Annotated in this window: 47 protein-coding genes and 1 riboswitch (1 of these 48 running past the window's edge); of the genes, 14 read left to right on the plus strand and 33 right to left on the minus strand. The window is 59.0% G+C overall.

The features are described from left to right. Positions 1-129: 129 nt before the first annotated feature. A complete protein-coding gene (locus HMPREF2920_RS05755) occupies positions 130-906 on the minus strand; it encodes a WKL family lipoprotein (protein ID WP_070600860.1) in 777 nt (258 codons plus the stop codon). Between the two features lie 100 nt (positions 907-1,006). On the opposite strand from HMPREF2920_RS05755, the gene HMPREF2920_RS05760 reads away from it, so the two are divergent. Continuing rightward, a complete protein-coding gene (locus HMPREF2920_RS05760; RefSeq protein ID WP_049170275.1) occupies positions 1,007-1,984 on the plus strand; it encodes an asparaginase in 978 nt (325 codons plus the stop codon). 1 nt (position 1,985) lies between these two features. Here the strand turns inward: HMPREF2920_RS05760 and HMPREF2920_RS05765 are convergent, their stop codons facing one another. From HMPREF2920_RS05765 to HMPREF2920_RS05870, 22 genes are all read right to left on the minus strand, one after another. Continuing rightward, positions 1,986-2,648 carry a sugar O-acetyltransferase gene (locus HMPREF2920_RS05765; RefSeq protein WP_016422989.1) on the minus strand — a complete coding sequence of 221 codons (663 nt, stop codon included), beginning with the start codon at positions 2,646-2,648 and terminating at the stop codon, positions 1,986-1,988. 66 nt (positions 2,649-2,714) lie between these two features. Continuing rightward, entirely contained in the window at positions 2,715-4,181 is a 1,467-nt protein-coding gene (locus tag HMPREF2920_RS05770; RefSeq protein WP_070566022.1) for a DNA polymerase IV, read from the minus strand. Between the two features lie 15 nt (positions 4,182-4,196). Next, complete coding sequence (gene ileS, locus HMPREF2920_RS05775; RefSeq protein ID WP_083307867.1) at positions 4,197-7,457, minus strand: isoleucine--tRNA ligase; 3,261 nt, start codon at positions 7,455-7,457, stop codon at positions 4,197-4,199. Between the two features lie 420 nt (positions 7,458-7,877). Then, positions 7,878-8,891: a DivIVA domain-containing protein gene (locus HMPREF2920_RS05780; protein WP_016422992.1), complete on the minus strand. Its 1,014-nt coding sequence runs from the start codon at positions 8,889-8,891 to the stop codon at positions 7,878-7,880. Positions 8,892-9,289: 398 nt separating this feature from the next. Next, entirely contained in the window at positions 9,290-9,589 is a 300-nt protein-coding gene (locus HMPREF2920_RS05785) for a YggT family protein (RefSeq protein WP_016422993.1), read from the minus strand. Between the two features lie 63 nt (positions 9,590-9,652). Then, positions 9,653-10,174: a cell division protein SepF gene (gene sepF / locus HMPREF2920_RS05790; RefSeq protein WP_048731168.1), complete on the minus strand. Its 522-nt coding sequence runs from the start codon at positions 10,172-10,174 to the stop codon at positions 9,653-9,655. A 122-nt stretch (positions 10,175-10,296) separates the two neighbouring features. Then, positions 10,297-11,019 carry a peptidoglycan editing factor PgeF gene (gene pgeF, locus HMPREF2920_RS05795; protein ID WP_070566020.1) on the minus strand — a complete coding sequence of 241 codons (723 nt, stop codon included), beginning with the start codon at positions 11,017-11,019 and terminating at the stop codon, positions 10,297-10,299. 6 nt (positions 11,020-11,025) lie between these two features. Then, positions 11,026-12,345 (minus strand): cell division protein FtsZ, encoded by a 1,320-nt coding sequence (gene ftsZ / locus HMPREF2920_RS05800; protein WP_070854086.1) that lies wholly within the window; start codon positions 12,343-12,345, stop codon positions 11,026-11,028. 268 nt (positions 12,346-12,613) lie between these two features. After that, a complete protein-coding gene (locus tag HMPREF2920_RS05805) occupies positions 12,614-13,390 on the minus strand; it encodes a cell division protein FtsQ/DivIB (protein ID WP_016422997.1) in 777 nt (258 codons plus the stop codon). A 4-nt stretch (positions 13,391-13,394) separates the two neighbouring features. After that, positions 13,395-14,888 (minus strand): UDP-N-acetylmuramate--L-alanine ligase, encoded by a 1,494-nt coding sequence (gene murC / locus HMPREF2920_RS05810; RefSeq protein ID WP_016422998.1) that lies wholly within the window; start codon positions 14,886-14,888, stop codon positions 13,395-13,397. 13 nt (positions 14,889-14,901) lie between these two features. Then, on the minus strand, positions 14,902-16,074 hold the full coding sequence (murG, locus tag HMPREF2920_RS05815; protein ID WP_016422999.1) for an undecaprenyldiphospho-muramoylpentapeptide beta-N-acetylglucosaminyltransferase: 1,173 nt from the start codon (positions 16,072-16,074) through the stop codon (positions 14,902-14,904). Positions 16,075-16,078: 4 nt separating this feature from the next. Further along, complete coding sequence (ftsW, locus tag HMPREF2920_RS05820; protein WP_049190464.1) at positions 16,079-17,887, minus strand: putative lipid II flippase FtsW; 1,809 nt, start codon at positions 17,885-17,887, stop codon at positions 16,079-16,081. Beyond that, positions 17,880-19,358 (minus strand): UDP-N-acetylmuramoyl-L-alanine--D-glutamate ligase, encoded by a 1,479-nt coding sequence (murD, locus tag HMPREF2920_RS05825; protein WP_049190466.1) that lies wholly within the window; start codon positions 19,356-19,358, stop codon positions 17,880-17,882. The genes ftsW and murD overlap by 8 nt, the downstream gene beginning before the upstream one ends. Next, positions 19,355-20,461: a phospho-N-acetylmuramoyl-pentapeptide-transferase gene (mraY, locus tag HMPREF2920_RS05830; protein WP_016423002.1), complete on the minus strand. Its 1,107-nt coding sequence runs from the start codon at positions 20,459-20,461 to the stop codon at positions 19,355-19,357. The genes murD and mraY overlap by 4 nt, the downstream gene beginning before the upstream one ends. Continuing rightward, a complete protein-coding gene (gene murF / locus HMPREF2920_RS05835; protein WP_070854087.1) occupies positions 20,462-21,988 on the minus strand; it encodes a UDP-N-acetylmuramoyl-tripeptide--D-alanyl-D-alanine ligase in 1,527 nt (508 codons plus the stop codon). A gap of 132 nt (positions 21,989-22,120) precedes the next feature. Beyond that, entirely contained in the window at positions 22,121-23,695 is a 1,575-nt protein-coding gene (locus HMPREF2920_RS05840) for a UDP-N-acetylmuramoyl-L-alanyl-D-glutamate--2,6-diaminopimelate ligase (RefSeq protein WP_070642428.1), read from the minus strand. Between the two features lie 138 nt (positions 23,696-23,833). Beyond that, on the minus strand, positions 23,834-25,744 hold the full coding sequence (locus HMPREF2920_RS05845) for a peptidoglycan D,D-transpeptidase FtsI family protein (RefSeq protein ID WP_049190475.1): 1,911 nt from the start codon (positions 25,742-25,744) through the stop codon (positions 23,834-23,836). Positions 25,745-26,085: 341 nt separating this feature from the next. Next, the gene (locus HMPREF2920_RS05850) at positions 26,086-26,901 is read right to left on the minus strand and encodes a cell division protein FtsL (protein WP_049190478.1); all 816 of its coding nucleotides are present in this window, start codon (positions 26,899-26,901) and stop codon (positions 26,086-26,088) included. A gap of 64 nt (positions 26,902-26,965) precedes the next feature. After that, positions 26,966-28,006 carry a 16S rRNA (cytosine(1402)-N(4))-methyltransferase RsmH gene (rsmH, locus tag HMPREF2920_RS05855; RefSeq protein WP_070545614.1) on the minus strand — a complete coding sequence of 347 codons (1,041 nt, stop codon included), beginning with the start codon at positions 28,004-28,006 and terminating at the stop codon, positions 26,966-26,968. 260 nt (positions 28,007-28,266) lie between these two features. Continuing rightward, the gene (gene mraZ, locus HMPREF2920_RS05860; protein WP_005510286.1) at positions 28,267-28,698 is read right to left on the minus strand and encodes a division/cell wall cluster transcriptional repressor MraZ; all 432 of its coding nucleotides are present in this window, start codon (positions 28,696-28,698) and stop codon (positions 28,267-28,269) included. 708 nt (positions 28,699-29,406) lie between these two features. Further along, positions 29,407-29,850, minus strand: a complete 444-nt coding sequence (locus tag HMPREF2920_RS05865; protein WP_016423008.1) for a DUF3040 domain-containing protein — start codon at positions 29,848-29,850, stop codon at positions 29,407-29,409. A gap of 230 nt (positions 29,851-30,080) precedes the next feature. Further along, positions 30,081-30,569 carry an SAV_6107 family HEPN domain-containing protein gene (locus HMPREF2920_RS05870; RefSeq protein ID WP_049170259.1) on the minus strand — a complete coding sequence of 163 codons (489 nt, stop codon included), beginning with the start codon at positions 30,567-30,569 and terminating at the stop codon, positions 30,081-30,083. Positions 30,570-30,775: 206 nt separating this feature from the next. On the opposite strand from HMPREF2920_RS05870, the gene HMPREF2920_RS05875 reads away from it, so the two are divergent. Together HMPREF2920_RS05875 and HMPREF2920_RS05880 are read left to right on the plus strand one after the other, a co-directional pair. Next, positions 30,776-31,366, plus strand: a complete 591-nt coding sequence (locus HMPREF2920_RS05875; protein WP_049170258.1) for a GNAT family N-acetyltransferase — start codon at positions 30,776-30,778, stop codon at positions 31,364-31,366. Then, on the plus strand, positions 31,347-32,021 hold the full coding sequence (locus tag HMPREF2920_RS05880) for an LppM family (lipo)protein (RefSeq protein ID WP_049170257.1): 675 nt from the start codon (positions 31,347-31,349) through the stop codon (positions 32,019-32,021). The genes HMPREF2920_RS05875 and HMPREF2920_RS05880 overlap by 20 nt, the downstream gene beginning before the upstream one ends. A gap of 3 nt (positions 32,022-32,024) precedes the next feature. On the opposite strand, the gene metF is transcribed toward HMPREF2920_RS05880, so the two are convergent. Continuing rightward, positions 32,025-33,011, minus strand: a complete 987-nt coding sequence (metF, locus tag HMPREF2920_RS05885) for a methylenetetrahydrofolate reductase [NAD(P)H] (protein ID WP_016423012.1) — start codon at positions 33,009-33,011, stop codon at positions 32,025-32,027. 66 nt (positions 33,012-33,077) lie between these two features. Here metF and HMPREF2920_RS05890 point away from each other — a divergent pair, with 66 nt between their 5' ends. From HMPREF2920_RS05890 to HMPREF2920_RS05905, 4 genes are all read left to right on the plus strand, one after another. Beyond that, on the plus strand, positions 33,078-34,190 hold the full coding sequence (locus HMPREF2920_RS05890) for a polyprenyl synthetase family protein (protein ID WP_049170256.1): 1,113 nt from the start codon (positions 33,078-33,080) through the stop codon (positions 34,188-34,190). A gap of 18 nt (positions 34,191-34,208) precedes the next feature. Beyond that, complete coding sequence (gene crtI, locus HMPREF2920_RS05895) at positions 34,209-35,909, plus strand: phytoene desaturase family protein (protein ID WP_083327113.1); 1,701 nt, start codon at positions 34,209-34,211, stop codon at positions 35,907-35,909. Positions 35,910-35,995: 86 nt separating this feature from the next. Beyond that, positions 35,996-37,612, plus strand: a complete 1,617-nt coding sequence (locus HMPREF2920_RS05900; RefSeq protein ID WP_070600868.1) for an alpha-(1->6)-mannopyranosyltransferase A — start codon at positions 35,996-35,998, stop codon at positions 37,610-37,612. A gap of 6 nt (positions 37,613-37,618) precedes the next feature. Beyond that, the gene (locus tag HMPREF2920_RS05905) at positions 37,619-38,599 is read left to right on the plus strand and encodes a phytoene/squalene synthase family protein (protein WP_049170403.1); all 981 of its coding nucleotides are present in this window, start codon (positions 37,619-37,621) and stop codon (positions 38,597-38,599) included. Positions 38,600-38,629: 30 nt separating this feature from the next. Here HMPREF2920_RS05905 and HMPREF2920_RS05910 read toward each other — a convergent pair whose 3' ends face one another. After that, positions 38,630-39,004 carry an Rv2175c family DNA-binding protein gene (locus tag HMPREF2920_RS05910; RefSeq protein ID WP_005510311.1) on the minus strand — a complete coding sequence of 125 codons (375 nt, stop codon included), beginning with the start codon at positions 39,002-39,004 and terminating at the stop codon, positions 38,630-38,632. Between the two features lie 79 nt (positions 39,005-39,083). On the opposite strand from HMPREF2920_RS05910, the gene HMPREF2920_RS05915 reads away from it, so the two are divergent. Then, positions 39,084-41,456 carry a Stk1 family PASTA domain-containing Ser/Thr kinase gene (locus HMPREF2920_RS05915; RefSeq protein ID WP_070595618.1) on the plus strand — a complete coding sequence of 791 codons (2,373 nt, stop codon included), beginning with the start codon at positions 39,084-39,086 and terminating at the stop codon, positions 41,454-41,456. 71 nt (positions 41,457-41,527) lie between these two features. Here the strand turns inward: HMPREF2920_RS05915 and HMPREF2920_RS05920 are convergent, their stop codons facing one another. The 7 genes from HMPREF2920_RS05920 to HMPREF2920_RS05950 all read right to left on the minus strand — a co-directional run bounded on the left by HMPREF2920_RS05920 (position 41,528) and on the right by HMPREF2920_RS05950 (position 48,746). Beyond that, positions 41,528-42,913: a class II 3-deoxy-7-phosphoheptulonate synthase gene (locus HMPREF2920_RS05920; RefSeq protein WP_049170253.1), complete on the minus strand. Its 1,386-nt coding sequence runs from the start codon at positions 42,911-42,913 to the stop codon at positions 41,528-41,530. Positions 42,914-42,981: 68 nt separating this feature from the next. Further along, positions 42,982-43,473 carry a polyadenylate-specific 3'-exoribonuclease AS gene (locus HMPREF2920_RS05925; RefSeq protein ID WP_016423018.1) on the minus strand — a complete coding sequence of 164 codons (492 nt, stop codon included), beginning with the start codon at positions 43,471-43,473 and terminating at the stop codon, positions 42,982-42,984. A 151-nt stretch (positions 43,474-43,624) separates the two neighbouring features. Then, the gene (locus HMPREF2920_RS05930; RefSeq protein WP_049170252.1) at positions 43,625-44,416 is read right to left on the minus strand and encodes a lysophospholipid acyltransferase family protein; all 792 of its coding nucleotides are present in this window, start codon (positions 44,414-44,416) and stop codon (positions 43,625-43,627) included. A 102-nt stretch (positions 44,417-44,518) separates the two neighbouring features. Next, positions 44,519-45,532 carry an ROK family glucokinase gene (locus HMPREF2920_RS05935; RefSeq protein ID WP_049170251.1) on the minus strand — a complete coding sequence of 338 codons (1,014 nt, stop codon included), beginning with the start codon at positions 45,530-45,532 and terminating at the stop codon, positions 44,519-44,521. A 9-nt stretch (positions 45,533-45,541) separates the two neighbouring features. Further along, the gene (locus HMPREF2920_RS05940; protein ID WP_070600869.1) at positions 45,542-46,696 is read right to left on the minus strand and encodes a glycosyltransferase family 4 protein; all 1,155 of its coding nucleotides are present in this window, start codon (positions 46,694-46,696) and stop codon (positions 45,542-45,544) included. A 53-nt stretch (positions 46,697-46,749) separates the two neighbouring features. After that, positions 46,750-47,820 (minus strand): NlpC/P60 family protein, encoded by a 1,071-nt coding sequence (locus tag HMPREF2920_RS05945; protein WP_370449646.1) that lies wholly within the window; start codon positions 47,818-47,820, stop codon positions 46,750-46,752. A gap of 347 nt (positions 47,821-48,167) precedes the next feature. Continuing rightward, positions 48,168-48,746: a C40 family peptidase gene (locus tag HMPREF2920_RS05950; RefSeq protein ID WP_048731217.1), complete on the minus strand. Its 579-nt coding sequence runs from the start codon at positions 48,744-48,746 to the stop codon at positions 48,168-48,170. A gap of 14 nt (positions 48,747-48,760) precedes the next feature. Continuing rightward, a riboswitch (cyclic di-AMP (ydaO/yuaA leader) is annotated at positions 48,761-48,903 on the minus strand. Between the two features lie 413 nt (positions 48,904-49,316). Here HMPREF2920_RS05950 and HMPREF2920_RS05955 point away from each other — a divergent pair. Then, positions 49,317-50,906: a DEDD exonuclease domain-containing protein gene (locus HMPREF2920_RS05955; protein WP_070854096.1), complete on the plus strand. Its 1,590-nt coding sequence runs from the start codon at positions 49,317-49,319 to the stop codon at positions 50,904-50,906. Here the strand turns inward: HMPREF2920_RS05955 and trpD are convergent. Further along, positions 50,903-51,970, minus strand: a complete 1,068-nt coding sequence (gene trpD, locus HMPREF2920_RS05960; RefSeq protein ID WP_049192934.1) for an anthranilate phosphoribosyltransferase — start codon at positions 51,968-51,970, stop codon at positions 50,903-50,905. The genes HMPREF2920_RS05955 and trpD overlap by 4 nt on opposite strands. A gap of 537 nt (positions 51,971-52,507) precedes the next feature. On the opposite strand from trpD, the gene HMPREF2920_RS05965 reads away from it, so the two are divergent. The 5 genes from HMPREF2920_RS05965 to HMPREF2920_RS05985 form a co-directional block, all read left to right on the plus strand. After that, positions 52,508-53,122 (plus strand): aa3-type cytochrome oxidase subunit III, encoded by a 615-nt coding sequence (locus tag HMPREF2920_RS05965; protein ID WP_088611596.1) that lies wholly within the window; start codon positions 52,508-52,510, stop codon positions 53,120-53,122. 75 nt (positions 53,123-53,197) lie between these two features. Continuing rightward, positions 53,198-54,088, plus strand: a complete 891-nt coding sequence (locus tag HMPREF2920_RS05970) for a cytochrome bc1 complex diheme cytochrome c subunit (protein WP_016423027.1) — start codon at positions 53,198-53,200, stop codon at positions 54,086-54,088. Next, positions 54,085-55,296: a cytochrome bc1 complex Rieske iron-sulfur subunit gene (locus HMPREF2920_RS05975; protein WP_070600872.1), complete on the plus strand. Its 1,212-nt coding sequence runs from the start codon at positions 54,085-54,087 to the stop codon at positions 55,294-55,296. Before HMPREF2920_RS05970 ends, HMPREF2920_RS05975 begins: the two co-directional genes overlap by 4 nt. Beyond that, the gene (locus HMPREF2920_RS05980; protein ID WP_016423029.1) at positions 55,293-56,921 is read left to right on the plus strand and encodes a cytochrome bc1 complex cytochrome b subunit; all 1,629 of its coding nucleotides are present in this window, start codon (positions 55,293-55,295) and stop codon (positions 56,919-56,921) included. The genes HMPREF2920_RS05975 and HMPREF2920_RS05980 overlap by 4 nt, the downstream gene beginning before the upstream one ends. A gap of 166 nt (positions 56,922-57,087) precedes the next feature. Further along, positions 57,088-57,671: the beginning of an ABC-F family ATP-binding cassette domain-containing protein gene (locus HMPREF2920_RS05985; protein WP_070438569.1), read on the plus strand. It continues 1,144 nt past the right edge of the window; 584 of the gene's 1,728 nt are visible here — the first part of the coding sequence; the start codon lies at positions 57,088-57,090; its stop codon lies off the right edge, out of view.

The following is a 57,671-nucleotide window of genomic DNA, read 5'->3' on the forward strand; positions in this document are numbered from 1 at the left end:
ACGCCGAGCGGACACACTTTTTGCTACTTAACCCAAAAAATGGGCGGAACTGTCATAAACCTAGACACTTTCTTTTGTCTGCCCAGTGCACCCGACCGGGCTAGGCTGTGATGTCTGGGCCAACGGCACCTAAGCCGGTGGAGGCGGAGGAGGCGCGTCCTCCGCCGGAGCCGGAGCCGGGGCCGGCGCAGGAGGCGGGACCTCCTCAGCCGGCGGTTCAGGTGCAGGAGGCGGAACTTCCTCAGCGGGTGGTTCGGGCACCGGAGCCGGGGCTGGCTCCTCGACCGGTGCTGGGGCCTCCTCAACCGGAGCCTCTTCAACTGGGGCTTCTTCCTCCGGCTCAGGTGGCGGCGGAGGGGTTTCGCCCGGCGCGAGGCAGAACCCAGGCTTGTGCTCCGGATCAAGCGTCGATGCCAGGTTGCAGGCCCATTCCTTGCTCAGCATCCAACGGCCATCCCTGTAAATGAAGTCCACCTGATCCACGAGCATCGGATCTTCCTCCGGGCGGAGGATATTGACGCCGGCTACGGCCTGCTTCGTCGTGAAGCCGGGCGTGATCGGATCAATGACATCAAAGCTAATTTCCTGCTCATTGGCACTATTGGTGACAATGTCGAAGAAATCGCCGGCAGTATCTCCGTCCTCGATGGTCAGCGCCTTTTCCTCGATAGGTAAATCGGGGTTAATAAGGCGTGCGAGGACGTCGTTAAGCTCTGCGCGCGTCGGCAGCATGATGACTGGTTCCGCCGAGCTGGATGTCTTCGATTCAGTCGTCGGCGCTGCAGTATTGCCACCACCGCAGGCAGCTAGCCCAAGTGCGCTGACCGAGACCATCGCCGCTACTGTCACACCACGCGCTGTGCGCCAACGCATTCCGCTAACGCGCTGGTTGCAGGGGACTTTCATATGTGCACTACTCCAATAAAATCTGCATGAAGATTCGCTGGCTTCACGCCTTCCATAATCCTACACAAGGCCAAAACATCGCCTGGGTAAGATGGTGGACATGTCGACTCAGGATCATTCCCCGGCTAGCTCGACCTCGTCTAGCACGGCCTCCCCTCGCCGAATCGTTGTCATCACCACCGGCGGCACCATCGCCTGCACCACAGATCGCAGCGGTGCGCTAACCCCGACCATCTCGGGCACGGAGCTTGTCGCAGCGGTCGCGCAGCGTTATCCAGAGGGCATGTTAGAGCTGGAGGTTCGTGAGCTCGGGATGCTGGACTCGTCGAATCTCGCGTTCACCGACGTTGACCGTATTCTCGCCACTATTCACGAAGTGCTTGACGACGACTCCGTGGACGGTGTCGTCGTAACTCATGGCACGGACACGATGGAGGAAACGGCCATGGCTGCCGATATTTTCCATGCTGACTCGCGTCCGGTTGTCTTTACTGGTGCACAACTTCCCTATGATCATCCGGAAACCGACGGACCGGGGAACCTCTTTGAGGCCGTGACCATTGCTTCCGATGCCTCTGCGCAGGGAATTGGCGTTCTTATTGTCTTTGGCCACGCAGTCTTGCCGGTACGAGGTGCGACGAAGTGGCACACAACCGATCCTTTGGCTTTTGCCACTAATGCACCGGAGGAGCCGGTTCGTCCAGATCCGCTGCCTCTGGCGGCTTTGGCGGGCTCGAAGGTAGAGATTATCCCCGCCTACTTGGGTGCAGATGGATCACTGCTAGATTCGGCAGTCGCCGCCGGTGCACGCGGCATTGTCGTAGAGGGCCTGGGGTCGGGCAATGTCTCCGATGAGTTTGCCGCTGCCATTGACCGGGCCATTGCGGCTGATGTGACCGTCGTGATGGCAACGCGCGTTCCGCGCGGTGATGTCCACGCCGCCTACGGCGGTGCCGGTGGCGGTGCGACGCTGGCTCGGCACGGTGTGATTAGCGCTGGTTGCGTGCATGCACCGCAGGCGCGCATCATTCTCGCCGCCGCGCTGGCTGCGAATGTGCATCCGCAGACGCTGTTCTAATTCACGCCTCGATGATGCGGATGATTTTCGCCGGGTTTCCAGCCACAACTACGCCCGCGGGAACGTCCTTAGTCACCACGGCACCCGCGGCGACCACAGAATTGTCGCCGACGTGAACACCGCCCAGGATGATGGCTCCGCCACCGATCCAGGCATTGCGTCCGATGATGATTTCATCTCCAGACTCTAGATAAGCGGCGCGGGCCTCAGCTCCCAGTGGGTGTACTGGTGGAAGCAGCTGTACGTTGGGCCCGAGCTGCGCATAGTCGCAGATTGTCACCTTCACCACGTCAAGTGCGGTGAGCCCAAAGTTGATGAAAACGTTGTCGCCGATGTGGATGTTATCGCCGTAGTCCAGGTAGATCGGCGGGCGAACGGTGCTGCTCTCTCCGAAAGACCCCAGTGCCGGTGCTAGCACTTGCTGTGCTGCCTGCTGGTCTTCGCGGAATGCGACCTCAAATTCAGCGGCCACCTGGCCAATTCGCACGTTCAGAGCCTGTGATTCCGGATGATCGGCGATATACCACTGACCGTTCAGCATGCGCTGGCGGTTATCCAGACCGTCGTCGGGAAGTGTGGTCGACGGATTCGGATCTCGATCGGTGTTGCGCAACGAGGCGCGGCGAGCTGCCTCGAGCTCTGCAATGCGGGATGCGGTAGTCATAGTGCCCCAGTTTACGGACAGCGCATAAACAGAGAGCCGCGAACGGCACTGAGGCAGTCAGCCATATCAAGCATCCGCGTCGGGGCCGAGATCGTCTTCGCTTTCCCGCTCAGGTTGCGGCAAGTCGAGAGCTGCTGCTTCGTCGGATGCCAGCCACTCCGGCCAGTCCAAACTGCACACCGCGGAGCACGGACGCAGCTCCGGGTCGTCTTCCTTCAACGTAATCATGCGCCCGGGGCCACTGGTGCGGCTTTCAAAGCGGACAGTCACAATCCCGTGCCCCGAACCCTGCACCCAACCATGTCCATACTCGCTGTGGTGTACGTCCGAGGTGGGTGCCCACTTGGAGTCGGAAAGCCGAACGGTCGGCAACGCACCGGTTCCAGATAGCTCGACCAGGCCGGCGGGAGCGTCGGAAAGCGCAGGTGCTGGTACTCGATCTTCGACGGTGATAGCGCGGTCGAGCTCAGGAAACAGGACTTCTTGTATGTGCGAATCCAGCCCGGAGAAACCGACGCCCACCAGTCGCACTGGGCCGACCTCCGCGGGCGTGAACGCGATTCGGTGCGCCACCGCCATGAGGGTGTCGAAATCCTGTGTGGCGTAGGCGAGCGTCTCAGATCGGGTATGGATGCTCAGGTCAGACAGACGCACCTTGCAAGTGATGGTGCGAGCACCACGGCCATCTTTTTTGAGCCGTCGAAATGCGGACTCACCTGCGCGATCGACGGCGGCGTGGAGCTGGGCCTGCGACTCCAAATCCTCAGGATAGGTGTACTCCGCCGATACAGACTTGGCGACATCGCGCTCCTTAACCGGCCGATCGTCCGTCCCCTGCGCCAGCTGCCACAGCATTACACCGGTTTTGGATGTCAGCGAAACCTCGACATCACGCTGGGACATGGCGGCAAAATCACCGATCGTCTCCACACCCAGCGTGTGCAATTTTGCAGCGGTGACAGGGCCGATGCCCCAGAGCTTCTCTACCGGCAATGGGTGTAGAAGCTCGTGATTGCGTGCGGGGTCCAGCACGTACACGCCATCGGGTTTCGCCAGGCCTGACGCAATTTTCGCGAACTGCTTGCCCGCGCCCGCGCCTATCGACGAGGCCAAGCCGGTCTCCCGCCGGATATCTGCCCGCAGTTGCTCCGCCCAGGCAATGACCTGCTCCTTCGAGGCTCCCTGAAGCTCTTCGGGTTCCATGAAAGCCTCGTCGACGCTGAGCTGCTCGACCACGGGCACGCGCTCGCGGATTACAGAGAACACGCGGCGCGACACCGGCCCGTAGATGCCCTTGCGCGCGCTGACCGTCACGGCGGTCGGTGGCATGAGACGACGTGCGCGAGCCATCGGCATAGCCGAGTGTGCGCCGTACGCGCGGGCCTCATAGGAGGCACCGGCGACCACACCTCGACCGCCCAGTCCGCCGACGAGAACTGGCCGCCCGCGCAGAGTCGGGCGAGTGAGCTGCTCGACGGACGCGAAGAACGCGTCCATGTCGATGTGCAGAACCCACCGCCCGGAAGTCGGCATAGAGATTACTCTCCCCTACTGCTTGGCAATATCCGCCGAGCAGCCGTCCGCCACGTCGTAGCTCAGCGACTCTCCGCCAGCGACGACCTCGAAAGCGGTTGCGAGAACTTCCCGGGCGATGAGGTCAGCGTGGCGGTTGGCCCACTCCTCACGCTCGGCCGGGACCTGCAGCTTCACCGAAATGCGGTCGGTGACCTCAAGGCCAGCGTTCTTGCGGGCATCCTGCAGACCACGGATGCGGTCAGCGGCCCAACCGCGGGACTCCAGATCTTCGTCGAGCTCAGTGTCGAGCACGACCAGACCATTGACACCGTCGACCTCAGCGGTGGAATCTGGCGAGATCGCGACCAGGTTGCGGGTGTACTCGCCCTCCTGCAGCGGAATACCATCGGCGACAACCGTGCCGTCGACAACCTCATAGTTGCCAGACTTCACAGCCTTAATGACCTTCTGGACGTCCTTACCCAGGCGCGGACCGGCCACGCGAGCGTTGACGGAGACCTCGAATCGTCCCACCGAGTCCACGTCGGAGGTGAACTCCACCTTGTCGACGTTGACCTCGGAGGAAACGATGTCGGTGTACTCACGCAGACGCTCGGCATCCGGGAATGCCAGGGTCAGCTTCTTCAGCGGCAGGCGGTTACGCAGCTGGTTGGCCTTGCGGATGCGCGATGTTGCCGAGCAGACATTGCGGACAATGTCCATGGACTCAACGAGTTCGTCATCGGTCGGCAGCTTGTCGACGTTCGGCCAATCCTCCAGGTGCACCGAGCGGCCGCCAGTGAGCGAGCGCCAGATGACCTCGGTGGCCATCGGCAGCAGCGGAGCAGCCACGCGGGTGAGAACCTCCAGCACCGTGTACAAGGTATTGAAGGCCTCTGGGTGCTTGACATCGCCGGCCCAGAAGCGGTCGCGGGAGCGGCGCACGTACCAGTTGGTCAGTGCGTCACAGAACTGACGGACCTCATCGGTGGCAGAAGCAATGTCAGTGTTGTCCAGGCACTCAGTAACAGCACGGACGGTTGCTGCAAGCTTGGCCAGGATGTACTTGTCCAGGATGTTGTCGGAGTCCACCGACCACTCGGCCGGTTTGGAAGCGTAGAGCTGCAGGAACGAGTATGCGTTCCACATCGGGAGCAGCGCCTGGCGCACGCCCTCGCGAATGCCCTGCTCGGTGACAATCAGGTTGCCGCCGCGCAGAATCGGGCTGGACATGAGGAACCAGCGCATAGCGTCGGAGCCGTCGCGGTCGAAGACCTCGTTGACGTCCGGGTAGTTGCGCTTGGACTTACTCATCTTGTTGCCGTCATCGCCCAACACGATGCCGTGGGCGACGACCTTCTTGAACGCCGGGCGGTCGAACAGTGCAACCGACAGGACGTGAAGCAGGTAGAACCAGCCGCGGGACTGGCCGATGTATTCCACAATGAAGTCGGCCGGTGCGTGGGACTCGAACCACTCCTTGTTCTCGAACGGGTAGTGGAACTGCGCAAACGGCATGGAACCGGAGTCGAACCAGACATCCAGGACATCCGGGACGCGGCGCATCATGGACTTACCGGTCGGGTCGTCCGGGTTCGGGCGAACCAGCTCGTCAATCTCCGGGCGGTGCAGTGTGGTCGGGCGAACGCCGAAGTCCGCCTCCAGCTCATCGAGGGAACCGTAGACGTCGACACGCGGGTACTCGTCGTTGTCGGAAACCCACACCGGAATAGGCGATCCCCAGTAGCGGGTACGGGAGATGTTCCAGTCACGTGCGCCCTCGAGCCACTTGCCGAACTGACCGTCGCGGACGTGCTCCGGCATCCACTCAATCTCGTTGTGGTTGAGCTCCACCATGCGCTCGCGGATCTTGGTAACGGACACAAACCAGCTCGGCAGTGCCATGTAGATCAGCGGCTCGCCCGAACGCCAGGAGTGCGGGTAGGAGTGCTCGATGGTGCGGTGCTGGACGACGCGGCCAGCGGCCTTCAGGTCACGGATGATGTCCTTATTGGCGTCAAAGACCAACTTGCCCTGGTACTCCGGCACCTGCGAAGTGAACTTACCGTCCATGTCCACCGGAATGATGACATCAATGCCGTATTCATTACAGGTGTTCATATCGTCTTCACCGAAGGCCGGCGCCTGGTGGACCACACCAGTACCGTCCTCGGTGGTGACATAGTCCGCCACCATAATCTGGAAAGCGTTCAGGTGATCTGCGAAGTAGTCGAAGATCGGCTGATAGGTCAGGCCTTCCAGGTCAGCACCAGCGAAGGTAGCCACGACCTCGTGTTCCTTGCCCAATTCCTTGGCGTAGGCACCAATCAGTGCTTCTGCCAGCAGGAAGGTCTTACCTGCAAACTCCGGCACGGAGGAATCCTCGCCGACCTTAACTACGGCGTAGGTGACCTTCGGGTTCACGGCCAGACCAAGGTTGGACGGCAGCGTCCACGGCGTGGTGGTCCAAGCGATAGCCGCAGTGTCAGCGAGCACCGGGTTGTCCACCAGCGTCTTCTCCGCTGCCGAGCCCGCCTTGGCGCCGGTGAACGGGAAGGTCACGGTCAGGGTCGGGTCCTGCCGCATCTTGTAGGAATCATCCAGGCGGGTCTCCTGGTTGGACAGCGGGGTGTGCTCTGCCCAGGAGTACGGCAGCACGCGGAATCCCTGGTAGACCAGGCCCTTGTTGTAGAGCTCCTTGAAGGCCCAAATCACGGACTCCATGTAACTCATGTCCATGGTCTTGTATCCGCCGTCGAAATCAACCCAACGCGCTTGACGAGTGACATATTCCTTCCACTCGCCCGCGTACCGCAACACCGACTCAGCGCAGTACTTGTTGAAGTTAGCCAGACCCATTTCCTCGATCTGGCCCTTGTCCTTAATACCGAGCTGCTTCTCTGCCTCCAGCTCAGCCGGAAGACCGTGGCAGTCCCAGCCGAAGACGCGACCAACCTGGTAGCCACGCATGGTCTTGTAACGAGGGACGATGTCCTTGACGTAACCGGTCAGCAGGTGACCGTAGTGCGGTAGACCGTTGGCGAACGGCGGGCCATCATAAAAGACGTATTCGTCAGCACCATCACGCTGATCGATAGAGGCCTGGAAAGTGCTGTCCTTGCCCCAGTACTCCAGAACCTTTTCCTCCAGTTCCGGAAACTTCGGGCTGGAGGTGTACTTACCAAAGTCAGCAGTGCGCGGATACGCGCCACCTGCCGGAGTGGCCTCAGCAGAGGCATTTACATCGTTCGAATTAGACACCGTTTCTACGTCACTTCCGTGGTCGAACATCATTAATACTCACCACGGGGACGCATGCCTAGCCCCTTCAGCGTTGTTACTGGTGACGCTGAAAAGGAGTCTCGCGCGGTACCACCCCGCTTGGCATCACGCTTTACGACGGTTCTTGCGAACAAGAACCATGCGGTTTCACGCGATAGCCCGCTTATTTAATAAGGCTTTGTAACGGTGCCAAACCGTTCGGTTCTACTGGGCCCATTTTCTACTGGACTGTTCTTCCGAAACGCTCCCCGGTGATGGCCGGCTCATTGCGCGTATGGGTGTCAGTATAGCAGTGTCTCAGGCAACTACTACAACCCTGACCGGAACAAAGAATGCGATTGGTTCGCAGGGAAAGATAGCAAAAACCACCGCGCTCTGCCTCCCCTCTCTGGGGAGCCGAGCGTGGTAGTTTTCTACGTGTTGGCTACGTAATTAGTTGTTGTAGCCGTCGGCCGGGGCAGCCGACTCGCGAGAGTTCAGGTCGTCGAGCTGGGACTCCAGGAAGGTCTTCAGGCGGGTGCGGTACTCGCGCTCGAAGATGTGCAGCTCCTCGATGCGCCCCTCCAGAGCGGTCTGCTGCTCCTTGACGGTGGTCATGATCTCGTGGTGCTTGCGCTCTGCATCGTCCTGCAGCGCGGTTGCCTTCTGCTGCGCTGCGGTGATGGTGGCGTTAGAGCGAGCGTCTGCGTCGCTGATCATCTGCTCGCTGCGCTGGCGAGCGTCAGTGAGGGTCGACTCAGACTCGTTGCGGGCATCAGCCAACAGCTGCTCACTGCGCTCCTTGGCATCAGCCAAAGTTGCTTCTGCCTCATTGCGAGCGTTGGTGATAGTGCGCTCGGCCTCTTCATTGGCCTCTGCCACGGTGCGGTCAGCGTTTTCACGAGCCTCGGTGACAAGCTTGTTGGCCTCAGCGTCGGCGTCAGTGGTGACGCGATCAGCGGTGTCCTGAGCAGCCTGCAGGATACGAGCAGCGCGGAGGCTAACTTCCTGCGACTCGGTGCCGGTGCTTGCTGCAACTGCCTGCGGCTGCTCCGCAGCTGCGGAGGAAGCCTGCTGTGCAGAAGCCTCTGCCTCAGAAGCACGCTTCTCAAGAGCATCCAGACGATCCTGGTAGTGAGCCTCAATCTCCTGCTGCTGAGCGCTCAGGCGCTCGTTGTACTCAGCGCGCAGCTCCTGCTCAATTTCCTTGCGCAGCTTGTCCTCATCGACAGCCGGCGCCGCAGCGGCAGCACCGGAAGCAGCGTAGTCTGCGCCGCCACCCTGCTCTAGCTGACCTTCAAGGTCCTCAACGCGCTGGCGCAGCTCAGCGTTTTCATCCTGGAGCTCACCCAGTGCGTCCTCTACGAGGTCGAGGAACTGATCGACCTCGTCCTCGTTGTAACCACGCTTGCCAATCGGAGGCTTGCTGAAAGCCACATTATGCACATCAGCCGGAGTCAACGGCATGGTGAGTTCCCCTAACACTTTGAGCGGACAGTTCTTAAGAAATCTTAAGAGAATTATTTCCAGTAGTACTGTTTACCCGGCCAATCCTACCTGCTCTAGTCACAGTCCTCACCCCATTTATTTTGGGCAGGACTCTATCCCCCACGTTCTAACCAATGGCAAAGTTCTAGTAAAACGTTAAACCTCGCCCTTACCCTGCACCTTTAGCCACAGAACTTTACCCCCGACACAATAAAAACCCATTGGGGATTACATTCCCCAACGGGTTCCTATTATTGCCCCCGATTAACACCCCCGGTAGCAATTCAATGCCCGAGAACATCACATTCGGGACAGTCAAAACAACACAGCTCCACCGAAATCCACATTGTGGACCCCAAGCAAACAGTTAGCGATATTTACACCACCGCGCCGAGAGCTACCTGCAGCACCATTCGCAGAATCATAAGGATGAAGAACAAAACAAGCACAGACATGTCCACCATCACGTTGCCCATCGGCATAGGCGGGATGAGTCGGCGCAACAGCTTCACCGGCGGGTCGGTAATGACAAAAACAACTTCGCCAATCGACGAAAACACCCTGCCTGGTCGCCAAGAGCGAGAAAATGACTGAATCATTTCAATCACAATGCGAGCCAACAGCAGATAGGTGAAAAGCTTCAGCAGGATTAGCAGAACTAGCAGTAGTGAAGACACGAATAAACAGTCTAGCTAATTAATCGAAATACGAAACACTAACAAGCCATGCGAGCCGGCTGACTAGCCGGACATCCGGTCGAACTGGCCCTCGTTGACATCGCAGCCATGCGGGTACAGGGTGAACACGGAGCCGTCAGCCTTGATTCGACCGCGCAAACCGAAAACCAGTCCAGCAACGAAGTCGACGTAGCGCTTAGCCTCAGATGGGTCAAGCTCACTCAGATCGAAGGTGACAATGTCACCGTCGCGGAAGTGCGAACCGATGTCCGGAGCCTTGGAGTACTTGTCCTGGAAACCACTTTCCGGCTTGATGAAGACCTGCTCCGGTTCCTTGGTCTCAGCAACGGAGTGCAGGTTGCCGTAGCGGTAGTCCTCCTCGCGGGAGTTCACACTTGCAGTCTCACGTGGAGCCTCTTCGCGCAGCTCGTAGCGGTGGCGCTCCGCACGACGCGAGTCGGCATAGGAGTCATCAAAACGCTCCTCGTCACGGCGGTCAAACTCGTCGTAGTGCTCGTCGTAAGCCGCGTCATCAGTCGGGGTAAGACCGAAGAAATTTGAAACCCCACGGAAGAAATCAGCCATCTTCTGCTACGTCCTTCTTAGTGTGCGAATTTAAGTCTGTGCTACCCACAACCTACCGGCTGGGTTGGCAATATCGCATAGACACGCGCAAATTTGGCGCGCCAAAATTACAACTTTGAAACTTAGCCCTGCTCAGGCAGGATTACGATGCCCGCCTGACGGCCAGTCTTCCCCTCCCGCCGGTAGGAAAAGTACTGCTCACTTTCAATAGTGCAGCTGGACTCGACATTGACATGCCGTACACCGAGGTCATAGAGCTGACGCATCAGGCCGGCGCGCACGTCGACACCGTCAGTCCCCTGCTTCGTTCGCGTCTTCGCTCCGGGTAAATGCTTATCGACGTCATCGGCCATCGACTCAGGCACCTCGTAATTGTGGCCAGAAGCCGCTGCACCGAGAAGCACATGGATATTCTCGGGCATGGCACCGAGCTCAATCATCTTCTCGACAGATTTACGAACGATTCCGTTGCGAGCGCCGGTTCGCCCCGCGTGTACCGCAGCGGCGACACCCGCATGATCGTCGGAAAGCAAGACGGGAACGCAATCGGCAACGAGTACTACCAGCGCGAGACCCGGCGTGGTCGTGACGATGGCGTCGGTGGCCGGGACAGGCTCAGTTTGTGGTTCGTTGACGACGGTGACCGTGTTGGTGTGAAGCTGCTCCATATAGACGAAGCGGGCACGGTCGATTCCCAGAGAATCGGCCAAGCGCTGGCGGTTGCGTTCGACTGCGGACGGGTCATCGCCGACATGATCTCCAAGATTGAAGGAATCATATGGTGGCAGCGAAAACCCGCCGCGCCGATTCGTCAGAATTTTTCGGCTGCGGCGGGATTCAGTCATGATTTCTTAGAAGCCCCACTCCGGCAGGTCGCTGGAAGCCTGGTAGCCGCCACGACGGTCGTCGCGGTCATCGCGATCCTCGGAACGGTGAGCACCACGGTAGTTGCGGTTTTCCTGCGTACGCGGTGTCGGGTTATCGGTGAACAGACCACCGCTGTTCGGGTTGGTGCGCGGGACAAAGCGGTCGCGATCCTCACGCTCGCGCGGCTGTGCGACCGGGCGCTCTTCCTCCACACGCGGGGCCGGAGCGCCGAGGTTGTCACCGCCCGGCAGTGCGCTGCCCTGTCGCGGTGCCTGCTCAGCGGCCGGACGCGCCTCGGCATCCTGTGCAGCCGGACGTGCAGCGGCACCTGCAGCTGGCTTGTCCAGCGGGTTGCCGTTACCCTGCTCAAAACCGGTAGCAATCACAGTGACGCGAACTTCGTCACCGAGGTTGTCGTCGATAATGGTACCGAAGATGATGTTGGCATCCGGATCAGCCTTTTCCTCCACGATGGACGCGGCGGCGTTGACCTCCATCAGGCCGAGATCGGAGCCACCGGCGACGGAAATAAGCACACCCTGTGCACCATCCATGGTGGACTCCAGCAGCGGGGAGTTAATGGCCTGAGTCGCGGCATTCATCACACGGTCGTCGCCGCGTGCGGAGCCAACGCCCATCAGAGCCGAGCCAGCCTCAGCCATTACCGAGCGGACGTCGGCGAAGTCGACGTTAATCATGCCCGGAATGGTAATCAGGTCAGTAATACCCTGGACACCGTTGTAAAGAATCTCGTCGGCAAAGCGGAACGCGTCCATCATGGACAGATCCTGCTCACCAATCTGCAGCAGACGCTGGTTCGGAATGGTGATAAGGGTGTCACAGACCTCCTTGAGGGTTTCAATGCCCTCAGCGGCCTGGCGCGCACGGCGCTTGCCCTCGAAGTCGAACGGCTTGGTTACCACGCCGACGGTCAGGGCACCGGACTTCTTGGCGATGCTCGCGACAACCGGAGCTGCACCGGTACCGGTTCCACCGCCCTCACCTGCGGTAACGAAGACCATGTCGGCGCCCTTGAGGGTCTCTTCAATCTCGTCCTTGTGGTCTTCCGCGGAAGTGCGGCCAACCTCGGGGTTAGCGCCAGCTCCCAGACCACGAGTTGCCTCACGCCCAATGTCGAGCTTGACATCAGCGTCGGAGAACATCAGGGCCTGCGAGTCGGTGTTGACTGCGATAAATTCGACACCCTTCAGCCCCTCCTCGATCATGCGGTTGACAGCATTGACGCCACCGCCGCCGACACCGACGACTTTGATAACGGCGAGGTAGTTATTCGGGGAGGTCATTGCGCGTTTCTCGCCCTTTCCTATAGGTCCTAAATAATTTCATCTAGCCACGTTGCACATGGGCCGCACGACAGCATTGGCACCGCCGGGCAGTACAGCTCTCCATGACACCGCACGGAAGAAGTGCATCATGGCCGAAAAGCTGTTGACCCCATTGTGGTCGAAAACTGCAAATAATTCAGCGACCTTTTAGCGCGTGTCGCTACCTTAAACCTGCACTTGAGGGATAGTGTTTAGCCACAGAAATCACTCCAGACACCACCATTCTCTACTCTCCCTTAGCAGCGGGTAGTCGGGGGTTGGAGACATTCCAAATCTTCTCGCCACGGTTCAGCACAATCTCCGTCGCGCGTGCCTTTTCTGCCGCATTATCCGAGGACCCGAAGTACACCTCGTATCCATCGGTCAGAAATAGCTTGATCTCTGCCTCGGAAGGAGCGCTAATCCGCTCCACACGGTGTGCAACGGGCTCTGGCAACGCCTTGACGACGTTCAAAACCGCCTTGATAACGCGCGGTTCGGGGTCAACTTTGCCGTCTGTTGGCTCATCCACACGAGGTGCATCAACAACCTCGATGACACCCGCCGGCGGGGCTGCCGTGACGAACTCCTGACCATTTGCGGAAAACAGATGCTCTCCGTCAGTGGCACGGACAAACACCACCGGGGTGAATTCTCGTACCGAAATAGTCACGCCCTGCGGCCACGAACGACTGACAGTCACGCTATCGACCCACGGCTGCCCCGCCACGGAGCGCGCTGAGGCATCCGTGTCCAAGCGAATGAGCTTTTGATTCTCGGAGATACCACTGGCCTCGACAATCGCGTCTTTATCCCCGTGGACGACGCCCTCAACATCGATGTTTTTCACAACCAGCCACGGCGAAAACCACACCACCGCTGCAACGATGGCGATAATCGCGACCAGGCCACCGCCGACGAGCCAGCCGCGTCGCGGGGCGCGCGCTGAACGCCGACGCCGCGACGCTGTTGCGCCCCGGCCTGCACCGTCGGTCTGCTGAGATTGCTTTCGGCTGGTTTTCACAGTGCTACGACTCCACCTGTTCGTCGTTGTCTCCGCTGAGCTCGCGCACGATTTCGTCGGCAAGCATCGTCACAGAGCCAGCGCCGATGGTCAGGATGACGTCGTGCGGTTCGGCGATTTCGCGAACGCGAGCCGGGACGCTGGTGAAATGCGGCTCATACGTCACAGGGATGGTCATTTTGTTGGCAATGAGCGCGCCGTCGACGCCCGGCAGTGGCTCCTCGCGGGCGCCGAAGACATCGAGCAATACGGCCTTGTCCGCCAGAGACAGGGCGGCAGCGAACTCGTCGGCAAAGTTGCGAGTACGCGAGTACAAGTGAGGCTGGAACACAGCGATGACCTTGCCACGACCGGCCTCGGTGACCAACTCCCGAGCTGCGCCGAGAACTGCGGAGACCTCGGTCGGGTGATGCGCGTAGTCGTCGTAGATACGAGCGCCAACAAATGGCCCCTCGCCGATACTGCCGTGGTAGTCAAAGCGGCGACGGACACCGGTGAATTCACCGAGACCGCGCGCCATACGCCCCAAATCTGCCCCGACGCAGTCGCCACCGACCATTGCAGCCAGCGCGTTGAGCGCCATGTGACGGCCGGGCTGATGAAGTTCAAACCTCACCGATGTCGAGCCAACAGTGGCCTCCACGCGGGCACCACCACCGACCGGAGTCCAGCCGTGCAAAACGGCACCGACCGGCAGCGTCGGGTGTTGAGCCAAGGCTTCTTCCCCACCATAAGCCAGCACGTTAATGCCGCGCTCCACCGCGCGCTCGCCCAATGCGGCCGCATGCGGATCCTCAGCACAGATGACCAGATGACCGCCATCCTTAATGCGCTCTGCAAAAGCGTCAAAGACGGCGTAGTAGGTCTCGTCGTCACCGAAAAAGTCAAGGTGATCGGGCTCGATGTTGGTAATTACGGCCACTTCCGGCTGGTAGGTCAACAACGAGGCATCCGACTCATCGGCCTCAGCAACAAAGACATCGCCACTGCCCTGGTGAGCATTGACACCGGCCTTGCTCATCAGACCGCCAACGGCAAAAGACGGATCCAAACCAGCTGCCTGCAAAGCGGCGACGGTCATCGATGTAGTCGAGGTTTTGCCGTGAGTACCGGCGATCAGGAGAGCCTTGGAGTCCTGCATCAACAGCGCTAACACATCGGAGCGTTTGAGCACCGGAATGTCCAGCTCATGTGCACCGGCCAGCTCCGGATTCGTCTTCGGGATAGCAGCGAAGGAAATGACCACTGCGTCCGGCAGCTCTCCCTCGCCAGCAAGCTCGAGATTCGCACGGTCATGCCCAATGGCGATGGTGGCTCCCATCGCACGTAGTCCCACCACCGCGCGGGACTCCTTGACATCGGAACCGGTAACACGAATGCCACGCGCCAACAGGATGCGAGCGATACCGGACATACCGGCACCGCCAATGCCAATCATGTGGACACTTGCGGGCAGCTCTCCCGTTACCGGCTGAAAGTCATCGAAATTAACGTTCATGTTTATGCTCGCTTTACTTCTTAGAGTTCACAGCCGCAGACAGCACCCGACGGGCGATGTTCTCCGCAGCGTTACCATGTCCAATGTTGGCCAGGGCGCGGCGCCCGTCGGCAAGCTTTTCTGGGGACGTGACCAGCGGAATCACGATATCCGAAACTGATGCCGCAGTCAGCGACTCGTCGGCGATGAGAATACCGCCACCAGCATCGATGACATCGGTGGCGTTGAGCGCCTGTTCCCCATTTCCGTGTGGCAGCGGAACGTACACCGCAGGCAAGCCGACAGCTGAGACTTCAGCCACCGTCATCGCACCGGAACGGCACAAAATCAGGTCGGCGGCGGAGTACGCCAGATCCATCCGGTCGATGTACGGCACAGCGACATAGGGGGCGTCCTCGCGGATAGCCTCGACCTCGACGTGATTCTTCTTGCCGTAGGCATGCAGTACAGATACACCGGCGTTGGCGAGCTCTGCGGCTGCACCGGTAACAGCTTCGTTGATGGAACGTGCCCCCTGCGAACCACCGGTGACAAAGAGCACCGGACCCTCCTGCGGTAAACCGAAGAACTCGCGGGCTTCGGCACGCTTGGCGTCGCGGTCCAACGCCGCGAGACTGGCACGCACGGGATTGCCAACAACCTCGGCCTTCAGGCCAGAGCCAGTCACGGCAGCCAAACCGACGCCCCCGAGTGCGACACCGAGCTTATTGGCCAGGCCCGCACGGGCGTTGGCCTCGTGAACCAGGAACGGAATCTTCTTCCCCGCACGGCACGCCATGTAGGCCGGTGCCGATACGTAGCCACCAAAGCCGATGACCGCATCAGCGTCAATGCGCTTGAAAACCTTGCGGGTCTCACGCACCGCACGAGCGACGTTGAGAGGCAGCTTGAACAAATCCGCAGTCGGCTTGCGCGGCACCGGCACTGGCGGAATCAGCTCTAGGTCATAGCCTCGCGCCGGTACGAGGGTTGACTCCAACCCCCGATTCGTACCGAGTGCAATGACGCGGGCATCCGGCTGCAGTTTCAAAATCGCATCCGCTACTGCCAGTGCAGGTTCGATATGGCCAGCCGTACCACCGCCGGCCACCACAATGGTCGGAGCAGAGCCATCTTCCTTGAGAAACTGCTCAGACTCCGAAGCGCCTTTCGCCCCAGCGGCTGCGCCCAGATTCTTGTCTGCCATGGTGTTATCGATTCCTCCTCCGCGGTGCTGAACCGCCGTTCCTATTGTTTCGGCCCGGGCGCTGGCGCGAACGCGACTGTCCACCACGACCTTCGCCCCGAATCCTACTGCCCCGGCCTGAGCTTGACGACGACCAGGAGCCCTGTGACCGTCCAGTCCGCGGCGACCTCGCTGTAAAACCCCGCGTCCGTCCGTCGTCACTACGAGGGGAATAATCCACTTCGCGGCCACGAACACTGCCCGAGTTTCCGGAGCTTCCGGACGCTCGGAAGCCACGCTGCGGGGTGGCACCTCGGCCACTGCGGCTGCCTCCACTACGGCCGGCCCGGTTGGGTCGGTCAGCTCGGCCACTGTAGGTTTCCCGCACCTGCGCCCCCTCGCCACGTGGAGTACGCGCTCCACTGGTCACCACGGGCGGACCAAAGCGTTGCGGATCGCGATGGGCACGCACCTTCGGCGCGTGGCGACGCGATTCGTCATACGGGATTGGTTCCGGAATACCCAGGAACCTGTCCAGCCCCGGACGTCCCGAAGTCTGCATTGCAGAGACTGCCTCCGATTCGTGGCGGGCACATGTGGCCAGCAGACCCATCGAGAACAACGTCACCATCGCCGATGTACCACCAGCGGAAATCAGCGGCAGCTGCAGACCAGTCACTGGCAACGCACCAACGACGTAGCCGATGTTGATGAAAGCCTGCACCACGGTTGCAGCAGTAATCGTGCCCGCGAGCAGACGGAGAAACGGATCGTTCTGACGACCGGCGATACGAAGTCCCACCCAGCCGAGCGCTGCGTAGAGCAAAATAACCATCAGCGCGCCGAGAAAACCAGTCTCCTCACCGATAATGGCGAAAATGAAGTCATTCTTCGCCTCCGGTAGGTATCCCCACTTCGCGCTCGACTGACCGAGACCGACACCGGTGAGAGATCCGTCGGCAAGCGAAAGAAAGCCCTGGTAGGACTGGTAGGCATCTCCCTGCACATCGTTGAAGTTACCGAGCAGCGAGTCCAAGTAGACCCTGATTCGCGCCGAACGGAAACCCGCGGTGACGGTAAAAATCACCAGGGCGAACGCCGCAGCGGCAAGCAGCCCGGTGATGAATACTCGCGGCAGGCCAGCAAACCACGCCAACGCCACCACGACGAACGCCATGGAAGCAACCATGCCGAGGTCACGCTGCAGCATCACCAGTGCCAATACCACGAAGCTGACCGCACCGAACAGCCCGAACAAATCGGTATAGGACACAGCAGTGCGGACCTTTTCAGCCAGCAGCTTCGAACCCCACAGTGCCAGCGCAATTTTCGCGATTTCTGATGGCTGCATGGTGATACCACCAATACTCAGCCACGAACGCGCACCGGTTTCCTCCAGGCCGATGCCGATACCAGGGATAATCACCAAAACCAGCAGCACAAAGGACAAAATCAGCGCTGCTGTCGATAGCGAGCGAATCAATTCCACCCGCATTCGCAGCACGATCCACATGGAGATAAGACCCGCCACCACCATGACCAGCTGACGGATGAACACCGACCACACGCTGCCCGAGTCGTTACCCGCGCTGGCCATGGATGCCGACAGCACCATCACCAGGCCTATCGACGTCAGCAGCGCGACGATAATCATCAGTAGGTGGTAGTCGAACAGCGGACGCGACTTCCAGTCGTTAAAACGCTCCACCCACGCCGGCCGCTCTCGAGCACTAGAGCTAGACGACGAGGGCCGCTGTGAACTGGTAGCCTTCGTCCCCTTTTGTGCCGTCGCGGCACTAGCGCTTAAATTACGAGCCTTGCGGGAGTTATCCATCAGTTGACGTCACCTTCTGCGCCCATTGCGCGAACAAGTCGCCACGTTCAGCCATTCCGGAGTACATGTCCAAGCTGGCGGCAGCTGGTGCCAACAGCACCACATCCCCAGGGTTGGCATATTCACTAGCTGCCATACAGGCCTTTGCCATGGCATCAACCTTGTCGGTGTCATCAATGACAACGACCGGCACAGCAGGTGCGATGCGGGAGAGCGCATCGCTGACTAGTTGCCTATCGACGCCCAGAACCACGGCGGCCTGCAGGCGATGAGCATGCTTCGCCACTAGCGGAGAGATTTCCGCGCCCTTGAGCTGACCACCGACGATCCAAACGACACGCTCATGACCGGACAGTGCAGCGTCGGCAGCGTGGGGGTTGGTGGCCTTGGAGTCATCAATCCACACGACATCATTTGCCTTATGGACAATCTGACCGCGGTGTGCGCGAACTTCGAAAGTCTCCAATGCCGCTGCAATTTGCTCCGGTGAGGTACCGATACTGCGCGCCATCGCAGTGGCGGCCACCGCGTCGAGAACACCTGCCCGGCCGGGAGGAGAAATTCCCGCTACCGGTGCGATGACAATGCCCGGACCAGAGTCGTCAGCTGCGGCATCGCCGCCGCCAAAAGCGCGGTCGACAATCATGCCGTCGCGAACTCCGACCTGGTGTGCCTCCGGGGGACCATCGGTAAAGCCCACGACGGAGTTGCCGAGCTCGTCGTTTTTCAGCATCTTTTCCACGTGCTCGACGACATCTGCGTCATCCGCACCGTAGATTGCGACAGTACCGCGCAGCGCACGGGTCTTGTCCAGACCGTAGTTTTCGTAAGAACCGTGCCAGTCGATGTGGTCTTCCGCCAGGTTCAGCAGTACTCCCGCATCTGGGCGAATGTTTGGAGCCCAGTGCAGCTGGAAGCTGGACAGCTCTGCGGCCAAGACCTCGATACGAGGCTCAGCAGTCAGTGCGTCGTACAGAGCCACACCAATGTTGCCCACAGCTGCGCCCTGCTCCCCGAGCATGGCGGCCAGCATGGAGGTGGTTGTGGTCTTGCCGTTAGTGCCGGTGACTACCAGCCAGGTCCGTTTCGGACCCCACAGCTGGGCACAGTCGCCGGCGAAAGCCAACGCCACATCGCCGAATACCGGGACACCGGCCTCAGCGGCGGCGCCGAACAGCGGACTGGTCGGACGCCACCCCGGGGAGGTCACGATCGCAACCGCGTCGGCAAGCTCGTCGCGAGCGTCTGCGGTTGTGACATGCCGAACCGAAAAGTCAGCGGCAACCAGTGCGCCGAGCGCGGAGTCGTCCACGACGACAACTTCCGGACAGCCGATGTCCTTGAGCATCGCAATGGCACCGCGACCGGAAACTCCGGCTCCTGCCACCAGAACTCGACCAGAGCGCACCGTAGCGACTAAGTCGAGATTTCGGATATCGGTGAGGTTGGTCGGGTCTGGTGAGTTAATCATTGAAATACGCCTACCTGAGAGAGCCAGTCACTGTAGAAGATGGCTGCGCCAATCATGTTGAAAATGCCTGCGAGTAGCCAGAAGCGAACGACAACAGTTGTCTCCGCCCAACCTCCGTTTTCGAAGTGGTGATGGAGAGGAGCCATGCGGAATACGCGCTTGCCAGTCGTCTGGAAAACCGCGATCTGGATTGCCACGGAAGCAACTTCCATCACGAAGATGAAGCCAATGATAACCATCAGCAGCTCAGTCTTGGTGACAAATGACAGACCCGCTACCAAACCGCCAAGAGCCAGCGAACCGGTATCTCCCATGAAGATCTTTGCCGGCGCTGCATTCCACCACAGGAAGCCCAAACAGGCGCCCAGACCCGCGACGGAAATAACGGCGATATCCAGCGGATCGCGGACGTTGTAGCAACCGCTGCCCAGCGAAGCCTCGCAAGAGTTACGGAACTGCCAGAAGGAAATCAGCGTGTAGGTGGCCAGTAGCAGCGCGGTGGCGCCAGCGGCCAGGCCGTCAAGGCCATCAGTGAGATTGACGGCATTCGTCCATGCGGCAATGACGATGAAGACAAATACCAGGAAGACAATCATGCCGAACCACACAGGCCCCGGTGCCAGATTCAGGAACGGAATATCTCGAATCAGCGACAAGCTCGTCGAACCGGGAGTCAAGCCAGACGCATCCGGGAACTGCAGCAGCAGCACGCCGAAAATCAGTGCTGCCGCCAGCTGCCCAACCAGCTTCGCTGTCTTGTTCAGCCCCAGGTTGCGTCCTTTGTAGAGTTTGATGAAGTCATCGGCAAAACCCAATGCGCCCATCGCCAGAACAAGGAACATCACCAACAGACCGGAGGCGGACGGCCCCACGCCAGTCTGGATATACGTAACGAGGTGTGAGAGGAAATAGCCAGCGACGATTGCGGCGATGATGGCGATGCCGCCCATAGTCGGAGTTCCCCGCTTGCGCAGGTGGCTCTTCGGCCCTTCTTCACGAATCTCCTGGCCAAGACCTTCAGCAGAGAATTTGCGAATAAGCACTGGTGTTAAAAAGACACTCACCAGAAATGCAATCGCACCACTGAGAATAAGTTGAATCACTTACTTTTCCTCTCCGCTTTCACCTTCGGGCGTAGTCCCAACCTTGGCAGCCAGCGAGTCCGCGACCCGCCACATACCGTCCGCATAGGAGGCCTTGACTAACACCACATCGTCCGGACGCACCTCGGCCGCCACCAAATCCGCGGCAGTGGATGTATCCGGCACCCTAGAAGTATTTAACCCCAACTCTTCCGCTTTGTCGGCCAGGGCATGCACATTAGAACTCTCTCCGACTGCAATTAGTCGATCGATGCCGCGGCCCACAAGGTACTCGCCAAGCGACGAGTGCTCATCTTCAGCGGAATCGCCAAGCTCACCCATCTGTCCAAGCACCGCCCACGATGAGGCGTCCTGGTGCGTTGGGCCAGCTGCTGTACGTGCCAGAGCGTCAATCCCCGCACGCATCGAATCAGGGTTGGCATTGTAGGAGTCGTTAATAACGACGATATTGCCAGTGAGCTGCTGGACATCCATGCGCCGCTCTGACGCTGCCACATGCGCGGCCATCGCCTTTGCGACCTGCTCAGCATCAATACCGGACTCCACTGCCACCGCAATCGCCGCCAGGGCATTGGCCACTTGGTGCGCACCATAGACCTGCAGTTGGATCGGGAATGTACGCCCATCCGGTACATGCAGGTCAAAAGATGCACGAGCAAAATCATCGAGCTGCACATTCGTGGCGCGGTAATCCGCGGTTGCGTGGCGTTCGGAGTTCTCATCGGCAGAGAAGAACACCACCTTCGCCTGGGTACGCGGAGCCATGCCAGTGACGTAGTCATCGTCGGCATTGAGTACGGCCACACCGCCCTGCTCCGCAGCCGGCAGCGCTTCCACGAGCTCGCCCTTAGCCTGCGCGATTGCCTCGCGCGAGCCAAACTCACCAAGGTGCGCCGTGCCAACATTGAGCACCGCACCGATCGTCGGTGGCGCGATGCGCGCCAGGTGGGCCACATGCCCAATTCCGCGTGCGCTCATCTCCGCAACCAGGTACTTCGTCTCCGGAGTGCACTGCAGCACCGTGTACGGATGCCCAATTTCGTTATTAAACGACCCCTTCGGCGCCACCGTCGGACCGTCGGTACGCAGCAGCGTCGCCATCATGTCCTTCGTCGACGTCTTTCCCGCCGAACCCGTCACACCGACGACATGCAGCTGATCCTTCTTCAGCTCGTCGACGACGTAACGCGCCAACTTACCAAGCGCTTCCAGCACCGCCGCCCCGGAACCATCCGGATCGTGTGCAAATGCGTCGGCATTGGAGTCCTGCTTACCAAGAGGCTTGACGACGACCGCAGGTTGCCCAACATCTCGTGCCGCCAGTGCCATCGGCGCTCCAGCTGCTACAGCCTGATCGATGAAGTCGTGGCCGTCGACACGCGCGCCCGGCAGGGCGAGGAAGAGCGAGCCTTCGCGAATCTTTCGGGAGTCGAATTCTGCGGGCTGAGTCACTGTGGCGTCATCATTGACGTGGGCGAGTTCACCTCCCACGATGTGAGCGATTTCCGCGGCGGTCAGGGCAATCATGATGTCTATAGTCCTTGTTGGTTAGAGTTCCAGGCGCCTAGTAAAGGATGATTTCTTGATTTTATTCGCCTACCGCGAATGGTTCGCGGTAGGCATGTCAGGTGGTGCGCTTCCTCAGCGATTTCAGCAATCTCAATCAGCGGATCCCTCCAGTCGCTGTGTGAGTGCTTCGGCCAGCTGTTCACGGTCATCGAACGGGTGAATTACGCCACCGATATTCTGGCCGGTTTCGTGTCCCTTGCCTGCCACCACGATGCTGTCGCCGCTGTGGGCGAGCTCGACGACACGGCGAATTGCCTGGCCGCGATCGCCGATTTCCTCAACAACCGTGTCAGAACTGGCCTTGCCGCTGGCAACGGCTTCCTTCGCACCGGCGACCACGGCCGCACGGATTTCAGAGGGCACCTCGGAGCGTGGGTTGTCATCGGTGATGATGACGACATCGGCACCGCATGCAGCCTCGGCTCCCATAATTGGACGCTTGGCACTATCGCGGTCGCCACCGGCGCCGACGACAACCAGCACGCGACCTTCGGTCTGTGCACGCAAGGTGGCCAACACTTCAGCTACTGCGGCTGGCTTGTGGGCATAGTCCACCACAGCCAGGAAGTCCTGTCCGCGGTCGATGCGCTCCATGCGGCCTGGCACACGCACCTGCGCCAGGCCGCTCTTGGCCGCGTCATTGGCATGCCCAATCGCATCGAGCACAGCCCATGCGACTGCGGCATTGGCAACGTTGAAAGCACCCGGCAGAGGAACTTCCACCTCAACTGTGTCAGTGTTGTTTCGCGTTAGCTCCACATGTTGGACACCGTTGGTGGCGACAGTGGCTGCAGCGGCGTGCCATTCTGCAAAGACCTCGGCAGCTGGCGTCTTGTCGGTTACGCGATGCTGAGTATGGACAGTGGTGACTTGGACATCCGGGTCGCCGGCAGCGATATCTGCCATGCGGACACCCCAGTCGTCGTCGATGCACACGACAGCCTTCGGTGCATGTGTCGGACCTGCCGGATCAAAGAGCTTGGCCTTGGCTTGGAAATACTCTTCCAAGGTCTTGTGGAAGTCCAGGTGATCCTGCGAGAGGTTGAGGAAACAGCCGACGTCGAAACTGACTCCGTCTACACGCCCCAACGACAGTGCGTGAGAAGAAACCTCCATGACAACGTGCGTCACACCTTCGGAGAGCATCTGGTGGAACAGGCGCTGGAGGGCCGGAGCCTCTGGGGTAGTCAGGCTCGACGGAACGGCACGGCCATTGATGCGCGTGCCGGTAGTACCAATGATGCCTGTCGAGCAGCCAGCTGCCAGCAGCGCGCCCTCCAGCATGTAGGTCGTGGTGGTCTTGCCAGAGGTGCCGGTAACCCCAATGATGGTCAGTGAATCCGAGGGGTGATCGTATATTTCTGCAGCAACGTGCCCCATGACGCCCCGGACATCGTCGACAACCAGGACTGGGCGCGTCTCCCCTGCTTCCCGCAGGATTTTCAGACCTTCCTCATCAGTCAGGATCGCTGTAGCAGCCGACTGCTGCGCGTAGCGCGCACCGTGCGTGCGAGTACCTGGGACGGCAGCAAACATTCCACCTTCAGGCACTTCGGCAGCGTTGAGTTCGATCGCGGCAATATCCGCTCCTGCCGCCGCGGATTCGGTAATGCCGTCAAGTCGGCCATGCGCGAGGTTACACAATTTCGCAAGGGTGGCGGTCATTGGCTGTTCCCTCTTTCAAGTCAGTCGTTGGTGTACAACAGGTTGGAAAAATTCAAGAGATTCACTTTGCAGAAACCAAAGTAATAAAAGTCTGTGTATTAGTGCTGTCGCGGTAACTTCATTGTGGTGGTGACCTCGTTACGGCTGCAGCAACAACTTGCCCTCGCGGGGTGGCGACGGCGGTACGTTGTAGCGGTTAAGCGCCCAAGCGGCGATGTCCTTAAACAGTGGGGCTGCTGACTGACCGCCGTCACCATGAACACCACGCTGGGGTTCGTCAAGCATGATGCCAATGACAAAACGGGGATCGTCGGCAGGCGCGATGCCTGCAAACGTGATGTAGTACTTGGAATTCGAGTACGCGCCGGTGTCGGGGTCAACCTTCTGCGCCGTACCTGTCTTGCCTGTGAGCGAATACCCCTCAATACTATTTCCGGCAGCGGTACCCGACTGCTGCCCCGTGGGATCAGACTGCATAACGCCTTCAAACATAGCGCGCACAGTTTGGGCGGTCTCCGGGCTAACCACACGCACTGTTTCCGGGCGCTCTGTTGCCGTCTTCGTGCCGTCCGGGGAAATTGTCGAACGAATCATACGCGGCGGGATGCGCTCGCCATCGTTGGCGATTGCCTGGAAAACTCCTGTCATCTGCAGCAGTGTCATGGCCATACCCTGACCGATGGGCAGGTTCGCAAATGTACCGCCGGACCACTGCGGACGCTGCGGCACCAAGCCGGACGATTCACTGGGCAACTCGATACCCGTGGACTGCCCCAGCCCGAAGAGATGCAGCATCTCAGCGAAGCGGTCCTGACCCAAACGCTCTGCCAGCATTAGGGTGCCGACATTGGAGGACTTGCCGAATACACCGGTCGTCGTGAAAGCTTCCGTGCCGTGCTCCCATGCATCGCGCACGGTGACACCCGCCATATCAATCGTGCCCGGAACCTGCAGAACCTCATCCGGTGTGGTCTTGCCGTCTTCGATAGCGGCCGCTGCGGTAATAATCTTTGCTACAGAGCCCGGCTCAAATGGGTTCGATACAGCGGAGTTTCCGATAGTGCGCCCCTCTTCGAGCTCGGCCCCCATATCCTTATTCGGGTTAGCCGTGTCCGCCTGCGCCATTGCAAGCACTTCGCCGGTCTTCGCGTCGAGCACGACTGCCGACGCATCCTTCGCTCCCGAGTTGGCCTTCGCCTGGTTGACCTGCTGCTGGACAAAGTACTGCATGTCGAGGTCCAGGGTCAGCTCGTAAGTCGTACCGTCCACAGCTGCGTGGACATCGCGCGTGGATCCCGGGATTGCCACACCGTTAGAGGCGATATCAATGGTCTTGCCACCGTTAATACCCTGCAAAGTGGCATCACGAGAGGCTTCAAAGCCGAACTGGCCGACGCCATCCATGCCAATCTTGCCGATGACGTTAGCCGCCGTCGCCCCATTCGGGTACTGGCGAATATCCTGACGCTCCGCCACCAGTTCCGGATACTTTTCCACGATGGCAGCGGCCTTGTCCGGGTCGACATTACGCACGAGCACCTCATAGGTGCTGTCCTCATTGCGCAGCTTCTCCAGAATGTCCTTCGAGCTCACCCGGGACGGCGCGCTCATCACCGAGTTCTCCTCGGTTTCGGGTTCCGCTTGACGACGGCGACTGCTTCCCGACTTCTCCGCGTCGATGTCGGCCACGTCGAGTAGCTTCGGCAAATCCTTGGCGATCTGCTCGAGGCGTTCATCGTAGGTAGCGACATCATCCGGGCGCTGCTTATGGGCGTCCCCAATCCACTTGCGCAAAGTGTTCGGGTGAACGGTAATACTGCGTGCCTCCATAGTGAAGGCAAGCTGAGCTCCGTTACGATCGAGAATCGCACCGCGCCGAGCTGCATCAACAACTTCCACCGTGCGCTGATTCTGCGCCGCCGCCGACAGGTCAGGACCTGCGACGAGCTGCACCCAAGCCAAACGGGAGACCAGCACTACAACTGCGATAGCGCCTATAAACTGCAGCCAGTTGCGACGTCGGATGAAGTCCTTATTACTAATGCGCATTTTTTCGCGCGGGGGCACGCTTCGGTTGGTTTTAGCATCGAGCCCCCGGCTGCGCTGACCATCCCGAACGCGACTTTGGCCTCTGCGCTCACGGGATGTAATTCGGTAAGCACGTTCGCCGAAGTCATACCCCCCTCCACGGTTGGGGTAGTCGTCTTCAGATCGAATCATGCGCTAGTGCTTTCTACTAAGTCGATTCTCCCGCGCGCGATAACGTTAGGCGGTATTCCCTGCCATCGCGAGTACTGAATTAATTAGTCTACAGTCGACTGACCAGAAACAGTGGAACCGCCAGAATATCGGACAGTTGGCCAGTTTGGCCCAGTTTGTTTTCTAAGTTCCTACGGTGCTGGAGCTGGCTCGGGTGCCGGAGCTTCCGGTGCTTCCGGCGCCGCGACTGGCGCTTCTGGGGCTGGCGCTGGCGCTTCAGCCTCAGGCGCGGGTGCCGGAGCCGGCGCAGGTGCTGGTGCGGGCTCATGGTTCTGCGGCGCATACGGAGCGGTTGCCGGCAACCCGTTCGGACGTGGGTGCGCTTCCTCAATGGCCGGTGCCTGCATCCCCGGAACATTCTCGGTGTCCTTCGGGTTCGACGACGGCGCATGCGGAACATTCGGCGACTCACTGTTGAGGTCGATAATCTTCTGCTGCTTCTCATCGCCCGGTCGCACTTCCACGACCTTGCCTTCCGGATCAGTCGTCAAAACGGCAGGCTGCTCCGGATTGACCATGCCCTCTTCCACAGCACGCTGCGCGATAGCACCGGTTGACTTCATGTAAGCAACATCCCGCTCGAGCACCTCCAGCTGGTTACGCAGCTCCTTTTCCTTGGTCTGCGCAGCATCCAGCTGCAAGGATGTCGAGGTCGAAATACCCGACAGCCACATCGCCGCCACGATTCCGGCAACGACGAGAATGATCATCACGGCCGCACCGGCAAACTTGTGGTTATCCCTCGAGGACGTCGTAACGCGACGCCCACGCACCGAGATGACCTGCTGAGAACCTGTGCGCCCAAACCGCCTGCGCTGATAAAGATCCTGTTTCGTGCGGGCGCTGCGACCGCGCTGACGAGTCTTCGTCTTGGCACCGGCGACGGTTGCAGATGCGCCGCGGGAGGTGCGCCGGGTGGGGGCGTGCTCCGTGATTGTCGTTGCCATGCTCGAAAGTTCTCCCAGTACTTAGATCGTTAAGGGTGCGTTTGGTGCGGTTGAAAGGTTTGGGTCAATCGGCTCGAATTCGCTCGATACAGCGAACTCTCACCGGTGCGGCTCGGGGGTTGTCTTCGATCTCGCTTGCCGACGCCTTCTCCGCACCTCTCGTGATGAGAGCAAAGTGCGGTTCATGCCCCGGAAGCTCCATCGGGAGCCCCGGTGGGGTTGTCGACTTCACGCGCTCCGCAAAGTCCTTCTTGACGATGCGGTCTTCCAGACTCTGGTAGCTCATGAACACTGCACGCCCATCGACTGCGAGTGCATCGCAGACCTGCGGCAGCACATTTTCCAGAGCTTCAAGCTCACGATTTACCTCGATACGAAGAGCCTGGAACGTACGCTTGGCCGGGTGTCCGCCCTTACGACGAGATGCCGCCGGAATGGTTTCGTAGAGCAGCTCAACCAGACGACCGGAGGTCGTAAACGGTTCCTTTTCCCGCTCACGCAGGATTGCCGAGGCAATCTTGCCGGCGAAGCGCTCGTCGCCGTAAGTCGATAGGATACGCGCGATATCACCGTGCGAATAGGTATTGAGCACATCCGCTGCGGTAATCCCCTGGCTTGCATCCATGCGCATGTCCAGCGGGGCGTCGACTCGGTAGGCGAATCCACGATTGACCTGGTCAAGCTGCATCGAGGAAACACCGAGATCGAAAAGCGCACCTGCAATGCCCTTCTCAGCGGCGCGGGCGAGAATGTCCTCCGCGCCACTGCCACCAGCGGCTGCAGGAATCTCACCACTGAGCACCTCGGCGAGCGAATCGAAACGCACACGGAAGGATACAAAGCGATCACCGAAGCGCGCGAGACGTTCTTCTGCCCCTCGCAATGCATTGTCATCGCGATCGAGTCCAACAACGCAGAGCTTCGGGAACTGCTCCAACAGGTATTCCGTGTGTCCACCGGCACCAAGAGTGCCGTCGACAACTACTGCGTCGTCACCCAGCGCCTCGATGCCCGGGCGCAACAAATCAGTCACTCGATGAAGCAAAACGGGGACATGACCAAACTCGCCGGACTTGCGATCATCCGTAGGTACCGATCCGTTCATTTCCCCTCCTCACCGGGTATGTTCGCACTGGTCAGAGAATCTATCGAGTGTATTCCCGGTTTGCTTAACGACGAGTGCCGCGCCAGCAACCAGACCGCACCTCATGAGCAGTACTGGGAATGCTGCTATCAGTGCTTAAAACAAAAAGCGGGGATGTTCACAGGGCCCCGCCTGACAGAACCTGGTATCGGGGAAGTACACCAGGGGCTATCAGGCAGAGTCCATGCGGACATTCCCTCTTTTCGGTTATTCCATGCGGTTTATAAAACGCCGAACAGCGAGTCATCCTCACCTTCGGAGAAATCAGCTTCATGCTCCGCCTGGTAGGCCTCCCAGGACTCTTTGTCCCAGATCTCCAGAAAGTCAATAGAGCCGATAACCACGCACTCCTTGGAGAGATTCGCGTACCGACGGTGATCCATCGATAACGTGATTCGCCCCGAACCATCGGGCCGCTGCTCATCGGTGCTCGCCGCAAGATTTCGGATGAAAGCTCGCGCCTTGGCATTCGTACGAGAGGCCTTAGTAGCCCGCTGAGCTAATTTGACGAACTCCTCTTTCGGATACACCGCCAGAGAATGATCCTGTCCCTTAGTGACCATCAGGCCACCTGCGAGATCCTCGCGGAACTTCGCCGGCAACGTCAGGCGCCCTTTGTCATCAAGCTTCGGCGTGTAGGTGCCCAGAAACATGCGTCACTGGCCTCCTATCCCCGTGTCAACCTCAATGTCAACGCACAAACGCTTACCAAATTCAGGGATTTAGGCGTTGCCTTCAAGCAGAGCCAGAGGGCTGCGCTTTACCGCAGTGCCAAAATCTCGCCAAACCTTAAGCGCAAATCGGATATTCACTTCTGCAATGTTGACCAACCTCAATCAACATCACGCCCCACTTTACCCCACTATCTGCCACTATCAACACAAGAAGGAGAAAAATAGTCACAGCATCAGCTCAACCCCACCGCCAGGACATCCATTTTAACCCAATTGACCTGGGCTTTTAAAGAATCACCTCGACAATTAAAGCGCGAATAAAAAGTGGGGCACCCACCCGCGACCACGCCGATAACGACGCCACACCAACCACATTGTTAACAGAAAGCAGTTTACGCCCCACTACCCACCACTTACCTGCTAAAAACCATCCAGATTCAACCTGGTCGCCAGACTTAGTGCGTTGACCTGCAATTTTGTGTCGCCAGAGCCAAACTTTCGGAGATACCAACAACGACCGCAGATAAGAATTCCTCCATCCCAATAGCTAAGTGGGGGAAAGTGGGGACTCGGGGTGGGGCAAAGTGGGTGAGATCTTGTGGAGACGATTCACGTCTAGAAAAACAAAAAAGTGAGGGCAAGCCATCGCTGGCTTGCCCTCACTTGTTAATTCTTGAGGTTTATCCCCTAACGCCCCTCGAAGCGGCCACGGAAACGCGATTCCAACGTGGAATCACCAGAGGAGCCACGGCTACCCGAGGTCCCTCGACGACTCTTTGCCGCCCCGGACTTAGACTTTCCAAAGCTCAGCCCCGAAGCAGAACTAGCCTTCTCCTGCTTACCGGCGCCGGTCAGAGCCCAAACGCCGGAACCGAACATAAGGCCAAAGCCGGCAACCGATAACACAATGAACCAATTGCTCACAGAGAAAAGAGCGACGCCGCCAATCAACATCAGCAGACCGAGGAGCATGAGCGCAAAAACCTGGATGGAAAACCCACGAGGTGCGCTGTTTTCCTCCGGAAAGCTGAACGCATTTCCGGCCATCGTCGAACTAAATTTAGGATCCTCAGCGTAGAGTGCAGACTCGATTTCGTCGAGCATCCGCTGTTCGTGCTCAGATAGTCCCACAATTCCTCCATCGCCTACTTGAGCATTGCCCACCGCGATACTGGCGAGCCTTGACCCCTCAACTAACAATGCCGATACAACAAAGTTAATTACAGGCCACGTGCTGCTAACGCGGCGTCCGTTAGCTTCATTCTTACCCCTTCAACGGGCGACTCACCTCTATTGTTCCATGAATCCGAACAATCCCCCATTTATTTAGGAAAGCAACGCTCTAACACGCCCCCACCGGCTTACGCAGCCGCGGACAGAACACCCAGCTCAGCCCGGACAGCCCCCAAGAATGCACAACTTAAATCCCACAACTCCTGCGCCCGCCGAGAGTCAATGCGACGCGAAATACCCAACCGGACTTCCTCACGCAGCGCGGTGAACTGCTCAAACTTGGTGACCCAGCTATCAAATTCGGGCTGCTCTTTCTTTAAACGCAACCAGGCACTCTGTGTTGCCGAACGACGACGCTTAACTACCGAGCCCGAACGAGCGCCCGAGCCAGAACCCCCAGCCACCGACACATCGTCGCGATTCAACAGCGCGCCTGCGCAACGCAGCGCCGCACAGTAGGAAAGCTCCAACATCTCATCAGAGCTGGCATTCCAAGCATTCGCTAGCAGAGCCTCTGCCCGCCCCAGCAGCTCCAGCGATTGCCTTGAGACACCGACCGGGGCGACCAAACCCGACTGCGAAATCGCCCTAAACTCCACCACGTTCGACCTTGCCACCACCCTGCTTCTCCTTTCACACAGCATTCACATGAGCACGGATTTTCCGCTTCCCCTTAGCGGGATTGACTGCAATCTATCCCCAACCCCGGACTACGCCAGGCATACTTTCGCACAACTGTTCGACTCGATGTTATTGCAGTAATCTCACAACTAAGTTCGTCTAAGTCGCTAATCTGGTCACTGTGAAATACAGCGTGGTTCCGATGACAGCAGGAGACTTCAATCTCCGCCTGCAAGAAGCAGTGGCTCTCTACATCACCGCGATGCAGTACAACCCCGCGATCTTGCCCGGTCGTCTCCACGAATGGCAGAAGCAAACCACTCAACCCGGCTTCATGGCTGCTGCAGCCATAGCTCACCCCGAAGAGCTCTCCCCTGCCCACGCTCTCCGCGACCCGCGCTGCAGGTTGGTCGGCATCGGCTACTGCCGTACAGGATTGGACACGCACTGGTGGTATCGCCAGGTAAGAGATGGACTGCTCATGGACGGGCGCTCGCTACCGGACGTCGTCAAGCTCTTGGGCAACTACGCCGAACTGTCTGAGATTCACATTCACCCCAGCTTTCAGGGGCGGGGACTCGGTAAACGGTTGCTCCACGAGTTGGTCGATTCCCGCCCGGAGACGCGAGTTCTGTTGTCAACCCCGGAATACCCGAATGAGGCCAATAGGGCATGGCAGCTCTACCGCCAATTTGGTTTCAAAGATGTTTTAAGGAACTTTTATTTCACAGGGGACTCTCGTCCCTTCGCAGTTCTAGGAGTAGATCTTCCCCGTGACATCATCACCGAGTGAACCTTCCACACCACGTCAACGACTTTCGCCTCTGCGCATTGCCACAGCAATGGCCGGAATTGCCGCCATCTTGCCGCTCAGCGGCTGCTTTGACGCACAGGCTGGCATTACCATTTCCGGCGACGACAGAGTCTCGGGCACAATTCACGTAACACCCACGGAGGAAGTCCGTTCCCAATTTGAGCAGTGGCAAGTACCGGAAGATCTCTCCGACCGCGTCTCGCAGGGAGTAATCGACTCCTCCACAGGAAAGATGGAAGTCTCGTTCAACGAGCTGCACTTCATTGAACTCACCGATACGCTCCGACAGCTTTCCGACGATCGCGTAGACATCGACCTAGACCGTACCGGTGGCGGCAAGATTTCGATGAACGGCCACATGGATTTGACTCACCTGCCCGGCGCGAAGGTTGATTTCGTCGTCGCGTTCCCGGAGCAGGTTACTGACTCCAATGGCCGCCAGACCGAACCGAACAAGGTGGAATGGCAGCTCGCCAGTGGCGAGAACCATAATGTATGGGCTTCGTCGCCGGCTGGATCCACCAAGCGGAATCAATTCCTATTATTTGCCGGTGTGACCACAGCCGCCGGTGTCCTAGCCTCAGTGCTAGGTGTCCTGTGGGCGCGAAGAGTTCGCGACATGCAGGACTTTTAGCAATTAAAAACCGCCGCGCAGCATATCCTGGCCGGTGCCCCATTCGGGCGCCATGCCGAGGTTGTGCAAAACTTCCTGGGAGGCGCGAGCGAAGTTCATAGTCATAAAGTGCAGCCCCGGCACGCCTTCGGCGATGAGCCGCTCTGCCATGTTGGTCGAAAACTCGATACCAATCTTGCGAATCTCATCTTTATTGGCCTGCTCGTCACCATCTGCTGCCTTAATCAGGCGTTCCTCCAAATCGGATGGCAACTGTGCCCCGGAGAGCTCAACCTGCCTGCGCACTGAGCGCAGCGATGTAATCGGCATCAGCCCCGGAATGATGGGCTTGGCACCGTGCACTGGGTCGGCTTCCACCAGGCGGTCTCGAAGGCGCAAGTAGTGCTCAATATCGAAGAACATCTGCGTAATCGAGTATTCGGCTCCCGCGCGCAGCTTGGCCAGCGTGTACTGCGTGTCATGGTCCAAATCCGGCGAGCGGTAATGTCCCTCCGGGAACGACGCAATGCCGATTTCAAATTTCTCGAACTCCGGCTCGGCCTTAATTAGCTCAATCAGTTCGCTGGCGTAGTGCAGACCGCCCTCGGTCTCCACCCAAGGGCCAAGCGGGTCTCCCGGCGGGTCACCACGCAGAACGAGCAGATTCGTCAGCCCCGCGCTGAGATAAGAGCGCAGGATTTCCCGCAGCTCGTCGACAGTGTGCTCTACCAATGTCAGGTGCACAAGCGTTGTAAGCGGCTGCCTCGAAACGCGCTGGGCGATTCGCAGGGTGCGGTCGCGGCTAGAACCACCGGCGCCGTAGGTCACGGATGCAAAGGAGGCACCAAGATCATGGAAAGCCTCAGCTGCTCGGAGAAGACGTTCCTCGGCCGCGTCGTCACGCGGGGGCATGAACTCGACCGAGAAGGGAATACTGCCCGCGCTCGGCATTGAAAGCGCCTGGCGGATTGTCACTTGGCGGCCTGGCGACAGTGGCATTGTTGAGGACATAGTCACTCATACTAAGCGGTGTCCTATTCTTGAGTCAGCATTACCCGTCATCGACGAGAGGCTCACATGAGCGAAGAACTGGATTTGGCCGCGCTACAGCCCCGCGAAGTACCAGCTACTGTTACCAAAACGCTGGAGAATTACCTCAAAAGCCGTGGCGACGATGTCGCGTCGGTCGATGCGGTGTACACCGAGGCCATAGATTCGCTCCACTCCTTCGTCCTCAATGGGGGCAAGCGCGTGCGTCCAGCCTTCGCCTGGCAGGGGTGGTTGGGGGCAGGCGGCCTCGAAGGCCGTTTCTCCCCAGCCGAGGATTCCCTGGCTGTGATGAACGCGGTGAGTGCCTTGGAACTCATTCAAGCCTGCGCACTCATTCATGACGACATCATCGATGACGCTGATACGCGCCGTGGCGCACCGACTATCCACAAGGTATTCGAGGCCAAGCACGAGGCCAATAGCTGGAATGGAGCCGCCGACCGCTTCGGTATTTCCGCCGCGATTCTCATTGGCGATGTCGCCCTGACCTGGGCTGATGACATGATGCACTCTTCAGGCCTCAGCTCGGAGGCGCTAACCCGCGCACTTGTCCCCTGGCGGGCGATGCGCACTGAAGTACTTGGCGGCCAACTGCTCGATATCACGGCCGAAGCCAGCCGGGACAGTCGCGTCGAGACCGCTGAGAAAATCAATCTGTTCAAGACCGCCGCCTACACCATCGAGCGGCCGCTCCACATTGGTGCTGCGATTGCCGGCGCCCCAGCGGAATTGGTTGAGGCCTACCGCAGCTTCGGCCGCGATATCGGTGTGGCATTCCAGCTCCGCGACGATCAGCTGGGTGTTTTCGGCGATCCCGAAGTCACGGGCAAGCCTGCCGGCGATGACCTCCGCGAGGGCAAGCGAACCGTACTGGTCGGCCAGGCTTTAAGCCTCTACCTCGATTCCGCACCTGAAAAGGCCCGCTTTATCGATGAACGCCTGGGAGCGGTCTCGTCTGCTGCAGATATTGATGAGCTACGAAATCTCATCGCTGATTCCGGCGCTGCCGATGCCGTCGAACGTGAAATTGACCGCCTGACCAGCCGCGCTTTCTCCACTATCGAGAATGCCGACCTGCCTGCAACGTCGCGCGAGAACCTCATTGCTATGGGCGTTCGCGCCACCGCTCGTCAGCATTAGACCAGGTGTTGCGTAGTCATGCCCGCTGCTTCCCCCACTCGTGCCCCCATTAATTCCCCGCGTCTGCGACGTGCGGTCACTCGTCCTCATAAGGGCTCCAAACCACGACTGACCATCATCGGCGCAGGCCTGTCCGGACTTACCGCCGCGCTCTACGCCATCGCCGATGGCTACGATGTCACCGTTGTCGAGCGGGGAAGTTTCGTCGGCGGACGCTGCGCCAGTGAACCCATCACAGTCGATATCGACGAGCAATCGCTCACCGCAGTCTTCGACACTGGCGCAACTGTATGGACCATGCCCTCGCTTGTCGACGATGCCCTCGCCGCCGTCGGCCTCTACGCGCGCGATATCGACCCGGGTTTTTCGGCCTCCCCAATCACGCCCACCTACCGTGCGGAATTTGCCACCCGCGGCGGACTCGACGTGTTTTCCAACGAAGACATGATGGCCGATGAACTCGCGCGCTTCGGTGCCTCTGACTCCACCGTCGCCGGTTACCGCAAACTTCGCACGTGGCTGCAAACTCTCTTCAATGCCTGCTTCGACAACTTCATGTCCCGCAGCTTTGACCGCGTTACGGACCTATTCACCGGGCCCGGCGCGCTTCGCGACCTCACTACGCTCCTCCGACTCGGTGCCTTCGGCGCCCTCGAACCTAAGATTCGTGCCTTCCTCGGAGATAATGATCTCGCTCGCGTTTTCAGCTTCCAGGCGCTTTACGCAGGTGTGCCTCCCGCTAAGGCCCGTGCGGTCTACGGCTGCATTTCCCACATGGATACCTCGATGGGGGTTTACTATCCGCACTCCCCCGCATTTGGTTCGGGTATAGGCGCCGTCAGCGAGTTGCTCGCCGAGGCCGTCCGTCGAGCTGGCGGAACCATCGACTTCGGCGTTGATGTCACTGGGCTGAAAGTTGACGAAGCAGGCTTTGTCTCCGCCATCACCACGGCAACTGGCGAGCGTCCCACCGATGCCGTCATCGCTACGACCGATTTACCTGTGGTGCAGAGCTGGCTTCACGACGCGGCTACCTCTGCCGCCGGTAGCTCATCGAAGCGGCGAGGCCTTCGGAGCGTCGTAAAGCGGACGGGAGCGCGACGGTTGTTCCCAGTTCGATTTTCTCCATCGGCGGTGGTGGCGCACGGGCTGATTCCGGTTTCGGAGACTGCGACGTGGCCGAAGCGGCATCACCTGATTTCGTTTGGCGAAAAGTGGAACGAAACCTTTGAGGAGATCTCGTCACCGCGTCATGGAAAGCTAATGTCGGACCCATCATTGCTGGTCACCCGGCCTGCGGTGAGCGCGCCGGAGCGTATTGTCACAGATGCGAACGGCGTGCAGTGGGAGCCCGTCAGTGTGCTCGCGCCGTGCCCCAACTTGCAGTCGGCCAATCTGATTTGGTCGCGAATCGGTGGGGACTACGTCGCGAAAATAACCGCTGAGCTGGAGCGGCGCGGACTGATCGGGATCTCTACGAAGTGGCGAGTCGGTCGGATCGATACCCCTCAACAGTGGCAAGAACGTGACATGGGCGTTGGCTCGCCGTTTGGGCTGGCGCATCTGTTCCGACAGACGGGGCCATTCCGTCCCCGCAACTTCTCTCCGAAGATGCCAAAGAATCTGACGCTGGCGGGATCGACGACGGTGCCGGGAGTTGGCGTGCCGACGGTCATGATTTCTGGACGACTTGCGGCACAGCGGTTTGAAACGCCTTAGCTCCTGAATGTCTCCCGGATGTCTGCCGGTGGTCACTGACCAACTAGGATTAATGCATCAGCAATGTATCGATTGTTTAGGTTGACATGAATTTATCGCGGAGTGCTCAGCTGGGTGTCTACGGTGGCATCCTCATTGCTCTGGGCTCCTACGGTTCCGGTGCGAACCGCTACCGTGGCGGCCTTGTCCACGCTCTGGGACTTGACTGGATCACCTATGGTCACGGTCAGATTTTCTGTGAGATTGTGATTTGGGTAGGTATCGCCCTGCTGCTTATCTCGTGGCTGCGCATCGGGCGGGAACTGCTGTTCTCGAAGGGGACTATCCGGGACATTGTGGCCGGTTCTGCCCATTCTGGCGACGCAGCAGACGCTATGGCGTCAGCGAACGCTGGCGGCGATGAGTCCACGTTGCGCCGGTTTAATTCAATCCTGTTGGCCTGGGCAATTCCCCTCGCGCTGGCCGCACCGCTGTTCTCTCGCGATGTCTATTCGTATCTCATGCAGGGTGCGATGGTCCGCGATGGGTTTGATCCCTACACCGAGGGAGCTGCAGCTAATCCAGGGCCGATGCTGCTGGAGGTATCCGCAGACTGGCGGAACACCACCACCCCGTATGGCCCGCTGCATCTGGGAATTGGAGAGGTCATCACGCGGATTGTCGGCGACAACATCACCGTCGGCGTGATTCTCTACCGCATTGTGTGCCTGCTGGGCTTCGCCGCCATTGTCTGGTCGATCCCGCGAATCGCCCGGGAGCTTGGGGCAAATCCGGCTTTCGCACAGTGGCTCGGTGTGCTCAATCCACTGGTGCTACTGCATCTGATTGCGGGTATGCACAACGAGGCACTGATGGTCGGCTTGGTCAGCTTGGCGCTCGTCGCCGCACTGCGCATGGAGCACATGCGGGGTGGCCTGGTCGCCGCTGTCCTCATCGGAATCGGCGTCGCGCTGAAGGCCACCGCTGTCCTGGCGCTGCCCTTCGTCGTGTGGATTGTGTTGACCAGGCGCGAGCCCATCGCCACGGTTCAAGAGATGCTGCGCAAGATTCCGGCGATTGCCGGTGTGGGCATCGTGTTGGTCGCAGTTTGCGTCGGCACGCTTGCAGTGGTGACGTGGCTGACCGGCTCGAGCTGGGGCTGGATTTCCGAGATCAGTGGCAATACCAAGGTGATTAACCCCCTGGCAGCACCGTCAGCGGTCGCTGGTGTGATCTCGGGCGTCACGGCGTGGTTCAACGACGACATCGGTTTCAATGTCATCGTCAGCCACACACGCGTGGTCTCCTCCATCATCATGCTGGTGGGACTCGTGATCTCCTGGTTCTACTTCCGAGCCACCCCTCGTAACAATGTCGCTGGCATGATTGCCGCCTACGTGGTGGCCTGCGTATTTAATGCCGTGGCACTTCCCTGGTACTACGCCAGCTTATTGACTCCCATGGGAACGATTCGCCCGCCACGATGGGTGGTTCAAGGCACCGTGTTGTTCACATTCATCCTGTCGCTGTCCTTCGCCGGCGGCGGCAATCACCGCTTCTACGACGTGCCCTGGATGGTTATCATTACCGTTCTCGGCTGGCTGGCCGTCGGCTGGCTGACCACTGGAAAATTCAGCTGGAAGTACCCGTGGCGTGACGATAAAACCGCCGCAGACACGGATTCCACGGTGGCACCCCTGTCGCGGTCAACCGAGGTCGCATAGTTGTCCATGCCCACCCCACAGCCTCTCTCGACCATCGCGCTGCCACAGTCCTACGAGCTCTGCCGCGATATTATGGCCTCCCACGGTCGCACGTATTCCCTGGCCACGCGACTATTGGCACCCCGCCAACAGCGTGCGGTGTGGTCTCTCTACGCCTGGGCACGCATCGTCGATGACTACGTCGACTGCCCCGCCGACGCCGACCGCTCCCCCACGCACATCGAAGCCACGGTCACACGTTTAAGCGAGCTTTTCCACTCAGCTGTCGTCATCGGTTCGCTTGACGACGTCCACCGCGACCGCGACCGTGCCGTCATCTCGGCGGCCGCACAGACTTTTCGCGACTACGACATCGATCCACAGCTCTCTGCGGACTTTGTTCACTCCATGTTGATGGACGTGCCCGACACATCGTGCCACATTGCGCATTTTGAAACATGGGAGCAACTCGACTCGTATATGTGGGGCTCCGCAGCAGTCATCGGCCTTGAGATGATGCCCATCCTAGGCACCCGCACAGGGGTCTCCCGTGAGGAAGCCACTCCCTACGCAGAGCTCCTGGGAAAAGCCTTTCAGGTGACGAATTTCCTCCGCGACATCGCCGAGGATTTTCGCCGTGGCCGTATTTACCTACCACTGAATGAGTGGGAGGCCTTCGGAGTGGGTACCGAGGAGATCGGCTACTGTGCCGCCACGGGACAGACGACCCCGGCGGTACGTCAGGCATTGGCCTTCTTCATCGCTCGCAACCGCGCACTCTATGCCGAAGCCAGCAGCGGCGTGGACATGTTAGAGGTGCCAGGGCGTCAGGCTATCCGTGCCGCGGAGATTCTCTACTCAGACATTCTCGGCGAAATTGAGCGCATGAACTACAACGTCTTTGCGCAACGCGCTCAAGTGGGACGCGCTCGAAAAGCAAAAATCGCCCTCCCGCTGCTTTTCACAGCAGTGGCCGGGCGATTACGACAGGAGCTATCGCGGGCGTAGGACGGCGGGCGTAGGACGTCGTCCAGGTCTTTACAACGCCATAGCCTGTGCGCGGCGCATTACTTCGCGTGCAAGGTGACCGTGCAGGGCGTCCACCGGACGTCCAGGCAGAGATTCATCTTCGGTGAATAGCCACTCCAGCGTTTCTTCTCGCGTGTAGCCGCCGTCGGCAAGCAATGCGAGTGCGCCAGGTACAAAACGCGCGACCTCATCATCTTCAAAGAAGCGGGCGGGAATTTGTGCAATGCCGTCGCGGTGGACTGCAATAAGGCGACCCTCCTGCAGCAACGCGTGAATTCGGGTGACGGTGACGCCAATGAGGTCAGCGGCATCGGGCAGCGCAAGAGTGGGTTCGTCGGCGCTCAGGACATCGTGGCAAGTTGGAATCTTTCTCACACTGGTCACTTTAGCGCGTTGGCCTTGCAGTAGGTACGTCCCCATATACTTATTAGAAGCAACTGATTGGAACAGGGAAGGCTGGTTTATGTCGCAGCTTGTCGAGGGGCAGATTCTCGATGGTCGCTACCGCATCGGAGCCACCATCGCACACGGTGGCATGAGCACCGTGTACTGCGCCACCGATTTGCGGCTCGATCGCAGGGTGGCCGCAAAGGTCATGGATCCGCGTTTTGTCGACGACGAGTCTTTCCGCATCCGCTTCGAACGTGAGGCCCGCGCGGTCGCGCACCTCAATGACGAGTCGCTTGTCAACGTCTACGACCAGGGCACGGACCCGGCGGGGCATGTTTTCCTCATTATGGAATTCGTCGACGGTGGGACCCTCCGCGAACTGCTCCGTCAGCGCGGTCCGATGCCTCCGCATGCAGCTGCCGTCGTGATGCGCTCAGTTCTGCGCGCCCTATCGGTGGCGCATTCCCGCGGCATGGTGCACCGAGATATCAAGCCGGAAAATGTGCTGATTGCCTCGGACGGGCGAGTGAAGCTGGCGGACTTCGGTCTAGTGCGCGCGGCCGCTGATGCCAAGGTGACCTCTAACTCGGTCATCGTCGGCACCGTCGCTTATCTGGCTCCGGAGCAGGTCACGGGTGAATCCATCTCCCCTGCCTCCGATGTGTATGCGGCGGGTATTTTGCTCTTTGAGCTGCTTACCGGCACCACGCCATTCATCGCCGATTCTTCGCTCGGCGTTGCCATGAAGCGATTGAACGAAGATGTCCCGCCACCCTCGGAGCTCATCGACGGCGTTCCCGAGGAGTTCGACGAGTTGGTCGCCCGCGCTTGTTCCCGCAGGCCGGAGGATCGGTTTGAGACGGCCGAGGAATTCGGTGACGCACTCGAAGACATTGCGGACAAACTCGCGCTGCCACCATTCCGCGTGCCGTCGCCCGTCAATTCAGCAGCCGCCAACGCTGCCGCCATGGAGGGGCTCACAGAGGACTTCCACCGACCGGGCAACGACCATTTCGATGACAGACACGGCACCTCAGAGACGGCACCCGAGCGCTTCGGTCACGACGGCTATGGCTTCTCGACGGACGCACCCGGTAGCCCCGTTTCTTCCCGACCACCGGGACCACCAAACGTTTTCGATGATTTCGACGACCCGGATGCGGGGCGGACACGCACTTTCGATCGCTATGACGAGTACAACCCCACCGGCTGGGAATCCCCGGAGCCGTCTGGTGGAGCTCTCGTACCAGCCGACGTTCCAGGCGCTCCGGAATATCCGCTGCCGCCGGACACTCGGGGTCCACAGCACCCACAGCATCCGCAGCCGCGATCTGCTCAGACTCAGACGCCTAAGAGCCGTCGAGCTACCCGACAGCGGACGCGCCGTGGATGTGCATTGTGGCTGATTATCGCCCTGGTTGCCACGTTGGGCATGGGGCTTGGCGCGTGGTGGCTGGGCTCTGGCCGTTATGGCGAAGTGCCCTCTATCACTGGGCTGTCGCAACCACAGGCGATGACCGCAATCAGTGAGGCGGGCTTTGAACCGGTGGTTGATGAGCGCTACGACAACGATGTCGCAGTGTCCCAGATTATTGGCTCGGACCCCCTAGCTGGAGCGCGGGTTGTCCGCGGTGATGATGTTCGCGTACTGGTCAGTCTCGGCCGCCCGACTGTGCCCGCATATCCCGCGAACCACTCAAAGGAAGTGTTCAGCGCTGCCCTAGCTAAGCGGACGTTGAAAGAAGAGGTCGGAGACCCCGTCTTTTCCGATGATGTCTCCACCGGCGGCTTGGTCTTTGCGGTTCCTGCTCCAGGACAGACCGTCGAGGTTGGCTCAGTTGTGACTGTGCATTACTCCAAGGGGCCAGCACCGGTGAAGGTGCCAAAGATCGTGGGGCTTCAAGAGGATGAAGCTCGTGAGCTGTTGAGCAAGGCCGGGCTGGAGGTCCGAGAAGTATCGGCGGAGTTCTCCTCCTCTGCTGAGCCGGAAGAGGTTCTTTCCGTGTCTCCTGAGGAAGGCACTGGCCTCGAACGCGGTAGTTCTGTGACGTTGACCATTAACAACGGCATCGAAGTGCCCAATGTAGTGGGCAAGTCGGAGGATACTGCTCGCCAAATTCTGCAGCGCGAGGGCATTGAGGTAAGCGAAGTAAAGGACGCGTCCTCCTCCTCGCGCGACTACGGCCGTGTCGACGCAGTCTCACCGAGTGCAGGTCGTCTGGTTAACCCCAATGATGCGACTGTCACGCTGACGGTGTCCAGAGCAGTGAAGGTTCCGCAGCTGCTGGGTAAAACTGTTGCGCAGGCACGTCGTGAAGCGGAGAAACAGCATCTTCAGCTCGACATCGACGGCTCTGCGAACGAAGACGATCGCATCGTATTGCAGTCACCCCGACCGGGCGCTAAGGCCACGGCGGGTGACAGCATTTCGGTCAGCACTCTGTAAAAAGTGCGGCGCGCTAATGAGTGCGGCGCTGCACTAGCTGGGCTAGTTGTACCTAGCTGAGCTGGATGCAACTAGTTGCGCAGCATCTCGGCAACCAGGAAGGCCAGCTCCAGCGACTGCTGAGTGTTCAAACGCGGGTCACAGGCGGATGCGTAACGGCCTGGCAAGTCGACATCGGAAATGTCCTGCGCGCCACCGAGGCACTCAGTGACATCTTCGCCGGTCAGCTCCACGTGGATACCGCCCGGGTGCGAACCGATAGAGCGGTGCACCTCGAAGAAGCCCTGAACCTCGTCGACAATGCGGTCGAAATGGCGGGTCTTGTAACCATTGGAGGCCGAGTAAGTGTTGCCGTGCATCGGGTCGCACTGCCAAATGACCTTGTGACCAGAAGCTTCCACAGCCTCAACGATGGGAGGCAGCACGGAGCGAACCTTGTCATTGCCCAGACGCGAAGTCAGGGTCAGGCGACCTGGCTGGAAGAACGGGTCGAGCTTGTCGGCGTAAGCGACAGCCTCCTCCGGCGTGGTGGTCGGGCCAATCTTCACACCGACGGGGTTGCCAATCATGGCAGCCAGGTTGATGTGGAAGTCCTCAATGCCACGGGTGCGCTCACCAATCCACAGCTGATGCGCGGAGAGGTTGAACAGCTCCTGGCTGCCATCGTTTTCAGAAAGGCGCAGCATAGCGCGCTCGTAGTCAACAACCAGCGCCTCATGCGAGCAGTAAATCTGCGCGGTCTGCAGGTTCGAGTCCGCAACACCACAGGCAGCCATGAACTGCAGTGCGTGATCAATCTCGCGTGCCAGGTCCTCGTAGCGGGCGCCAGCCGGCGAGTTGCTGACGAACTCACGGTTCCACTCGTGCAGACGGTGCAGGTCAGCAGTGCCCGAACCTGTCAGTGCACGTACCAGGTTCATCGCCGCAGAGGCATTGGCGTAAGCACGCACCATTCGAGCTGGGTCGTGAACTCGAGCTTCTTCGGTCGGCTCAACGCCGTTGACCATGTCACCCCGGTAGCTAAGCAAACCGTCGCCGTCGATGTCCTTCGAGCGCGGCTTGGCGTACTGACCAGCGATACGAGCCATCTTTACGACCGGGGTGGATGCGCCGTAGGTCAGCACAACGGCCATCTGCAGCAAGGTCTTCACATTGGCGCGAATATGCGGCTCAGTATTGGACTCAAAGGTCTCCGCACAATCACCGCCCTGCAACAGGAAGGCCTTACCATTAGCGACGTCGGCAAGCTCCTGACGAAGCTTACGAACCTCAGGCGCAACCACAATTGGCGGCACCGATTCGAGAATGCGACGCACGTTAGCAGCGGCGCGGGCATCCCAGCTTGGCTGCTGTAGGGCTTGGCGGGATACGACATCAGCAAAGCGCTCAGCCATGTCTCCGGGAAGCGGTGGCAGATCGGGCAGGTCATCTACAGGGAGATCAATAGTCCAACTCACAGAAGTTCATTGTAGTGCCCCTGCCAGAAGGGTGTTAGTCAGGTCACCAAATATTCGAATTCCGTTGCTTAATCAAGCGGCAACTTCTGTGCAATCTTTTGAAACTTCAGCAGATTGTGCTGGGCATCTGCCAGCGCGTCGTGCTTACCTGCAGTCTGTTTCGGCAACCGTGGCTTGCCCGCCATCTCCCAGTACTGCTTGAGTTCACGGGTATAACGTGGCATGAACTGCGGCAGCTTGGTCATATCACCCCAAAGCTGCACCAACGCAATGTGATCGTAGGCGCCTACCCAAGCCCACAGCTCTGGGCTGCCCGTACCGGGTTCGGTGAAAAATGCCAGCAGTTCCTCGCGGATCGTGTCCCGGTTCTTCCACAGCGGAGATGAGGGGTTGGGCAGCTGATTGAGCACGTTGGCCCGCACCCACGGGCCGGCCTTGCTCTCATTGAACTCGGTAGACACCGCGTAGTATTCGCGGCCGTCCTCAGCTACGACACCGATGGAGACAAGATCAATAGTCTTGCCGTCTTCAATAAACTCGGTGTCATAAAAATAACGCACGGTGTGGAATCCTCTCCAGCCTCGGCCTCGCGTCGGCTACCTCGCGACCAAAAGACCGTGGAGCCCTACCGAGCAAATCTTACCCATGCACCGAATCGCCATAGGAAGTGTGCAGCCCCACTGTCGCGAAAACTATCTGCGCCTAATTATTCTAGCGAGCGCGTCGGAACCAGCGACGAGGGGTCGGCTTCGGCCCCGGAGCCGGAGTAGTGAGCTCTCCACCCGGTTCGGTTCCCGCTGGATAGCCGGTGCCGGCCTCCAAGGACTTCTTCACATCAGTCGCGTAAGCATCGACATATTCCTGACCAGAAAGCTTCTGAATTTCCTTAATCAGGTCATCCGTCAGTGCCCTGGCCGCTTCATACTCATCGCTGTACTTGGCTTTGTACTCCGACGGATCAATCGGATCGCCGATAATCGTGCCGACCTTCACCGGACGAGGAATCCACGAACCAATCGGGTTGGCTTTCTCCGTATCAATCATCGCCATTGGGAACACCGGCACACCGGCCTCCAGCGCGACACGTGCCGCACCGGTTTTACCGCGGTACAGTCGACCATCGGGACTACGGGTGCCTTCCAAGGAAATGCCCAGCAGGTCACCGCGTGACAGCACCTTCAAGCCGGCGTTCAGCGCATCGCGAGCTGCATCACCAGAGGTACGGTCAATCGGCACCTGCCCCACCGAGGAGAAGAAGAACTTCTGGATACCGCCGACAAAGCCCGGCGTGGTGAAGTACTCCGCCTTCGCCAGGAACGTCAGCTGACGACGGCAGACCAGTGGGAAGAAAAAGTGATCCATCACAGCAAGGTGGTTCGACGCCATCAGCGCTGGACCTTCCTGAGGAATCTTCTCACCACCGATGTAGTACGGGCGATTATAGATCCGCAGCCAAGGGCCAATGAGGATGTACTTAAAGAACTTGTACCAGCGATTATTCACAGTTTAAAACTATACAGGTTCAGTTGGTCCGACGATCCATCTCCGCAGCCATTCCCCCACCTTTTCGCGGGCGAATTCCCCTGCAATCCCCAAATTGACGCTTTACGACGATGTCGCACCCTCGGCAGCCACAACGCTGCGCGCAATATCCGCCGCACCAATCAACCCAGCATCCGCACCTAGTTCAGCGACCCGCACATCCGCTACCGGACGATAGCCAGCGCCGGTGAGATTGCGGGCAAACTCGGCCTTGGCCTTGTCCAGGTATAGATCAGACGCCGAGGCAACACCGCCACCGATAACAATCAATTCCGGATCAAAGACATCGCCCACCATCGACAGGCCACGCCCCAGCCAGGTAGCAAAGTCATCAATCGCAGCTAGAGCCAATTCATCCCCCTGGCGAGCAGCCGAGACGACATCGGTACCAGTTACCGAGCCGGCCACGAGCCCGTCGGTAAGCCGCGAGAAGTAGCGACCGGATTCAGAGAGTTCCTGAGCGGTGGTAACCAACGCCGTACCCGAGCAGTAACGCTCCAAGCAACCACGCTTTCCGCAGGAGCAGGGACGACCATCCGGCACAACGGTGAGGTGGCCGAATTCCGGCGCCGTGCCGTACGCGCCACGGTAAATCTCACCCCCCTGCATCATCGCGCCGCCGATTCCCGTACCCAGCGCAAACAGCACCCAATTATCCGCACCGCGAGCCGCACCAAAGCGATACTCACCCCAGGCGGCCGAGTTGGCATCGTGCTCAAGCTGCAGCGGACATGGGAGAAGCAAGGATAAACGCTTGACGACGTTCGCATCGCGCCACGGCAGATGCGGGGCAAAACGAACCGTCTGGCGGTCAGAATCCAAAAAACCAGCTACAGCTAAACCGATGGCGCTGACATCTGGAAAGCGTTCAACCAAGCGCTCGGATGTCTGGACAATGCCACGTTCAATGGCATCCACACTGCCATCAGAACTGGTCTGAACTCGATACAGCACCTGCCCATCAGCGCTGACCACTGCAGCGCGCAGGTTTGTTCCACCAATATCAAAACCGATAGCCGGGCGATCAGCGGCGTCGGACTCGTCTGAGTTCGGATGAATCGGAATATCGGTGGACATAACAGTTGATTATAAAGGGATTGCGCAGGTTCGGAGAATTCGGCGAGCCCGAGCAGCCATGACCTCCCAGGTCCACGACTGCACAACATGCTCCCGACCACAGGCTCCCATCGCCGCCGCGCGCTCCGGATTATCCAAAATCTCAACCAGCCCGGTGGCGACGCTGCGCTTCGAGGCCCCGTCGACAACGATGCCAGTTTCGCCATCGATAACTGTCTCCGGGGCGCCACCAGACTTGCCAGCTATGACAGGGACACCGCAGGCCTGTGCTTCCAAGTAGACAATGCCGAGGCCTTCTACATCGAGGCCACGTCCGCGGGTTCGGGCGGGCATGGCAAAAATGCTGGCCGCATTGTAATAGGCGGGGAGGTCATCATAAGAGACCTTGCCGGCAAAAATAACCTGCTCGGAGACCCCGAGCTTTACTGCCAGCTTTTTCAATTCTCGGTTCAACGGACCAACGCCCACGATCAGCAACCTGGCATCCGGGTGCTGCTCAAGAACCTTAGGCATGCTGCGAATCAGCATATCTTGGCCTTTTCGGCGCACTAGCCGAGAAATACAGACGATAAGCGGCTGGGACTCACCGATTCCGTGGTGCTGCCGGATCTTCTGTCCCGCCTCGGGGTCCGGGGAAAATCGCTCGATATCGACACCGGAAGGCAGGCGTTCAAATGCTGTTTGCGGACCAAAGGCTGCCGCAAATCGACCACGGGTGTAGCGGGAAATATAGGTCACAACATCGGAGCTCTTACCAATGCGCCTCAGCATCTGGCGGGCCAATGGCAGCATCGACCAGCCCACTTCATGTCCGTGAGTGGTAGCAACGATGCGGGTGGCACCTGCGCGACGGCATGCGTCGGCAAGCAAACCAAGTGGCGCGGCGGCACCAAACCAGACGGTGTCAATGCGTTCGGTGCGAATAATCTGAGCGGCGCGACGAGCTACGTGCGGCAGTGGCAGCAGCACGGAATCACGCATGCGATAAACACGGTACGGTAGCGACTCGTCGTAGGCGCGGAGCTTTTCTTCGGGGGCTCGCGAGGACGCGAGGACTACGAGGTTCTCCGGGGCCAAACGAGCACAGAAATCACGCAGGTAGGACTCGATTCCACCATCGCGAGGCGGGAAATCATTCGTAATGAGCAGTACGCGCGCAGACATGGAGCCGAGTTTATCTACCTTGACTAAAAGGACGCGAGGTCACCTGCCGCTAGTTAGAAGCGGACAGCGCCTTGGTACGGGCCACCTTGGTCGATGGAAACGACCTGGACTGGAATACCGTAGTCGGAAGCATGGACAATCTGACCATTGCCGATGTACATGCCCACGTGCGTGATTCCCGGGTAGTAACCGATGATGTCGCCCGGCTGCAGCTGGTCGCGGCTCACCGGAGTACCACCGGCGAGCTGTGCCTGCGAGGTCCGCGGGATGGACTTACCAATCTGCTGGTACGCCCAGTACATCAGGCCGGAGCAGTCGAATGCGGAGGGACCAGCAGCTCCCCACGAGTACGGGGAACCCAGCTTCGACATCGCGGCATCAACTGCGGCGGAAGATCCGAGCAGTTTGTCCAACCCTTCGGTAATTGGGTTGTTCTTGGAAATCCAGATTTCCCGCTGTTCGGGGCTCAGCGATTCAACCATGGACTTGACATGCTCGGCGCGCTCATCAAATTCGGCACTGCGCTTGTCCAAATCATCGCGACGCTTAGCCAGGTCATCGAGCTGCTTGCGGATATCGCCCTGCAGACGCAGCGCATTGGCCTTACCATCCTCAGCATCCTTGCGGGCTTGCACCGCACGGCTGACGACTTCATCGTTGTCGCGGAACATCTTGTTGATGTAACCGGCACGGTCGATAGCGTCCTGAGCACTGGCAGATCCCAGGGCGGCCGACAATGGGTCGACGATTTCACCACGCATCCGCTTCTTCGCGAAGTAAGAAATCTCACCAGAGAGCGCCTTGAGGTCATCCTGTGCTCGGAGAACCTGATCCTCAGAGTGCTTCAGCTCCCCCTCGGCGTGCCGGAGTTCCTCTTCCTTGGCCTGAACCTGGGAATCCAGCTCGGTAACTTCCTCAGAAACCGCTTCGGCATCCCGAGAAATCTTCTCCAGCTCTGCAATAATGCCGTCTGCAGTAGCCAGATCCGGGGCTGGCTGTTCATCCTGTGCAGAGGCAATCGGCGCCAAACCTACGGAGCCAAAGGTTAGCCCAGTCACGACCGTAAGCCCGACTACACCGCGACGAGAGTTGTGGCGACGGCGAGAGGCACGGTGACGCGACAAATCCAAACCCTTTTCAAGTTGTGTATTCAAATTTCTTCCCCGAAAAACAAAACATCAAACCACTTGACGCATTCGAGCAAATTGTAGCAGCCTTGCCGCGGAACAACACACCGACAAACCGCCAGCACAAAGGGGTATCCAAAGGGAGTAACCAGGACAGCCCTTCGACTCCACGCATTGCGTAACCGCAGTAGAAAAACAAAAAATGAGGCGAGCGCCCCTATAGTGCTTTACGACGCGCATAGCGTCAGCACCCGGGCGCTCGCCTCAGTGCCCCCCTCGGTAAAAAGAGAGTCAAGGCTCTGCGGGGCATCAAGGCCCCGCAGGTTGTCATCCGTTCAAACAGATTAGAAGCGGACGAAGTTGTGAACCGGCATGTAGTTCATCGGAGCTTCCTTGACGACATCGCCGGACTGCGGAGCGTGAATCACGTTGCCGTTGCCGGAGAAGATGCCGACGTGGGTAGCGCCAGAGTAGAAGGAAACGATGTCACCCAGTGCCGGGCTGGAGACCGCGGTACCCTGGGAAGCCTGCGCCTGGGAGGTACGCGGAATCGACTTACCGACCTGCTGGTATGCCCAGGAGGTCAGACCGGAGCAGTCGAAAGAGTTCGGACCGGTAGCGCCCCACACATACGGGGAACCGATCTTGGAACGTGCAGCGGACACGATAGCCGAACCAGTGGACGGTGCTGCAACGTTTGCAACGCTGCCGGAGGTAACCTCACCTGCGATGTCGTTGAACTTGCCAACAACATCCTGCATACCTGCAACCTGCGGGGTATCGAAGCCGTTCAGTGCGCCCTGGATGTCGTTCAGCGGGTTAGCGTTAGCGGTCGGAACTGCGAGAGCGGTAACGCCGGCGACAGTTGCGCCAAATGCGACTGCGTTGCGTGCAAAGTTAGAACGGCGGTGGTGCTTGCCCATTGTTTTGAAACTCCAAAATCTTCCTGTTTAGCCGACCGGGTTAGCTGACGGGTTCGGAAGAATGGAAGACTTCCTACCCTCCGGGATTTCCCTTTGGGATTCACCCCATGGTTCGAGGTGGGTCCCCGGCTCGAATCCCCTGAGGCTCTCACTACTTAGACCCTCAGGACCTTCGATAAGGCTCTGTGTTTTCTTATCAATGACCGGCACCAACTCAGTGGCCCCGTTTCAATGTCTCGATAAGGTTACGAAATGGCATCAAGTTTTGTCTAGCCGTTTGCCCAGAAAACCGCTCGAGGCCCGGTTGTTACCATCGATAGAACTAAACCGTTACCAAGCTGTTACAACTAGACACTCCCCCTATAGCGGAATAATAACAGTTTGATAAACGTGTCACTACCTGGCATTTTGAAGTCCGCCGAGAACTTTACACTTAATGCCTTAAAGTCGACACATTTTTATCGCGGGCTCAAAACGTGTTTTATGTCACACTCCAGCTTGCAACAGCTCAATTTGCTCAAGTTTCACAGTTTTAACACCACTAGGAGCGCTCAGCATAGGATTATTGACGTGGATTCAGGACAACAGCACTTCCCTCTCGAAGGCACCGTCGATGATTCTCTTTTCAACACCACCTTTGTCGTCGTAGACCTGGAAACGACCGGATTGAAGGCCAAAAACGACCACATCATTGAAATTGGGGCCATCAAAACCCGTGGCGGTAAGACAATTGGCACCTTTTCCAGCTTCATCGACCCCGGTATGGAGATCCCCGACCACATCACATCTCTGACCGGCATCACTACCGCCGATGTTGAAACCGCCCCACAGCTCGGCACAGTTATTACTCAGTTCCTCGAATTTGCCCGGGGAAGCGTCTGGGTTGCGCATAATGCCAAGTTCGATATTGGATTCCTCCGCCAGGCTTGCACAGATTTGGGCCTAGATTGGCCGAGCCCCAGTGTCGTAGACACCCTCACGTTGGCGCGTCGCGTCCTCGACCGCTCACAAGTTGGCAGTTTCAAGCTCTCACAGCTCGCACGGTACGTCGGTTCTCCGAATCGCCCCACCCACCGGGCGCTTGACGACGCAATCGCAACCGTCGACGTCCTTCACTACCTCGTGGAGAGACTAGCTGGCGATGAAGTACAAACAGCGTCCGAGCTAGTGCACTACTCGCCCACCGTCGCTCCAGAGGTTCGTGCTAAACGGCACCTTGCCGATGGAGCTCCGCACACCCCTGGTGTCTATGTTTTTCGGTCAAGAAATGACGACCCCTTATATATAGGTACAGCTCTCGATTTGCGACGTAGACTTCTGCAGTATTTCAACGGCACTGATTCTCGTCGCAAGATTACGGAAATGGTCTCTCTAGCCGAACGCGTCGAGATCATCGAGTGCCCGCACGGCTTCGCTGCAGAAATCCGCGAGGCCCGTCTGATCTCTGCACTCCGTCCGCCCTACAACCGACAACGCACCGAACCAACCCGCGGCTGGTACATCGTCCCCACTAGCCCCGGTCGGCCTGCCAAGATTAGCCGGACAGTCACCGACGCCCGCGGCCTAGGTCCTTTCCGCACGCGCGACACCGCTACCGCCATCCGCGACAGGTTCTCTGCGCTTAACGACGACTTTGCGATAACAACCACCCAGATCTCTACCACCGGTTCCAACGAGATCGCAGACATGATTGCAGAGATATCAGCACTTGCCGAAGCACACCGCTTCCAACGCGCGGCAGTGCAGCGTGACCGCACTGCGGAGTTCATTATCAGCTTGGACAAGCAGCAGCGCCTGAGCATGCTTGCCGCCATCCCATCTCTGCAAGCCGCTTTCCCCGATGGCAATGGAGGCTGGCACCTAGCGGAAATTCGCTACGGCAGGTTGGCCGGCGCCAGCACCGCACCACGTGGCGCGGATATGAACTACATCATCGACCTCATGGAGAGTTCGGCCCAAACAGTCACTCCAGATGACTCCTTATATAAAGGAGCATCAATTGATGAACTCAGTATTATCTGGAAATGGCTGCAGCGCCCGGAGGTACGAATAAAGCCCACCGGAGGCGAGTTTTCCTACCCTAGGCTGGGCGCAGGAAAATACCTTCAGTGGGCAATTGACGCGCAGCAAGCACGTCGTGAAGCGCGACGCGAACCTTAACCCTTCATCGCCGCGGTAAGGATGTCCAAGCACAGCCCCGACTGGAGCGTTTCCTTGACCTCTTCAATGGAGTCGGCCATAGCTTCCTTTAGTGGACGGCCACTCAGACCACGCGAAATGGCGATTGCGGCGGCGGAGTTAAGGATGACTGCATCGCGAATTGGGCCTTCGAGCTCGCCAGCCCAAATGCGACGTGCAACATCAGCGTTGTAAGCAGGGTCACCGCCACGCAGCGCGTCAATTTCGGAGTACTCCATGCCATAGTCATGTGGATCGATGACATCTTCGGCAACTCCACCGTTTTCCACAATAAAGACCTTGGTGGGGCCAGTAACGGTAATCTCGTCGAGGCCATCGCTTCCGCGAACCACCAGCGCGCGCTGACCACGGCGGGCGAAGGTGTCCGCCATCGTCTCCATCTGATCTTCGAAGGCACAGCCAATCAAGCTCGCCTGCGGGCGTGCTGGATTCGTCAGCGGCCCCAACAGGTTGAAGACTGTCGGAACCGCTAGCTCCTTACGCACCGGTCCAGCGAAGCGCATGGCCGGATGAAAGCGAGCGGCAAAGAGGAAGCGCACGTAGAAATCCGGATGTTCCGGAGAAGTAACGAGACCGTTCTCAATGTCGATGCCAAAGGCCTCCAGCATGTCAGCTCCGCCCGACTTCGAGGAAGCCGCGCGGTTACCGTGCTTGAGCACCGGCACACCGCTGGCCGCGATAACAATCATGGACATCGTGGAGATGTTGACGGTATTTGCGCCATCACCACCGGTGCCGACGATATCGACTGCACCGCGCTCAATAACACCGGCGAGCTGTGGATCATGAACTGGGCGGGCAAATGAAAGCATGCCCTCAGCCGCAGCATCGAGCTCGGCAGCCGTAATCCCCTTGGCGAGGAGACCGAAAGCAAACGTTGCGGTCTGCACGTCTCCGGAAGCACCGGACATGATCTGATCCATGGCGAATCGAATGCCCTCACCGGAAACTTCGCGGCCAGCGCCAATCGTGGAGAGAACATGGCGCCAGTTTTCGACCGCCCTCTTATCGCCGATCTCGCTCATCGCCACTCCCTTCCACTAGATAGTCAAGTCTGTATTCGTACTTTATTAATACAACTGCACCTAGGTACTGCTGGCTATCCCGCCCACCAGGCGCACCACATCACAGGGCTGTTGAAAAAACCCCACCGTGATGTACGTAATAAGACAAGATACCTCCCCCATATATCCAGCGCATCACCAGGTCCACCTTTTGCGTTCACCGAAAATCTCACCCCCATTGGGGCAACTGGAAAAATACGATATTAAACAGAGCCGAACCTGCGATAAACTAACCGACAGCCGATGCCGCAGTATCGCTAACCCAGGTTCACCGGAGGCGAACTTGGCAGTCCAGGGGGATGGACACCGCGCACCTCGGCACAACAAAACCCTCGAATTCACCCGCGTCGGATAAAGACACCGGAAAGTTCCCAACAGGGGGAAAAATTAGTGAAATTCTCAGAAACCTTTCCTCGCGACCTGGGATTTTAGGAATTTTTATACAAAAACGGGGGTTGCAACGTGACTACTCCTTAAGAACAGTACATACTGTTAGTTGTGACGAGCGCAGTTGAAAATCAAGGTATGACAGCACCACGTCGTGCTGCGACACTGAACCGACCGAATATGGTCAGTGTCGGCACGATTGTGTTCCTGTCTCAGGAATTAATGTTCTTCGCCGGTCTGTTCGCGATGTACTTCGTGTCACGCGCGAACGGCCAGGGCGATTCGTGGGATTGGGGTACCGGCCACCTCAATGTCCCGTACGCACTATTGATCACCGTGATCCTAGTGTCGTCTTCGTTCACTGCCCAGTGGGGCGTGTTCGCGGCCGAGCGTGGCGACGTTTTCGCACTCCGTAAGTGGTACGCACTGTCTACCGCCCTGGGTGCAATCTTCCTCGTCGGCCAGGCTTACGAGTACTTCACCCTGGTTAGCCACGGTCTGACCATTCAGAACTCCATTTACGGTTCGGTCTTCTTCATCACCACCGGATTCCACGCAGCCCACGTCCTCGCGGGTGTGCTGGCTTTCGTTGTGGTGCTTATCCGTACCTCCAAGGCGAAGTTCACCCCGGCACAGGCCACTGCTGCCATCGTGGTCTCGTACTACTGGCACTTCGTCGACGTCGTGTGGATTGGCCTGTTCATCACCATCTACTTCATCCAGTAGGCCGTATTGGCCGTCCTTTGTTTAGTACGGCCTACAGCCCATCCACTTTCCACGAACAGTCTTAAAGGGAAAAAGATGGAAAACACTACCTCCGAAACCAAGGACACCACGTCCTTGGCTGCGGCCCCGAAGTCAAAGGGCCGCCGCAAGATGCGCCGTACTGCCTCCGGCATTATGGCTATGGCTCTCGCCCTCACCGGCGCGGGCTTCCTCGCTAATGCTCTGACCCCTGATGCACAGACGGCTACTGCTCAGCAGGATGAAGCCGCAATGATTCAGCAGGGCAAGGAGCTTTACGACGTTGCTTGTATTACTTGTCACGGCGCCAACCTTCAGGGCGTTAAGGACCGCGGCAAGTCGCTGATTGGCGTCGGCGAAGGCTCGGTTTACTTCCAGGTTCACTCCGGTCGTATGCCGATGCTCCGCAACGAGGCTCAGGCAGCACGTAAGACCCCGCGTTACTCCGAAGAGCAGACGCTGGCTATCGCAGCCTACGTCCAGGCTAATGGTGGCGGCGCCGGCATCGTCCGCGACGAGGACGGCTCCATCGCTATGGAGTCGCTGCGCGGTAAGAACGCCGGCCCGAACGGTGAGCTTGACAAGGCTGACGTTGCTCGCGGTTCCGAGCTGTTCCGCCTGAACTGTGCATCCTGCCACAACTTCACCGGTCGTGGCGGCGCACTGTCCAGCGGTAAGTACGCACCGGTCCTGGATCCTGCAAATGAGCAGGAAATCTACCAGGCAATGCTGACCGGCCCGCAGAATATGCCGAAGTTCTCTGACCGCCAGCTGTCTGCTGACGAGAAGAAGGACATCATCGCCTACATCAAGAACGCCAAGGAAACTCCGACCCCGGGTGGTTGGGGCATTGGTGGCATCGGCCCAGTTGCTGAGGGCCTTGTCATGTGGATTGTAGGCATTGTCGCTCTCGTAGCGGCCGCTCTTTGGATTGGATCCCGCCGATGAGTAATAACGAAAACAAGAAGTACAGCTCCGAAGAGCTGTCGAAGATGAGCAATGCGGATCTCGCTCGTCTGGGTGCTGAACTCGATGACGTGACCATTGCTTACCGCAAGGAACGCTTCCCGATTGCCAACGACCCGGCTGAAAAGCGCGCGGCTCGTGGTGTCACCATCTGGCTGGCACTGTCGGTCATTCTTGGCCTGGCATTCATCGCCATCTACCTGTTCTACCCGTGGCACTACAAGGGTCACGGCGAAGAGGGTCTGTGGTTGTACACCATGTACACCCCGCTGCTGGGTATCACCATCGGTGGCTGCATCGTCACCCTGGGTATTGGTGCAGTTAAGTTCACCAAGCGCTTCATTCCGGAAGAAATTTCGGTTCAGCGCCGCCACGATGGTCCGTCCGAAGAGGTCGACCAGAAGACCATCGTTGCCCTGCTGAACGATTCTTGGCAGACCTCCACCCTGGGTCGTCGCTCCGCTATCAAGGGCCTCCTTGGTACCGGCGCCGTCCTGGCTGGTATCGGCATGATCCTTCCGCTTGGCGGCATGATTAAGAACCCGTGGAAGCCACGCCACGACGTTGACGTCACTGGTGACGGCACCCTGTGGACCACCGGCTGGACTCTCGTCGAGAAGGGCCACAAGGTTTACCTGGGTCGCGACACCGGCGCTATCGCTGAAGAGGGCGTACACGGCTACACCACTAAGGGCGTTTCCCGCCTGGTTCGCCTCCGCCCAGAGGACCTGTCCGCAGGTTCCATGGAGACCGTCTTCCCTCTTCCGGAGGAGGACGTCAACGACGGCAACAAGTACTCCAAGGATGCTGATGTCTACGAGGCACACATGCACTCGATTCACGGCTCCCGCAACTCGGTCATGCTGATCCGTCTGCGTTCCCAGGACGCTGAAAAGGCAATCCTGCGCAAGGGTCAGGAAGACTTCCACTACGGCGACTACTTCGCCTACTCGAAGATTTGTACACACATCGGTTGCCCGACTTCTCTGTACGAACAGCAGACGAACCGTATTCTCTGCCCATGCCACCAGTCGCAGTTCGATGCACTGCACTACGGCAAGCCAGTCTTCGGTCCAGCTGCTCGCGCTCTTCCAGAGCTGCCGATCAGCGTTGACGAAGAAGGCTACATGTACGCAGAGGGCAACTTCATTGAGCCCGTCGGTCCGGCATTCTGGGAGCGTCAGTCATGAGTAATCCAACGAAACTAGCAACCGCTGCTAAGAATATGGATGACCGCTACACCCTGTCTGGCGGCATGCGTAAGCAGCTCAATAAGGTATTCCCTACCCACTGGTCCTTCCTGCTGGGCGAGATTGCACTCTACTCCTTCGTAGTCCTGCTTTTCTCGGGTGTTTACCTGACTCTGTTCTTCGACCCGTCGATGTCGAAGGTCATTTACGACGGTGCCTACGCGCCGCTCAACGGTGTCGAGATGTCTCGCGCCTACGAGACCGCCCTGCAGATCTCCTTCGAGGTTCGCGGTGGCCTGTTCATTCGCCAGATTCACCACTGGGGTGCTCTGCTGTTCGCCGTGTCCATCATGGCGCACATGTTCCGCATCTTCTTCACCGGCGCATTCCGCAAGCCGCGTGAGGCTAACTGGGTCATCGGTTCCATCCTCCTGCTGCTGTCCGTGGCAGAGGGCTTCATGGGTTACTCCCTGCCGGACGACCTGCTATCCGGTGTTGGTCTGCGTATTATGTCCGCAATCATCATCGGTCTGCCGATTATCGGCACCTGGCTGCACTGGATGATGTTCAACGGCGACTTCCCGGGTGACATGATTATCCCGCGCCTGTACATTGCACACGTGCTGATTCTCCCGGCCCTGCTGCTGGGTCTGATTGCCGCTCACCTGGCTCTGGTCTGGTACCAGAAGCACACCCAGTTCCCTGGCGCAGGTCGTACCGAGAACAACGTCGTCGGCGTTCGTATTCTCCCGATCTTCGCAGTCAAGTCCGTTTCCTTCGGCCTGATTACGTTCGGCTTCCTGGCGCTATTCGCTGGTATCTTCCAGATCAACGCAATTTGGAACCTTGGCCCGTACAACCCGGCGCAGGTTTCCGCTGGTTCCCAGCCGGATATCTACATGCTGTGGACTGACGGTGCTGCCCGTGTCATGCCGCCGTGGGAGCTCTACTTGGGCTCTTACACGATCCCGGCAGTCTTCTGGGTCGCCCTGCTCTGTGGTGTTCTGGTTGTCCTGCTCTTCGCTTACCCGTTCATCGAGGCGAAGATCACCGGCGACAACGCCCACCACAACCTGCTGCAGCGTCCGCGCGACGTGCCGGTTCGCTCCGGCCTGGGTGCCATGGCTTTGGTCTTCTACACCCTGCTGACTCTGTCCGGTGGTAACGACCTGATCGCATACCACTTCCAGATCTCGCTGAACGTGATGACCTGGGTTGGCCGTATCGGTCTGATTATCCTGCCTCCGATCGCTTACTTCGTCACTTACCGAATCTGCATCGGCCTGCAGCGCTCTGACCGCGCTGTCCTGGAGCACGGCATCGAGACGGGCATCATCAACCAGCTGCCTGATGGTTCCTTCATCGAGGTCCATCAGCCACTGGGTCCGGTCGACGAGCACGGCCACGCCGTTCCGCTCGAGTACCAGGGTGCTTACGTCCCGAAGACCATGAACGAACTGGGTGCCGCTGGTAGCCCGGGTCGCGGTAGCTTCTTCAGCCCGGACTCCCCGGAGATCGCCGAAGAGGCAGCTCGTATCGAGCACGAGAACCACGAGCAGCAGGCTCAGATGTTCCGTGACCTCGAAGCTCAGAACGCTGAAGAGCGTCGCCAGCTCGAGCAGTAAAATTCCGCGGTAGGTTTTCTACTGCGCTCAAATAAGACCACCCCGGTCCGCATCCACTTCGGATGTCGACCGGGGTGGTTTTTGTTACCCAGATTCTTCCGATTTCGCCTTGACCCCACATATGTCGGATACCAAATCTGCTGTTTACCAGTACTAAAATGGACATATGTCTACCAGTCCCTCCCCCACCACCGATCTTTCGAACAACGCCACACAGCTTGTCGCCAACGGTGTCAATTTCGACTACGAGGCCACGCCTGTTCTGCGCGATGTCTCGCTCACGCTTTCCGACGGCGATGTCCTCGGTCTGGTTGGAGACAACGGAGCCGGCAAGTCCACACTTCTTTGGCTACTATCTGGTCGTCGTCGGCCCACGAGCGGTACGGTGACTCATATTGGCACGCGTGTCCTCGGCTCTCAGGAGCTGGAAGCGCCTTTCGACTCCACGGTGCAAATGCTTATCGATGAGGCCCTCGGCCCCTCGAAACGTCGTTTAGCGGAGCTAGAAGAAGCAGCTGAGGCGATGGCCTTAGCAAAGACCCCAGATGAGTCTGAGGCGGCAGAGAAGGCGTATTCGAAGGCCTTCTCGGACGTCATGGCTCACGATGACTGGAACGCCGAACATAATGCGGAGATTGTGCTCGACCATCTCGGCCTGACCGGTACTGCTCCGGACGGCGCTCCCCTGACAGAGCAACTAACCACGGAGATTTCCGGCGGGCAGCGGGCGCGGCTGGGGCTCGCGATTAC

Origin of the sequence: Corynebacterium sp. HMSC075F02 (assembly GCF_001838335.1) — a bacterium.
In the GTDB taxonomy this organism is placed as follows: domain Bacteria; phylum Actinomycetota; class Actinomycetes; order Mycobacteriales; family Mycobacteriaceae; genus Corynebacterium; species Corynebacterium jeikeium_D.

Coding starts and splice junctions, on each gene's coding strand:
- HMPREF2920_RS05840 (WP_070642428.1), bottom strand. CDS start 23,695: ATGACCGCCACCCTTGCGAAATTGTGTAACCTCGCGCATGGCCGACTT.
- rsmH (WP_070545614.1), bottom strand. CDS start 28,006: ATGAACGGATCGGTACCTACGGATGATCGCAAGTCCGGCGAGTTTGGT.
- mraZ (WP_005510286.1), bottom strand. CDS start 28,698: ATGTTTCTGGGCACCTACACGCCGAAGCTTGATGACAAAGGGCGCCTG.
- HMPREF2920_RS05765 (WP_016422989.1), bottom strand. CDS start 2,648: ATGACTACCGCATCCCGCATTGCAGAGCTCGAGGCAGCTCGCCGCGCC.
- HMPREF2920_RS05845 (WP_049190475.1), bottom strand. CDS start 25,744: ATGCGCATTAGTAATAAGGACTTCATCCGACGTCGCAACTGGCTGCAG.
- HMPREF2920_RS05940 (WP_070600869.1), bottom strand. CDS start 46,696: ATGTCTGCGCGCGTACTGCTCATTACGAATGATTTCCCGCCTCGCGAT.
- metF (WP_016423012.1), bottom strand. CDS start 33,011: ATGTCCTCAACAATGCCACTGTCGCCAGGCCGCCAAGTGACAATCCGC.
- HMPREF2920_RS05950 (WP_048731217.1), bottom strand. CDS start 48,746: ATGGGCAAGCACCACCGCCGTTCTAACTTTGCACGCAACGCAGTCGCA.
- HMPREF2920_RS05915 (WP_070595618.1), top strand. CDS start 39,084: ATGTCGCAGCTTGTCGAGGGGCAGATTCTCGATGGTCGCTACCGCATC.
- HMPREF2920_RS05980 (WP_016423029.1), top strand. CDS start 55,293: ATGAGTAATCCAACGAAACTAGCAACCGCTGCTAAGAATATGGATGAC.
- HMPREF2920_RS05875 (WP_049170258.1), top strand. CDS start 30,776: ATGACAGCAGGAGACTTCAATCTCCGCCTGCAAGAAGCAGTGGCTCTC.
- HMPREF2920_RS05935 (WP_049170251.1), bottom strand. CDS start 45,532: ATGTCCACCGATATTCCGATTCATCCGAACTCAGACGAGTCCGACGCC.
- crtI (WP_083327113.1), top strand. CDS start 34,209: ATGCCCGCTGCTTCCCCCACTCGTGCCCCCATTAATTCCCCGCGTCTG.
- murG (WP_016422999.1), bottom strand. CDS start 16,074: ATGGCAGACAAGAATCTGGGCGCAGCCGCTGGGGCGAAAGGCGCTTCG.
- HMPREF2920_RS05760 (WP_049170275.1), top strand. CDS start 1,007: ATGTCGACTCAGGATCATTCCCCGGCTAGCTCGACCTCGTCTAGCACG.
- HMPREF2920_RS05970 (WP_016423027.1), top strand. CDS start 53,198: ATGGAAAACACTACCTCCGAAACCAAGGACACCACGTCCTTGGCTGCG.
- pgeF (WP_070566020.1), bottom strand. CDS start 11,019: ATGACTGAATCCCGCCGCAGCCGAAAAATTCTGACGAATCGGCGCGGC.
- trpD (WP_049192934.1), bottom strand. CDS start 51,970: ATGAGCGAGATCGGCGATAAGAGGGCGGTCGAAAACTGGCGCCATGTT.
- ileS (WP_083307867.1), bottom strand. CDS start 7,457: ATGATGTTCGACCACGGAAGTGACGTAGAAACGGTGTCTAATTCGAAC.
- HMPREF2920_RS05900 (WP_070600868.1), top strand. CDS start 35,996: ATGAATTTATCGCGGAGTGCTCAGCTGGGTGTCTACGGTGGCATCCTC.
- HMPREF2920_RS05905 (WP_049170403.1), top strand. CDS start 37,619: ATGCCCACCCCACAGCCTCTCTCGACCATCGCGCTGCCACAGTCCTAC.
- ftsW (WP_049190464.1), bottom strand. CDS start 17,887: ATGGATAACTCCCGCAAGGCTCGTAATTTAAGCGCTAGTGCCGCGACG.
- murF (WP_070854087.1), bottom strand. CDS start 21,988: ATGATTGCCCTGACCGCCGCGGAAATCGCTCACATCGTGGGAGGTGAA.
- HMPREF2920_RS05770 (WP_070566022.1), bottom strand. CDS start 4,181: ATGCCGACTTCCGGGCGGTGGGTTCTGCACATCGACATGGACGCGTTC.
- HMPREF2920_RS05890 (WP_049170256.1), top strand. CDS start 33,078: ATGAGCGAAGAACTGGATTTGGCCGCGCTACAGCCCCGCGAAGTACCA.
- sepF (WP_048731168.1), bottom strand. CDS start 10,174: ATGGCTGATTTCTTCCGTGGGGTTTCAAATTTCTTCGGTCTTACCCCG.
- murD (WP_049190466.1), bottom strand. CDS start 19,358: ATGATTAACTCACCAGACCCGACCAACCTCACCGATATCCGAAATCTC.
- murC (WP_016422998.1), bottom strand. CDS start 14,888: ATGAACGTTAATTTCGATGACTTTCAGCCGGTAACGGGAGAGCTGCCC.
- ftsZ (WP_070854086.1), bottom strand. CDS start 12,345: ATGACCTCCCCGAATAACTACCTCGCCGTTATCAAAGTCGTCGGTGTC.
- HMPREF2920_RS05755 (WP_070600860.1), bottom strand. CDS start 906: ATGAAAGTCCCCTGCAACCAGCGCGTTAGCGGAATGCGTTGGCGCACA.
- HMPREF2920_RS05975 (WP_070600872.1), top strand. CDS start 54,085: ATGAGTAATAACGAAAACAAGAAGTACAGCTCCGAAGAGCTGTCGAAG.
- HMPREF2920_RS05850 (WP_049190478.1), bottom strand. CDS start 26,901: ATGGCAACGACAATCACGGAGCACGCCCCCACCCGGCGCACCTCCCGC.
- HMPREF2920_RS05780 (WP_016422992.1), bottom strand. CDS start 8,891: ATGCCGTTGACTCCGGCTGATGTGCATAATGTGGCTTTCAGCAAGCCT.